This is a genomic window from Stenotrophomonas sp. YJH_SMC_32 (assembly GCF_059369975.1).
Window position 1 is genome coordinate 55,427 of the sequence record NZ_JCAFTE010000005.1, and the last position, 56,492, is coordinate 111,918.

A 56,492-nucleotide genomic window follows, 5' to 3' on the forward strand; every position below is an offset into this window, starting at 1 on the left:
GGCCAGCGCGCACAGCAACAGCAGCAACGCGCCGACCAGGAGGTATGGCAGGCTGGGCCCGCCGCGATACACCAGCGTGCCGAGCATCGGCCCGGCCACCATGCCCAGTCCCTGCGCGGCAGCGACAGTACCGGCGGCGGCGCCCTGCTCGTGCGCCTCCACCGCGTCGGCGGCCAACGCCTGGAACGAAGGGAATACGAAGCCCATGCCGAATGCAGCCAGTGCGTAGGCCGCAGGCAGTTGCCAGGCCTGCTGCACGCCCGCCACCGAAGCAAAGCCGATGCCTGAGATCACGGCGCCGAGGACGATCCAGCGCCGCGGATGAACCTCCAGCTTCATCACCAGCGCCTGCGCCAGGATCAGGCCAACGCCGACCGCCGTCAGCGCGATGCCGGCCATGCGCGCACCGGCCGCCGCATCCAGGCCCAGGCGATCAATCGCGAAGAAGCCAACCGTGACCTGCGCGATGGTCACGGAAACCATGGCGATGAACGCCGCCAGCTGCGGCAGGCGCAGGCGCGGGTCGAGGCGGCTCATCGGCGCGCGGCGCTGGGCGGAAACGCCCATAACAGGCGGTGTGGCCGGCAGTCGCCAGGCCAGCAGCGCCAACGCCAGCAGTGGCAACAGTGCGGCCACGTACAGCGCCAGCGACAGGTTCGTATAGGCCAGCCAACCCGCGGCAGCCGGGCCCAGCACCATGCCCAATGCGTTGGCGCTGCCCAGGCGGGCGAGGAACTTCGCACGCTGCCCGGTCGGTGCCTTGTCGGCGATCAGCGCAGCTGCGGCAGGAGGCACCGCTGCGTAGAACAGGCCGATCAGGCCGCGCGCAGCGACCAGCACCAGCACTGACACCAGCACCGGCGGCACCGCCTGCAGGGCCACGTCGATGAACACCGCCAGCGCGATGTAGACCACGGTGTAGGCACTCATCGCCAGCATCAGCACGCGCTTGCGGCCGATGCGGTCGCTGAGCTGGCCCCAAGGGCGCGCGGCCAGCATCCACAACACGCCTGCGGCGGTGACTGACAGCCCGGCATGCCACTCGGACAAACCGAGCATGCGGACCACCGGGCCGATCACGGCGACGAAGGACATCATCGCCATGGTGCCAATCAGGGCAGCCAACACCAGCGCCGGCAAGCCGGGAACGACGGGACGTGCGTGCATGAAACACCAGCCGTAACAGGAAAGGATTGGCCGGGCGCGCATGCGCGCCCCACCCGGCACCGACCCTGCTCAGGGCCAGATGCCACCCTCAAATGATAACGGCTCGTATTTGCATTTGATACCCATTCTCTTGAATGGGCGCGCAACACTGGGTTCAGCGCATTGCACGCAGGCCGAGCAGGCCACGGCGCTTGAACCACCACTCCAGGGGCAGCGTCACCAGCGGCGGGATCGCTGCCAGCAGGGCCAGGGCACTGGCCCACCACGGCCAGCGCAGGCGCACCGCCGCGAGCAGCGTCACCGCCACATACACGAGGAAAGCCACGCCGTGCAGCGGCCCGAACACCTTCACCAGGGCCACGTTGGCCATCGGGCCGTACTTCATCCACATGCCGATGAGCAGGCCGGCCCAGGTCACGGCCTCGATGAAAGCGACCGCAGCGAACAGGCGTCCGGTCGGGTGCATGGGGGAACGTTGGGACACGTGGGGCTCCGGCATCGGGGTATCAAATGCGAATGATACGCAGATGCGCGCTGCATGTAGAGTCGAGCCGTGCTCGACTGCTTGTGCCTCGGCAACTGCAGGAAACACTCAGCAGTTCAGCGGGCGCAGCGGCGATAGCGTGTCCACCAAGGTGGACACCTACCCGGGCATATCCGGCAGAACCTGCTCCCCGATCTCGCGCAGCACGTCATCCATCGTCCGCCCGTTATCGATCAGGTTGAACATCACATGCGCCACGCCCTGCGCATGCACGCGCAGCAGATACTCACGCAGGCCATCGCGGCCGACCTTCAGGCCCAGCGGCAGCGGCTCGGGCGGCGCCTGCGGATCTGCCTGCAGGTCCAGCAGCATCGACTGCACGAACGGCTTGCCTGGCCCGCCGCGCTGCGCCAGCGCCTGCTGCCACAGGCCGATGCGCCCTTCCTGCGCGGCCTCTTCGCGGTGATAGGTGGCCCAGCCTTCGGCCTCACGCGCTATCCACTGCAGGCTCTGCCGCGCGGTACCCACCACCAGCATCGGAATGCGGGTTGCCGGCGCTGGCAGCACGTCGAAGCCACCAGTGGCCTGCAATACGGCGGTGCGCTCATCGGCGGCCGGTGACAGCGCCGCCCGCAACAACGTCCAACGCTCACGGAAGGTCGCCGCCCTGCTCTCCAGATCCTCGCCGAATGCGGCGAACTCTTCCGGGCGGTCACCCGAACCCAGGCCCAGTACGAAGCGTCCGCCGCTGATCCGGTCCAGGCTCAACGCCGACTTCGCTACCTGCAGCGGCTGGCGCAATGGCAGCACGATGGCCGCGCTGCCGACCACGATGTGCCCCGTCGCGGCCGCCAGCATGCCCAGCCACAGGAAAGGATCGTCCAGCGCACTTGCTGTCGCGTCCGGACCCTGCGGCACCATCAGCGGCACATCGCGCGCCCACAACGCGGCGAAACCAAGATCGTCGGCCAACCGCGCGATGCGCCGCGCCTGATGCGGATCGGCCAGCCCCTGCGACGCCACCGGCGTCATCAGGCCCAGGCTCAAGCCCTGCCCTGGAAACAACGCAGCGTACGCGCGATTGAAATCACTCATGCCTGCAGCTTAGCGTGCAGGCACGGGGCAGCGATGACGCGCAGCCCGCCACGGGAAGAACACTGCATGCCGACGATCCGCCCTGCCCGCGTCGATGACCTGCCCGCGATCAGCGCGGTGTGCCTGGCCGCGTTCACTGCGGCGGTGGCGCCCTCGCTCAGCGCAGCCGGCATCGCCACGTTCGGCAATGTCGCCGCCGCCGATGCGTTCGGTGAACGCCTGCACGGCGACAACCATATCCTGGTGGCCGAGCAGGACGGCCGTATCGTCGGCGTGGTCGAGCTGAAGGAAGGCCGCCACCTGGCGATGCTGTTCGTCGATCCCGGCTGCCAGGGACAGGGCATCGGCCATGCACTGTTCGAGGCGGTGCTGCCTCAGGTACGCGAGCCGGCCCTGACCGTACGCGCATCGCTCAACGCTGTGCCGACCTATCTGCGCTATGGCTTCGTGATTGACGGTGAGGCCGGCGAGTTCAACGGGCTGGTCTACCAGCAGATGGTGCGGGCAGCCGCCTGAAGGCACGGGCCCCGGCCAATGCCCGGGGCGTCATGCCCCGGCGCATGTCCGTCATGAGCAAACTGAATCAGCGGGTTCCCTGCGCGTTCCTACAATGCCTTGTCACCCTGCCCTTCGAGATCCTGCCGATGCGCGTCGCGCTTTCCGTGTTGCTGCTGGCTTCGGCGCTGAGTGCCTGCGCCCCGGCCCCGGTTTCCACCGCCAACTCCGCCGAGGCACCTGCGCCGGCCAAGGGAATCGCGTGGCGCCAGGGTGACGTCGATGATGCCTTCGCCGAAGCCGCAGACAGCGGCAAGCCGGTTCTGCTGTACTGGGGCGCGGTCTGGTGCCCGCCGTGCAACCAGCTCAAGGCCGGCCTGTTCAAGGACCCGGCCTTCATCGCCTTGACCGGCAAGTTCGTGCCGGTCTACCTGGATGGCGACGAGGAAGGTGCGCAGGCCTGGGGCGAACGCTTCGGGGTGCGCGGCTACCCGACCCTGATCGTGCTGGACCCACAGCGCAATGAACTTACACGCGTGGCCGGTGGCAACGACGCCGCCGAACTGACCCGGGCATTGACCGTCGCCGCCGGGCGCCGCAGTGCAATCGCTGCCACTCTGGCCACCGCCCTGGCCACGCCGGAGAAGTTGGCTGCAGAAGACTGGCAGGTACTGGGCGACTACGGCTGGGAAGTCGACGCCAACCGTCTGGCTGGCGGGCGCAGGGGCCAGGATGTACTGCGCCAGCTGTCCAAGGCCGCACCCGACGCAGCGCTGCAACGCCGCTTCGCCCTGCTGGCCTTGGCCACCGCCGACACGCCCGCCAGCTCGCCTACCGAAGTACGCGAGCTGCTGCAGGCCGTGCTGGCGCAGCCGGCCGAAGTCCGCCGCAACCGTGAGTTGCTGGGCTATGCAGGCGCACAGTTGGTCCAGCAGGCCAGCGCCGGCCCGGCCACCCGCAACACGCTGGGGCAGCAGCTGCTGGTCGCGCTGGAGCGCGCAGATGCCGAGCGCGGCGACCGCGCCGACGACGCATTGTCGCGCGCACTGACGGAAGTATCGCTGGCCCGCCAGCAGCAGCCGAAGGGCGCACTGCCCGCGCCGCTGGTTGATCGGGTCAAGCAGCGCGTGGCCGCGGCCGATGCCACCGCCACTGATGCGCATGCACGCCAGGCCACGATCAGCAGCGCGGTCTACGCACTGCGCCAGGTCGGTGACGACGCCGGTGCCGAGGCGTTGTTGCTGGCGGAGCTGAAGCGCAGCGAGCAGCCCTACTACTACATGCCCGAGCTGGCCGAACTGGCCGAGCAGCGCGGCGACACTGCCGGTGCGCTGGAGTGGTTGAAGCGTGCCTACGACGGTGCGCAGGGCCCGGCCACCCGCGTGCAATGGGGCGTGCTGTACGTGGAAGGGTTGCTGAAGCTGGCGCCGAACGACGCGCCGCGCATCGAGCAGGCCACCGCCTCGCTGATCGCCGAACTGGAGGCGCAGCCGTCGGGTTACCACCAGCGCACCCGCCAGCGTTTCGAGCGCCTGGCCGGGCAGCTGAAGGCGTGGAGCGGGAAGCACCAGGGTGCCGAGACGCTGGCGCGATTGCAGCAGAGGATGCAGCAGGCGTGCGGTGAACAGGTGGATGGCGCGTGCAAGGACTGGTTGAGTTGAGTTGATGAAAACGCGGGCGGCTGGTTCGCCTGCCGGCGCCTTTGTTGATGCCGGTTGTGGCCGGGGGAGGGGCTGGCCGGGACACGCCGTAAACCCATCCTTGGGGGCTCGATGGCGCCATCCATGGCGCCAACGGTCCCGGCCAGCCCCTCCCCCCGCCACCGGACGGTTTCCTGCGAGCGCGGGCAGCACTTCAGCGCGCCGGTGAGGTTAGAAAAGCGGGTTCTGGTAGTGCCGGCCGCTGGCCGGCAACCCGACCTTGCCAGCATGCCGGCCAGCGGCCGGCACTACCATTCCGCTCGTGCTGTCCTGCAGGAAGAATCAAAGCGATGAACGCGCACGCACCTCAATCCCGCCCCTTGACCTCAACCAATGTTGAGGTGCGATAACGATCTCCCCACGGCCAGCCTCTCTGGCCTTCCCCACGGAGATTGCTTCGATGTCGTACTCGCTTCCCCCGCTTCCCTATGCCTATGACGCCCTCGAGCCGCATTTCGATGCGCGCACGATGGAGATCCACCACAGCAAGCACCACCAGGCCTACGTCAACAACCTCAACGCCGCCATCGAGCAGGCCGGCATCGCCGAGCAGCCGGTCGAGGCGCTGATCGCCAACCTCGATGCCGTGCCCGAAGCGCAGCGCGGCGCCATCCGCAACAACGGCGGTGGCCACGCCAACCACAGCCTGTTCTGGACCGTGCTCAGCACCAACGGTGGTGCGCCCGATGACGAACTGGCCGCCGCCATCGACCGTGACCTCGGCGGTTTCGATGCTTTCAAGGAGGCCTTCACCAAGGCGGCGCAGACCCGCTTCGGCAGCGGCTGGGCCTGGCTGACCAGCGATCGCGATGGTCGCCTGCAGGTGGAAAGCAGCGCCAACCAGGACAGCCCGCTGATGGGTGCGGCCGTGGGCCTGTCCGGCCACACCCCGATCCTCGCACTGGATGTCTGGGAACACGCCTACTACCTGCACTACCAGAACCGCCGCCCGGACTACATCGGCGCCTTCTTCAACATCATCAACTGGGCCGAGGTCGGCCGGCGCTACCACCAGGCCCGGGCCTCATGAGCGGCGAGACACTGCCCTACGCCGGGCCGTGGGCCGGGGTGTTCCCCGCCCCGGCCCCGGTGCCATCGGTCGAGATGCCGCCGCGTGCCCTGCGGCGGCTGCTCGGCCATTTCCCGACCGGCGTGGCCATCGTCTGCGCGCGCGATGCACAGGGCAAGCCGGTCGGCCTGACCATCAACTCGTTCGTGCCGGTCTCACTGCAGCCACCGTTGGTGCTGTGGAACCTGGCGTTGCACGCACAGAGCCTGTCCACCTTCCAGCGCGCCACGCGCTTTGCGCTCAGCGTGCTGGCGGCCGACCAGGAAGCGCTGGCCCGGCGCTTCGCCGATCCGCAGGTCCGCAACCGCTTCGACGGCCTGGCATTGCTGGATGACGACGAGGACGCCCCACCCCGCATCACCGGTGCGGTCGCCCATCTCACCTGTACCCGCCACGCGCAGTGGCCGGTGGGCGATCACCTGCTGCTGGCCGGCCGCATCATCGAAGTGCACGAGAACGGCGGCGCGCCACTGCTGTTCCATCGCGGCCGCTTCCAGCCCGGCCCGGCCGAGCTGCTGGCGGAGGTACGCGGATGAACATCGAAGCTCTGGAATGCATGCTTGCCGCCGGCAAGGACGGCGCGCTGCTGCGCTTCGGCCTGGGCAAGGGCTGGCTGGATGCCGGCAACCCGGTACGCGCGGCAACCCACCTGGGCCGTTGCGTGGTGCTTGATCCGCAGTACTCGGCGGCCTGGAAGCTGCTGGGCAAAGCCTGGCTGGCCAGTGGCCAGCCACAGGCGGCCCGTGAGGCGTGGCAGCGCGGCTTGAGCGTGGCCGGCAGCAAGGGCGACCAGCAGGCACGCAAGGAAATGCAGGTGTTCCTGCGCCGCCTGGACCGCGAACAGGCGGCCCTGGCGAAGGCGGGCTGAGTCGATCAGCCCGCGTTGGCCGATGCCGGTGCGGACATGATGTCCGGCATCGGCAGGCGGCGCGGCTTGCTCGGGAACGCGTGGCGCAGGATGCGCCAGACCACCTGGCCGAACTGGCGCGGCAGCGAGCCGTTGTTGTAGTGCTGGCCGTAGCGGCGGCAGATGTCCTTCACTTCCTTGGCGATGGCCGCGTAGCGGTTGGCCGGCAGATCCGGGTAGAAGTGGTGCTCGATCTGGTGGCTGAGGTTACCCGACAGCACGTTGATCAGGAACCCACCGCTGATGTTGGACGAACCGCGCAGCTGGCGCAGGTACCAGTGGCCGCGCGACTCATTGCGCAGGCACTCCTTGGGGAAGGTTTCCGATTCGGCGGTGAAGTGCCCGCAGAAGATGATCACGTAGGTCCAGATGTTGCGCAGGCCGTTGGCGACCAGGTTGCCCAGCATCACGGTGAGGAAGAACGGACCCGCCAGCAGCGGGAAGAACACGTAGTCCTTCAGCACCTGGCGCAGCATCTTGCGCGCCACCGGGCGGGTCTGCAGCCACATCGCACGGGCACTCATGCGGCCCTTCAGCCAGCGGCCAAGGCGAAGGTCCTGCGCGGCCACACCCCACTGGAACAGCAGTGCGAAGATCGGCGCGATGATCGGCTGCAGCAGGTAGAACGGCTTCCAGCGCTGTTCGGGGAAGATGCGCAGCAGGCCATAGCCGATGTCATCGTCCATGCCACGCACATTGGTGTAGGTGTGGTGGCGGAAATTGTGGGTCTTGCGCCAGTTGTCGGCGGTGGCAACGATGTCCCACTCGTAGGTGTTGCCATTGAGCTTGGGATCACCGGTCCAGTCGAACTGGCCGTGCATCACGTTGTGGCCCAGCTCCATGTTCTCCAGGATCTTCGACAGCGCCAGCAGCAGCGTGCCGGTGATCGCGGCCGGCCACAGCAGCGGCATCCAGAACAGCGGCGAAAACGCTGCCAGGAACAGCAGGCCACGGCCACCCACGCCGAACCAGCGCACGGCGGCGGCCACGCGGCGGATGTAGCGGGTATCGGAGGCGCCGAGGCTGCCGATCACACGGTCGCGGATCGCGTCGAGTTCCTCGCCGAAGGCATGCATCTCGGCAGTACTCAGGGCACGGTCGGTGGCGCGGGTCATGGCAGGCGTCCTCAGAGATCCAGGGTCAGGTCGGTGGTCGGTGCGCTCACGCAGATCCGCACCGGCTGTGCCGATTCGGACTGCAGGTCGCCGGTGCGCAGGTGGCGGGTGGCGCCACTGACACGGTCACAGCTGCAGGTATTGCAGATGCCCATGCGGCAGCCATGCTTGGGCTTGATGCCATGGGCTTCGAGGCTTTCCAGCAACGAGCGGCCGCGCGGCACGCTCAGCTGGCGGCCACTGCGGGCAAGGGTCAGCGACACTTCGCCTTCGCTGCTGGCGTCACGCAACGGCGCTGGCGAAGTGAACGCTTCCGCCTGGAAACCCGCAACCTGGTGCGCCAGGCGTTCGCGCGCAGCGGCAACGAATCCATCCGGGCCACAGGCCAGCACGTGGCGCTGCGCCAACGGGGTGTCATCGCCGGCGACCTGCAGATCGTGAGTATCGATGCGTGCGGCAGGCACATCACCCTCGCGGGTGGTCAGCAGGTGCACACGCAGGTTCGGCTGGCGCGCGGCCAGCGCCTGCAGCTCATCACGGAACTGCAGCTGGGCGGCACTGCGCTCCCAGTAGAACAGGTCCACCGGCGCGGCCAGCGGGCGCTGGCAGGCGTCGCGCAGCAGGCTGCGCATCGGCGTGATGCCACTACCGGCCGCCAGCAGCAATACCGGAGCCGCGGCCGGCAACTGGAATTCTCCGAACGCAGCCTCCAGGCGGAACAGCTCACCCGGCTGCGCATGGTTGACCAGATGCTGGCTGACCCGGCCGCCGTCGACCGCCTTGACGGTGATCGCCAGTTCGCGTGGTCCCAGCGCGGTGGGGCTGTAGCTGCGCTGCCACAGGCGTCCTTCAATCTCCACGCCGAGGGTGACGTGCTGGCCCGCGCGCATGCCGGCCCAGTGCCGGTTGGTGCGCAGGACCAGGGTCGCCGCGCCCTCGCCGGCCGGCTCGCGCCGGACCAGGCGGGCCACCGGCTCGCGCAGGGTCCACAGGGGATTGAGCTGGCCCGCCCAGAAATCGAACAGCGACGGCGAGACCCAGCGGTACGGAGAGAACAGGGATGGACGGACGACAGCGCTCATGGGCGCACTATACGGGCGCACATACACCTGTGTATACATGTGTATATTGAACCGGATTGGGTATGATTCAGCCTCGCCCCACCGGAACCGTCATGGCCGCCGCCACCGTCTTGTCGACGCCCGAAGATGCCAACAGCCCGGCCCGCCGTACGGTGAGCCGCGAAGATCTGCTGGCCGCCGCCCTGAAGCTGATCGGGCCGCACCGCAGCCTGTCCACGCTCAGCCTGCGCGAAGTGGCACGCGAGGCCGGCATCGCGCCGAACAGCTTCTACCGGCAGTTCCGCGACATGGACGAACTGGCCGTAGCGCTGATCGACGCAGCCGGCCGCTCGCTGCGCACCATCATCGGCGAGGCCCGCCAGCGCGCCACCTCCACCGCCACCAGCGTGGTGCGGGTTTCGGTGGAGACCTTCATGGAACAGCTGCGCGCCGACGACAAGCTGCTGCACGTGCTGTTGCGCGAAGGCGCGGTCGGCTCGGACGACTTCAAGCACGCAGTCGAGCGCGAGCTGCATTATTTCGAGGAAGAGCTGCAGCACGACCTGGTGCGCCTGGCCGCACTGGATGGCGCGGTGCTGCACGCTCCGGAACTGGTAGCCAAGGCCATCACCCGGCTGGTGTTCGCGATGGGCGCCACCGCCATGGACCTGCCTCCGGAGAAGGATCCGGAGCTGGTCGAACAGATCTCCACGATGATCCGCATGATCATCGTCGGCGCCCGCACGCCCGCCGCATTCCGCCGCGGCTGACGATCGCGCCCTGGGGTCGGATCCCTTTCCAAAGGAAAGGGCTCTGACCCCAACCTCACTGCCCACACGGCAACTCCATCCTCCGGACATGACCACCGGCAGGTTTGTGGTTGTTTTATGTAATGTTATAACACTCCCGTGATCTGACCCGGCCGGCGCTCCACTCGGAATTGCTGCGGCTTCGTTATATAGCACTTGCTATATTGATAAGCCGCTGCTTCCATATGCATCAGCCAGGTCGCCCTCGCCGCCTTTCTTCCCCCAAGGACGACGCCCTCATGCCCGTTGCCACGCCCCTCTTCCATCGGCTGCCCCTGGCCGCCGCCATTGCCCTGGCCCTGCCGCTGCCTGCACTGGCTGACACTCCGAAACCGACCGAACTGGACCGTGTGCAGGTCAAGGTCAGCACCGCCACGCGCAGTGAACGCCTGCTGTCGGACGTGCCGATCCGCACGGAAGTGCTGCGCAAGGAAGACATCGCGCTGCGCGCGGCCACCGACTTCTCGCGCGCCGCCGAGCTGATCAACGGCCTGCGCGTGGAGAGCAACTGCCAGAACTGCAACACCAGCGAAGTACAGCTGCTGGGCCTGCCCGGCGCCTACAACCAGCTGCTGTTCGATGGCATCCCGCTGCTGTCCACGCTGGGCAGCGTGTACGGCCTGGAACAGATCCCGGCCGGGTTCGTCGACCGCATCGAAGTGGTCAAGGGCGGTGGATCGGCGCTGTACGGACCGGGCGCGGTTGCCGGTGTGATCAACCTGATTCCGCCGCTGCCGGCGCGCAGCGGCGGCCATGTGCAGGCCGGCGTGGATGTGCTGGAGGGTACACCTCAGAAGAACGCCGACGTTCGCCTGGACCTGGTCGCCAAGGACGCAGACGCCGGTCTGTCGGTGATTGCCCAGCGCAACTGGAACAACGGCATCGACTACAACGGTGACGGCTACACCGAGATCACCCGCAAGAACCTCAAGGTCGGCGGGCTGCAGGCCTGGTACGCGCCCACGCCGGGCACGCGGCTGCGCCTGGACCTGCAGGTGACCGATGAAACCCGCCGCGGCGGCAATCGCCTGGACCAGCCAGAGTACCTGGCCAACATCGCCGAATCGCTGGATACGAAATACCGCCGCGGCAGTGTGTCGTGGGACCAGGAGATCACCGCCGACGTCGATTTCCGCCTGGCCTACGCCTTCGCCGACATCGACCGCGACAGCTTCTACGGCGGCCTGGGCGACGTGGTCACCGATCCCTCGGCGCCCGGCCATGACCCGTTGCAGCTTGACCGCAACCTGGCCGGCAGCGCGGCCTCGCGTTCATGGCGCCAGTACGGCCACACCCACAACCCGCTGCACTACATCGACAGCCAGTTGAACTGGCGGCTGGGCGCGCATGCACTGGCCTTCGGTGTGCAGTACAAGCACGAGGCGCTGGGCGACGACAACCGTACCGGTGATGGCCAGCGCCTGGCGGTGCTGGAAGACGCCACCTTCCACAACATCGGCGCCTTCATCCAGGACGAGTGGAGCCTGCGCGACAACGTCGACCTGGTATTGGGTGCGCGCGTGGACAAGAGCTCGGAACTGGACAGCGCAGTGTTCTCGCCGCGTATCGCGCTGGCCTGGCAGGCGACCCCGAACCTGAAGTGGCGCGCCGGCATCGCCACCGGCTTCCGTGCCCCGGAGATCTTCGTCGAGGACGTGCATGTCGATACGCTGGGTGGCGAGCAGGTGCGCGTGCGCAACACGGACGGTCTGAAAGAGGAACGCGCGTTGACCACCCTGTTCGGCTTCGACTGGCGTTCGGACCCGGCCAATCCGGTGTGGAGCTGGGATGCCACCGCCTCCTATGCACGCATCCGCGACACCTTCGCGCTGGGCGAGATCCAGCGCGGCGATGACGGCCAGCTGAGCCAGCTGCGCTACAACGCCTCCGGCTCCAACGTGCTGGGTGCGGAAACCAACCTCGGCTGGCAACCCTCGCCGCAGTGGCGCCTGACCGCAGGTGCCTCATGGTACCGCTCGCGCTTCCGCGAGCCGCAACGCATCTTCGACGACAGTGGCGACGGTGGCGACACCGTGATCGAAAGCCGCGATTACCTGAAGACACCCCGCTGGACCGGTCTGGCGCAGCTCAGCTGGATGCCGGCCGAACCGTGGGAAACCTTCGTCGCGCTGCGCCATACCGGGCCGATGTCGGTGCTGAACAACCGGCTGGGCGAGCTGCACCGCACACGTTCGTTCCTGGTCACCGACCTTGGTGCGCGCTGGCACCGGCATCTGGGCGCACAGCCGCAGCAGGAAGTGTCGGTAGCTGCGGGCGTCAAGAACGTATTCGACCAGCGCCAGAAAGACCTGGAATTGGGCGCGCTGCGGGACAGCGACTATGTCTACGGGCCGCGCTTCGCGCGCTCGTGGTACGTCAACCTGCGCTATGCGTTCTGAAGCTCTGCGAGCGTTGTTGCTGGCCTGTGCCGTGCTGCTGGCCGCACCGGCGATGGCTGCGGACCTGCACGCGCAGGTTTCGGCCTCGCTGATGCGGCCGGAGCAGGGATCGCTACGGCCGATGCAGTGGTCGTCGCCGCCGAAAGTGGTGGCGCTGTACTTCGGCGCCGACTGGTGTGCACCGTGCCATGCCTTCGTACCCACGCTGCGCAGCGTGCGTGATGCCCTGCGCCAAGCCGGCGCCGATACCGAAGTGGTGTACGTCAGCCAGGATGAGAGCGAGAGCGCGCTTCGCCGCTACATGCACGCGCAGGACATGCCGTGGCCGGTACTGGACCCACGACGTGCCGCGCGCATGCCGGCACTGCAGGCATTGGCCGGATTGGCACCACCGAACCTGGTGCTGATCGATGCGGATGGGAAGGTGCTGGCCAACGGATGGCAGGGCCGGCGCTATGAAGGCCTGCAGCCGGTGTTGAAGGAATGGACGAAACGCGCGTGCGCGCAGCAGCAGGCGCGCTGCCCGCCTGGATTGTAGATCCACGCCATGCGTGGATGCTCCCTGTCATCGCGCGAACAGCAGCCGAGCATGGCTCGGCTCTACAGGAAACGTGGCTCAGCCGCCCTCGGCCCTGCGCACGAATGCCTCGAACAGAGCCAGTGTCTGTTCGCTGACATGGTGCTCGATGCCCTCCGCATCGCGCCGCGCGGTATCTGCGTCCACCCCCAGCGCCAGCAGGAAACGCTCCACGGTCTGGTGGCGTTGGCGGCTGGCATGGGCCAGCGCCTCACCTTCCGGGGTCAGGAACACGCCACGGTACGGCCGCTGCACCACCCAACCATCACGGGCCAGGCGCCGCAGCATCTTCGCCACAGTGGGCTGGGCCACACCCAGGCGCGTGGCAATGTCGACCTGGCGGGCCTCGCCGCCATCGGCCAGCAGGTCCGAAATCAGCTCGACATAGTCCTCCACCAGTTCCATCCGGTGCGCCTCGCGCACTTGCCGGAAGCTCTCGACCTGGCGCTCGGCCTCGATCAAGGGGGTGCTTTTCAGCGATGTCGAATCGTCGGTCTTGCCCACGCCTGCGCCTGTCCTTCCGGGGTGATCCAGTGTTGAACCTGAATTCTGGACCAGTAACGCGATAAAGACGATTGTTTCACATTGCTAATGACTATAGCAGGAGCTATATTCGGACCCATGAACACCCTGGCGCCCCGCGACCCTTCGGCCTCCACTCCGGCCAGCCTGGGTGCGCTCAACGCCTCGGTCGCGGTGCCCGACAAGGGCCATTGGTGGTTCCGCCTGCTGGCCTTCCTTGGTCCGGGCTACATGATCTCGGTCGGATACATGGACCCAGGCAACTGGGCCACCGACCTCGCCGGCGGTTCGCGCTTCGGCTACCTGTTGCTGTCGGTCATCCTCATTTCCAACCTGATGGCGGTGATCCTGCAGGCGCTGTCGGCACGGCTCGGCATCGCCACCGGCATGGACCTCGCGCAGGCCTGCCGCGCCCGCTACCCGAAGCCGGTGAACCTGGCGCTGTGGGCGCTGTGCGAGGCGGCGATCATCGCCTGCGACCTGGCCGAGGTGATCGGCACCGCGATCGCGCTGAAGCTGCTGTTCGACCTGCCACTGCTCTGGGGCGCGGTGATCACTGCGCTGGATACGCTGCTGGTGCTGCTGCTGATGAACCGCGGCTTCCGTGCGCTGGAAGCCTTCGTGATCGCGCTGCTGATGGTGATCTTCGCCTGCTTCGTGGTGCAGATCGCGATGGCTGCGCCGCCAGTGATGGCGGTGCTGGGAGGCTTCATTCCGCGCGCGCAGGTGGTGACCGATCCGCACGCGCTGTACATCGCGATCGGCATCATCGGTGCCACGGTGATGCCGCACAATCTCTACCTGCATTCGTCCATCGTGCAGACCCGCGCCTACCCGCGTACCAATGAAGGCCGCCGCAGTGCGCTGCGCTGGGCGGTTACCGATAGCACTCTCGCGTTGACACTCGCATTGTTCATCAACGCCAGCATCCTGATCCTGGCGGCGGCGGTGTTCCATGCCAATGGTCGTTTCGACGTGGAAGACATCGAGCAGGCGCACCAGCTGCTGGCGCCGATGCTGGGCGTGGGCGCGGCGGCGACGTTGTTTGCGATCGCGTTGCTGGCCTCCGGCCTGAACTCGACGGTGACCGCGACGCTGGCCGGCCAGATCGTGATGGAAGGTTTCCTGCACCTGCGAATGCCGCCGTGGCTGCGACGGCTGATCACCCGCGCACTGGCGATCATTCCGGTGGTGGTGGTGATCCTGCTGTTCGGCGACCAGGGCGCGGTGAAGCTGCTGGTGCTGAGCCAGGTGGTGCTGTCGATGCAGCTGCCGTTCGCGATCATCCCGCTGGTGCGGATCGTGACCGACAAGGTGACGATGGGGGCGCTGGTGGCCCCGCGCTGGCTGGGCGCGATCGCCTGGGTGATCGCGCTGGTGATCGTGGTGTTGAACGTGAAGCTGCTGGTGGATACCTTCAGCGGCGCCTGACGCCAAACCACGGACCCTGCCCCGGTAGATCCACGCCATGCGTGGATACCTTGTAGAGTCGAGCCATGTTCGACTCATCGCTCACCGTGCGAACGGCAGCCGAGCATGGGATCGGCTCTACAAATGCAGCGCGATCGCGGCCTCGATCTGCTGCGGCGACTGGAACCCGGCCAGGCGCGTGCGTTCGTTACCATCACGGAACAGGGACAGCGTCGGCGTCTGCCGCAGCCCCAGTTCCCTGAAGAACGCCTCACCCAGCACTTCCAGCTGCACGCGAAGCAAGGTTGTGCCCTGCCCCGCCACGCTGTTGGCCACGCGGTGCAGCGACACTTCCAGCATCCGGCACCCGGGGCACTGGTCCTTGTGGAAATCCACCAGCACCCGCGGGTGCTCAGCCAGCAGCTGCTGGAACTGCTCAGGCGTGGTGGCGTCGATGATCTGCATCGTGGTTGCTCCAGTAGTGGGCCAGGACCGCATCGGTCCAGGCGTCGATGGCTTCGGCATGACGCTCGCCATGCGGCATCTGTTCGATCTCCAGCGGCGGGTAGTCGCTGCGGAAATAGCGGATCAGCCGGTGCACGGCACCACAGTAGTACTCCTGCCCCCACTGCGTTTCGCCGGTGCCGAACACCGCCAGCTGGCGTGGCTGCTGACCGCGCTCGGCAATGCCAGCCACCCACGCCTTCATCTCCGCTGGCGTGCGCCCGGCGTTGTCGGTCCAGCAGCCCAGCAGCACCAGGTCGGCCTCGCCGGCAGCCAGCGGCGGCGCCTGCCGCAGGTCGTCGGCCTCCTGCCAGTGCACCGCATGACCTGCGGCGCGGCAGCGCTCGGCGATCTGCCGGCCGAGCTCGCGGGTGTTGCCGCTCAAGGAGGCGACCACCATCAGGATGCTCAGCGCGGTGCCGGGCTCAGAGGTCGTCGAAGCCGTTGTCGACGTTGGTCTTCTTGTAACTTGCATTGCGCATCTCGAAGAAGTCGGTCTTGGTCTCGGTGAAGTTGTCGGCGTAGGCCCTGATCCAAGGCATCACGTTGTCGGTGGTGTCGCTGTACAGGCGCTCGATGCCGAGCATGCCGGCCATCTTGTTGGCGCGGTACTTTACGTAGCGCACCATCTCGTCCACGTCGATGCCATCGATGCCATCCAGCACCTCTGACGACCACTGCGTCTCAAGTTCGATGGCATGTTCGAATGACTGGTGCACATAGGCGGTCAGCTCGTTGGTCTGCAGCTCGGGGTTCTCGCCGATGATGGCGCGGATCAGCTCACTGATGAACTTGGTATGCGCCAGCTCGTCGCGATTGATGAAGCTGATGATCTTGCCGGTACCGTTCATGCGGTTCTGCCGCACCATGTTGTAGAAGTACGCGAACCCGGAATAGAAATTGATGCCCTCCAGGATCGACGACTGGATCAACGACTTGAGCAGGGTCTCGGCGGTCTTCTCGCGCATGAAATCGTCATACGCGCCCATGATCGGGGCATTGCGCTTGATGATGGTCGGATGGGTGCGGGCGATCTCGAAGATCCGGTTCTGGTTCGGCAGGTCGGTGATCGAGGCCAGCACGTAGCTGTAGCTCTCGTTGTGGATCACTTCCTGCTGGCCGATGATGGCTGCGTTGGCATGCGCGGCCGGGTCGGTGATGTACTCGGCCACGTTGTAGATGAAGCGCGTCTGCGGTGAATCCAGCGTGGCCAGCAGGCCGATGATTGAATCGTAGGCGTTCTTTTCGCGCCCTGACAGCTCGCCGTACTGGCGCGCATCCAGCTTCATGTCCACTTCGTCGGGAATCCAGAAGTTGGTCGACAGCTCCTTGTAGGCCCGATAGAACGACGGGTACGGGATATCGTTCCAGTTGAGGATGCCGCTGGTCTGGCCGTTGATGATGCCGGTGCTGCGGTTGGGATGGCGCGGTTCGAGGATCTTGATGCGGTCGAGGGGGGTTGCCATGGGCTTCTGCCTTCGTTCTCTTTCTATCGTGTTGCCGGCCAGCGGCCGGCACTACCGTGGGTCGCCGGTGGTCAGCTTGAGCACCACTCGCATTCGCTGATGTCGATGTCGTTGGAGCGCACGTAATAGGTGGTCTTCAGGCCTTCGCGCCAGGCGCTCAGGTGCAGCTCCAGCAGCGTGCTCGCACGGATGGTGCTGGGCACGTACAGGTTGAAGCTGATCGACTGGTCGACATGGCGCTGGCGGCGCGCGTTCTGGCGCACGCTGGCGAACTGGTCGACCTTGTAGGCGCCCTTCTCGTAGTACGGCCAGGTCTCCAGCGACAGGCCCGGCGCCGCCACCGGCCGCCGGAAGTCCTTCTTTTCCTCGTAGTAGAACGCGCTGTAGATCGGGTCGATCGATGCGGTGGAACCGGCAATCTGCGCGGTACTCATGTTCGGCGCCACGGCCAGCAACCAGCCGTTGCGCAGGCCGTGCGTGGCGACCTCGTGGGCCAGGCTGTCCCATGCGGCGCCGCTGTAGCCGCGGTCACTGAAATAGCGTCCGTTGTGCCAATCGCTGCCGGCGAACATCGGATAGCTGCCCTTCTCCTGCGCCAGTTGCGCGCTGGCCTGGATCGTAAGGAAATTGATGCGCTCATACAGGCGGTCGGCCAGCTGCTCGGCATCCGGTGATTCCCACTGGATCGCCTGCTGCGCCAGCAGGTGGTGCCAACCGAACGTCCCCAGGCCGATGGCGCGGTACTTGCGGTTGGTGATCGTGGCCTGCGGCACCGGCAACGCGTTGAGGTCGATCACGTTGTCGAGCATGCGCACCTGGATCGGAATCAGGCGCTCCAGCACATCGGTGGCCAGCAGGTCATCCGGCGCACTGATTGCCCGGCCGAGGTTGATCGAGGACAGGTTGCAGACCACGAAGTCGCCCGCACGGCGCGTGGTGACGATCTGGTCGCCGCTGACGATCTCCTGGATCATCCGCGTCGGGCTCATGTTCTGCAGGATCTCGGTGCACAGGTTGCTGGAATAGATCATGCCCGCGTGCTTGTTCGGGTTCCGGCGGTTGACCTCGTCGCGGTAGAACAGGAACGGATTGCCGGTCTCCAGCTGGCTGAGCATGATCCGCTTGAACAGATCGATGGCCTTCACCGTTCGGCGGCTGATGCGCTCATCGGCCACCAGCTCGGCATAGCGATCGCGGAAGCTGCCCGCACCGCGCGTCTCATCGTAGAAGTCCTGCAGGTACCAGCCCTTGGCCTGCTTCACCTCGTGCGGGTCGAACAGGTACCAGTCGGCGCGGCGCTCGACCGCTTCCATGAACAGGTCGGGTACGCACACCGAGGTGAACACATCGTGCGCGCGCAGGCGCTGGTCGCCGTTGTTGAGGCGCAGGTCCATGAAGGCTTCGATGTCGCGATGCCAGATGTCCAGGTACACCGCCACTGCGCCCTTGCGCTGGCCCAGCTGATCAACCGACACCGCCGTGTTGTTGAGCTGCTTGATCCACGGCACCACGCCGCCGGAGGAGTTGGCCACGCCACGGATCGGTGCGCCGCTGCTGCGCACGTAGCCCAGGTAGGCACCGACGCCGCCGCCGTGCTTGGACACGCGCGCGATATCGGTGTTGGAGTCATAGATGCCCTGCAGGCTGTCGTCCACCGTGTCGATGAAGCAGCTGGACAGCTGGCCGCCCACCTTGCCGGCATTTGCCAGCGTCGGCGTGGCCACGGTCATGTACAGGTTGGACAGCGCCCAGTACGCCTCGCCAACCAGCTGCATGCGGCGTTCGCGCGGCTTTTCCTCCTGCATCAGGTACAGCGCAATGGTCAGCCAGCGCTCCTGCGGCAGTTCATAGACCTCGCGGCTGCGGTCGCTGGCCAGATAGCGCGTGGCCAGCAGGTACAGGCCGTTGTAGGCGAACAGGCGGTCGCGTTCCGGATCGATCATCTCACCGGCCTGCTGCAGCTCTTCCTTGGAATAGCAGCGCAGGATGTCGTTGCTGTAGATACCACGATCGGCGAGGCTTTCCTGCAGGCCCACGTAGGAGCCGTACTTCAGGCTGACATCGTAGAAGCGGTTGCGGCTGGCACGCTTGTACAGGCGACGCAGGTAGATGCGCGCGGCGAACTGTTCCCACTCGGGCGCGACCAGGTCCACCCGCGATTCGGCCTCGCGGATCAACAGATCGACCAGGTCATCGGCGCTGATGCTGGGCTTGCGCTCGACCATTGCCTGCACCACGCGGCGGTAGTCGCTCACATCCAGCTGCGGGAACTCGGCATGCACGGCATCGATGCTGCGCTGCAGGCGCTCGGCGTCGAACGGCAGGCGGCGGTTGCCGGCCTCCTTGGTGATCCAGGTCGGTACGCGCTCGCCACCGGCGCGCAAGGCGTCGCCAGCGCCGGCCGGATCGGCCACGCGGAAGGTACTGTCGGTCATGGTGGTGAAACTCCAGGCTCGCACGCGCATTGGCGGTCGATGCCATGGCGGCCCTGGACGCGATACCGGCGCACGGGGCGAACGGGTGGATTGCCAGGGTGCGGGAACGTAGGTCGTCGGCATCTGCCTGCGCCTGCGGCCGGTATCCGGGCCATGGGGGCGACCTGCGTCCGCACGATGGCGGCCGCGTCGACACGGCAAGCCTTCAGGGGCGGGCCGCGGGACGTTTGCTGCATGTCCGGCGGCGGCGGCTGACCGGGAGTGACGGCCACAACATAGTGGGGATGACGCGCAACGTCAACACAAGATGCGGTAATCACGACATGCCGCGACGATCAGTCGCAGGATGCCGTGTTGCAGCGGCGACGCCTTGTCGACATGCCCTGCGTCCCCAGTTCGGTACAACATCCACTTTCCCCGGAACACCGCCCCATGCGCGCTGCCCAGTACTCCTCCTTCGGCAACCCGGCCGACGTCCTCGCCACTGCCGATGCCGCCCTGCCCGAGCCTGGCCCCGGCGAGGTGCGCATCCGCACTGTGCTGGCCTCGATCCACAATCACGACCTGCTGACCGTGCGCGGGCTGTATGGCTACAAGCCGACGCTGCCGGCGATTGGCGGCAGTGAAGCACTGGGCGTGGTCGATGCACTCGGCGATGGCGTGGACGGCCTGCAGATCGGCCAGCGGGTAGCCGCCGCCTCGGTGCACGGCACCTGGGCCGAGGCCTTCGTCGCACCGGCACGCATGGTGATTCCGATGCCGGAGGCGATCCCGGACGAGATGGCCGCACAGTTGATCGCGATGCCGCTGAGCGCGCTGATGCTGCTGGAATTCCTGCACGTCCAAGCAGGCCAGTGGATCGTGCAGAACACCGCCAACGGCGCGGTCGGCAAGTCGCTGGCGATGCTGGCAAAGGCGCGCGGCGTGCACGTGGCCAACCTGGTGCGCAATGCCGCGGCCGTAGCGCAGTTGCAGGCGCTGGGCATCGATCATGTATTCGACACCTCGGTGGACGGCTGGAAGGATCGCGTGCGTGAGGCGACCGGCGAAGCACAGGCCGCGGCCGCAGTGGATTCCATCGGCGGCGACGCCAGTGGCGATCTGGTCGACCTGCTCGGCCACCACGGCACGCTGGTGTCGTTCGGGGTGATGAGTGGCGAACCGATGCACATTCCCGCCGGCGGCCTGATCTACAAGGAGGCCACGGTGAAGGGTTTCTGGGGCAGCAAGGTCAGCCAGGCGATGGCGGTGGAGGACAAGCGCCGGCTGGTCGGCGAGCTGCTCAAGCGCGCGGCCAGCGGCGAACTGACCTTGCCGGTGGAGCAGATCTTCGCGCTGGACGATATCGCCCAGGCAGCGAAGGCCGGTGCTGGGTCGGGACGCAATGGCAAGGTGCTGCTGCGGCCGTGATGCTAGGCACTGGATCCGGCGGCGCCGCGCGCCGCCGTCATCCCAATGGATAATGTCTACATCGTCTTTGCTGAAGAAGGAATCACGTTGAGCGGAATGAATGGTCGGAAGGTGCTGCTGGCGACCTTTCTCGGGAGCAAATCCCCTCCTGACGATGTTCGGCCCTCCGAAGACTACTGGAGGTTGATCGGTACCAACGGGACCATTGTTCTTGAGGAATCCCAGACTTCCATGACCAGGCATCAACGTGGCATGCGGGTGCTGGTCCAGTTTCCTGAAAGCATCACGGATATGGGGCTTGCTTGCCACAACGACATACCGGACAGCCTCTGGATTTTCGTCTCCGACCTGATAATTCACCCAGTCGATTGAATGGATCGGGGTTGAATGCAGTAGCGGCGCCCGGATAAGGTCCGCCGCTGCCTGCTCCGGTCGTTAAGAACCTGTGATGTATAACTGAATGCGCTTTCGTCATTGGAAGGCGCAGGTACCTGCATGCGGTACTGACGGCTCCTCCCCCGTTCGGCGTTGCCGCTTCCATGTACCGCACCACCCTGAACCTGCTTGCCGGCGCGATCGCGCTGGGCCTCACTGCTGGCACCGCCAGCGCCTCTGAAACCACCGATGCCGGCAAGGACAGCACCACCCTCGGCGCCGTGCTGGTGACCGGCTCCAACATCAAGCGCAGCGATACCGCCGGGCCCAACCCGGTGCAGATCGTCAGCCGCGAACAGATCGAGCAGACCGGTCGTTCAACACTCACCGACGTGCTGCGCAATCTGTCGGCCAATGCCGGCAACAGCTTCGACGAGCAGTACACGGGCAGCTTCGCCGCCGGCTCTGCCTCGATCGGCCTGCGTGGCCTGTCACCGAAGAACACGCTGGTGCTGGTCAACGGCTACCGCGTGTCCAACTTCGGCTTCGCACTCAATACCCAGGACACGTTCGTCGACCTCAACGCGTTGCCGATCAGCGCCGTCGAGCGCATCGAAGTGCTCAAGGACGGCGCCTCGGCGGTGTACGGTTCCGATGCCATCGCCGGGGTCATCAACATCATCCTGCGCAGGAACTTCCAGGGCGTGGAAGTCGGTGGCGGCTTCGGTACCGCCACCCAAGGCGGCTTGAACGAACGCAAGGCCAACCTGTTGGCCGGCTTCGGCGACCTGGAGCAGCAGGGCTGGAACGTGCTGTTCGGCTTGGACCTGCTCAAGCGTGATCGCCTCGACGCCGACCAGCGCGCCTATACCCGCAGCGGCGATTTCCGCGACAAGCCCGGCGGACGCCTGGCCGGCTGGTCCACCGCCGGTGGCAACTGGCTGTCCAACCCACGTGCACCTCAGCCGTTCGCCAACTGCCCCGAGGGCAGCCAGCTGCGCCCGTACAGCGACTTCGGCAGTACCCTGCCCGGCCAGGCCTGCGCCTTCAATGCGCAGCCGTTCAAGACCCTGCAACCCGGCGCCGAGCGCCTGCAGGCCTCGTTGAGTGCAACCTACCGCTTCAATGACAGCGTCGAGGCGTTCGCCGATGTGCTGTACAGCCACAACAAGGCCGACCAGATCTTCAGCGCGCCGCTGACCGTCGGCCCCGGCCTGCGCGCGTACAACCCGGCCACCGGCACGCTGATTGACGTGCCGGCGGTGCTGCCGGTCGGCCACCCGAACAACCCGGGCAGCACGCCGCTGCCGTTCGAGTACACCTTCTTCGATCTCGGCCCGCGCCTGAAGGACAACACGCAGGTGTTCTACCGTGCCCTGGCCGGCGTGCGCGGCAGCGGTGAACGCTGGGACTGGGAAGTCGCGGCGCTGACCTCGCAAAGTGCGCAGCGCGAGTACGTCGACAATTTCGTCAACCGCTATGCGTTCGAACAGATCCTGCGCGACGGAAGCTACAACTTCCTCAACCCGTCCGCCACGCCGGGCGCGCTGGATGCACTGCGTCTGCAGACCAAGCGGCCAGGCTGGTACACGCTGCACGCGTTGAACCTGAAAGCCTCGACCTCGCTGTGGGAGCTGCCCGCCGGTGCGGTCGGCTTCGCCTGGGGCGCGGAGTTCCGCAAGGAATCGCTGGATGCGCGCACCAGTGCCCAGGTGCTGTCGGGCACCGAACTGCGCCCGGCGATCAACGTGGTCAACGGCGAGCGCCAGGTCAGTGCCGCCTATGCCGAACTGAGCGTGCCACTGCACCGCACGTTGGAGCTGCAGGCGGCTGGCCGCGGCGATCACTATGACGACTTCGGCAAGGCGTTCTCGCCGAAGGTGGCGCTGCGCTGGCAGCCGCTGGACAGCCTGCTGCTGCGTGGTTCGTTCTCGCGTGGCTTCCGCGCCCCCTCGCTGCCGGAGATCGCGCCCGGCCAGACCGTCAGCTACGGCTCGGTGATCGATCCGCTGGATCCGCTGCAGCCCGGCGGCAGCCGTGGCGTCACCAACATCCGCACCGGCAACCCCGACCTGAAGGCCGAACGCTCGCGCAACTTCAACGTGGGTGCGGTGTGGTCTCCGGATGGTGATACCAGCATCGGCCTGGACTGGTACCGCATCGAGCAGGACAACCTGGTCAAGCCGGACAGCGCGCAGTTCATCGTCGACAACCCGACCCTGTTCCCGGGCCGCGTGCAACGTGATGCGCAGGGACGCATCCAGTTCATCTCCAACCAGTATGCCAACCAGGGCGAGTTGACCACCTCGGGGCTGGACCTGGACGCCAGCCGCACCTTCCGTACCGACGGCTGGGGCAACTTCACCGTGGCCGGCAGCTGGACCCATCTGCTGAGCTTCAAGCAGCCGCTGGTGGCTGGCCAGTCGCCGTACGAAGGCGCCGGCAACAACCGCCACGGCGCACTGCCGCGTACGCGCGGCACCACCTCATTGAACTGGGCGGTGGGCGACTGGAGCAGCACGCTGAGCCTGCAGTACGTGAGCGGCTACGACCAGCGCGTGGCGACGGCGACCAGCAATCCGGGGCTGCGTGACCGCGTCAAGCCGTATCACCAGCTGGACCTTTACGTGGCGTACGAGGGAATTCCGAATACCACGCTGTCGCTGTCGGTGCTGAACCTGACCGACAAGGATCCGCCGTTCGATCCGGCTGGCGGTTCCAACGGCTTCGACATCAGCCAGTACAACCTGCGCGGACAGTTCGTCTCGCTGGGTGCGCGCTACCGGTTCTGATGCGCCAACGGGGCGGCGATGATGCGCCGCCCCGTTCGCGTTGCCGGCCAGCGGCCGGCACTACCATCACCGGCTCAGGTGCAGGAACTGCAGGTGCCGTTCGTACTGGCTGATGATGTCGTTGATGATCTGCTTGCGGCTGTAGCCCACCAGGTCGTAGTCCTGGCTGCCTTCGAACAGATGCACCTCGGCGCGGTAGTAGCGCTGGTTGCGCAGCTGCTGCGCGGCAAACGACGGGGTCAGGTAGCCGCTCAGGATCACCCGGTACAGGAAGTCCTGCTGCTCGCCGTGGTTCACCGTCAGCTCCATGTCGCCGGCCTCGAAGCAGGTGGATACATCCCAACCCTGCCCGCGCAGCTGTTCGGCCACCGCCTCCATCGCCGGCTTCACGGTGTCATCCATGAAGCGGTAGACCTGGTCGCGCACCGGGAAGTGCATGGCCTGGCTCAGGCGCTGGCGCCAGCCCTGATGATGGCGATCGTCTCCGATCAACGGCGACGGCCGGTACTGCAGCGCGCGCTTGCGGTGCGACTCGTCACTGAACGCGCGGGTCAGGCCCCACATCATCAGCAGCAGGATCGCCGAGAACGGCAGCGATGCCAGCACCACCGCCGATTTCAATGCATCGATGCTGCCGGCCAGCAACAACCCTGCGGTCAGCACCGCAATCACTGTGCCCCAGAACACGCGCAGCCAGCGCGGACCATCGTCTTCGGGTGATCCACCATGCGACGACAGCGTGGACAACACCACCGCTCCCGAATCAGCGGAGGTCACGAAGAAGATGAAGCTCACCAGCACCGTCACCGCGATCACCGTGCGGCTCCACGGGTAGCCATCCAGCAGTGCATACAACACGGTCGGTGGGTCATCCACCGCCAGCTGCGCCAGTTGCTGCTGGCCGTGGTGGAGCACCTGGTCCAGCGCGCTGTTGCCGAAGATCGACAGCCAGGCCAGGGTGAAGCCGAGCGGGATCAGCAGCACCCCGAACACGAATTCGCGGATGGTACGGCCACGTGAGATGCGCGCGATGAACAGGCCCACGAACGGTGCCCAGCCGATCCACCAGGCCCAGTAGAACACCGTCCAGCCGCCCAGCCATTCCGGTCGGCCGCCATAGGCGTACACATCGAAACTCTTGCCGACCACGCTGCCCAGGTAGTCGCCCAGGTTCTGCATCAGCGTGCTGAACAGGTACTGCGTCGGCCCGGCGAACAGCATGAACAGCACCAGCGCGATCGCCAGCAGCATGTTGATGTTGGCCATCCAGCGCACGCCCTTCTCGACGCCGGACACGGCCACGGCCACGGCCGCGCCCATCATGCTGACCACCAGGATGATCTGCACCAGGTTGGAGTGCGGAATGTCGAACAGGTGCGAGAGGCCGGCATTGAGGTGCAGCACGCCGAAGCCCATGTCGGCACCGATGCCGAATACGGTGGCGACGATGCCCAGCGCATCCACGGTGTAGCCGATCGGGCCATTGATGCGCTTGCCGATCAGTGGGTACAGCGCAGAGCGCAGGGCCAGTGGCAGGTTGTGGCGATAGGCGAAGTAGGCCATCGCCATCGCCGCCAGCGCGAACACGCCCCAGCCGTGCAGGCCCCAGTGCAGGAACAGCAGCTGCATGGCCTGGCGCGCGCCAGCCTCGCCTGCGGCCGGATCGCCCTGCGGCGGCTGCAGGTAGTGGGTCAGCGGTTCGGATACGCAGAAGAAGAACAGGGTGATGCTGATGCCGGCGGCGAACAGCATGCCGGCCCATGAGAGGTAACTGAACTCCGGCTCGTCATGGTCGGCACCCAGCTTGATGCCACCGTACTTGGACAACGCCACGCCCACCACGAACACCAGGTACAGGGTCATGGCCAGCAGGTAGTACCAGCCGACGTTGAGGGCGGCCCAGTCCTGTGCCTTGAGCAGAAGGCGGCCCGCGCCGAGCGGGAACAGGCTGACGAACAGCGCGAACGCCACGACAACGATCGCCGCGAAGGCGAACACAGGCCGAAGGGTGCGCACCGGGGATTGTTGCGGCTCCAGTACTTCCATGGGGCGGCGTTCTCCGGAAGATCAAAGGGTTAGCCGACCGATTCTGGCTGAACCGCAGTGGACAGAGCATGAAGTTGCGGCCTGTGGTCGCAGGCCCGTCCGCTCATTCCGTGGTATCACGCGCGCGCTGCGACGCACCCTTGCTTGCGCGGGCCGCGCGCACCGCCTGCGGCGCGGCCACGCGCATCCTGTCCGATCACGACATTACATGCACCGCACACAGCTTGTTGCCATCCGGGTCACGCAGATAGGCCAGGAACACCTGCCGACCGGACATGTTGCGGACGCCGGGCGGATCTTCGATGGCGCTGCCACCGTGAGCCACTCCAGCTTCCTGCCAGGCACGCACGGCCTCTGCACTGCCCAGACTGAAACCGATGGTGCCGCCGTTGGCATGGCACGCTGGCTGCCCATCGATCGGCGCGGTTACACCGAACATCCGCCCATCCTTGAAGTACAGCAGCCGTCCCTTCTCGTCGAATACGCCCGCACGCGCGTCCATCGCGGCGAACAGGGCGTCGTAGAAGCGACGTGCGGCATCCATGTCGTTCGTCCCTACGGTGATGTGGCTGAACATGCGGGCACTCCATGTGGAAAACCGCAGTGTCGATGAGCGCGGGCGACTTCGCAAATCGCTGCACCCTCGCCGCCCCGCTCGCGTCCGGGCGTGCTGCTACTTGGCGGTGCTGAGCAGCAGTACCGCCGCCGTGACCAGGGCGATGCCAACCCAGCCGATCGGCCGCAGGCGGTTGCCGAACAACAGGCGTCCGCAGCTGGCGGTGCCGATCACGCCGATCGCCCCCCACATCGCATAGGCCGTGGCCAGATCCATGTAGCGCACGGCCTGGCCCAGCAGGGCGAAGGCGATCCAGACCAGGACGATCGCACCGACGCCCCAGCGCCAACGACGGAAACCTTCCGACTTGGCCACCATCATGTTGGCGGCGACGTCGATCAGCGCCGAGCAGATCACGAAAAACAGGGCCAGGGTGTTCATCAGTGCGCCTCCCCGAGGGTGACGCAGACGATGCCGGCCACGGCCAGCATCAGGCCGGCCAGCTGCTGCAGCGACAGGCTCTCGCCGAACACAGTGAGGCCGACCACGGTCAGCAGGGTCAGGCCAAGGCCTTCCCACACCGCGTAGGCCACGCCTACAGCAATGCGGCGCACCGACTGCGCCAGGAAGAAGTAGGACAGCGCCAACGCGCCGGCCATGATCAGATAGCCGCTCCAGCCGCCGTCGCGGGCGGCATGGGCCATGAACGAGGTGCCGACCACCTCGGCGATGATCGCCACGGTCAGGCAGGCCCAGGCGGCCAGCGCGCCACGGGCGGGAACAGTACGGGACATGTGAAGCTCCTTGCAGGCGGGGACCGCGCCGCCTCTTCAATGGGTCCACGGCATACGTGGAGGGTCCGGAACGCCCGCAGACAGGGGCGACGGCGGCCAGTATCATCGCCTTTTACGGTGGCACCAAAATGGATCCCATCGACAGGAGCGATGGATCAATGCCCTATTCCCCCGAATCCCTGCAGGCCTTCGTGGAAGCGGCCGCGCTGGGCTCGTTCTCGGCGGCGGCGCGCCGCCTGCGCAAGACCCAGTCAACGGTCAGTACCGCCATTGCCCATCTGGAGGCCGACCTGGGCGTGAGCCTGTTCGACCGCAGCGGGCGCTACCCCCGGTTGACCGAGGCCGGGCGCCAGGTGCTCGGCCATGCCCAGGAAATCCTCGCCGCCGATGCCCGCCTGCAGCAGTTGAGTGTGCGCCTGGCCGCGCCGGTCGAAGCGCGGCTGACCGTGGTGTTCTCCGACGTGTACCAGCTCGATCCGGAGCAGCGCGTGCTGCAGCGCTTTGCCGAAGCATTCCCGGAGATCGAACTGGAATGGCTGGATGCCGAAGGCGATGACGTGCTGGAGCTGGTCGGCAGCGGCCGCGCCGCGCTGGGCCTGCTGCCGCAACAGGAAAGCTATCCGGATGGCCTGATGGCCCGGCCGTTGGCCCATCACAGCGAACTGTCGGTGTACGTGGCGCGCGAGCACCCACTGGCCAGCGCCGGCCGTCGCAGCGCCGCACAGCTGGCGCGGCACCGGCAGGTGCGATTGAGTGCGGAGGTCGATCAATCCCACATCGTCACCGGCCTGGCCTGGACCGCCACCGACTATCTGATGGTGATGGAGATGGCCGAGGACGGCATCGGCTGGGCCGAGCTGCCGCGGGCACTGGTGCAACGTTATGACCGCGGGCGACTGGTGGAACTGACGCTGCCCGGCTGGCCGCGGCGCATCCACAGCGACCTGCTCTGGCGCCGCGACGCGCCGCCGGGACCGGCCGCACTGTGGTGGGCCGACGCGTTGGGGTGATACGAGTTGCCGGCCAGCGGCCGGCACTACCGGTCAACGATGGGCGAGCGCGTAATCCAGTGCCGCGCACACCGCGGCCACCTGCGCGTCGTTGCACTGCTGCGGGGTCGCCCGGGAGCTGTCCGGGTAGACCTCGGTGGTGGTAGTGAACTTCGCACCGGTGATGCCCGCGCACAGTCCCAGCTTCACCAGCGGATATTCGATCACGCCGTGGGCCACCAGCGGCGAACCGATGATCTCGCCCTTGTCGTCAGCCGGCGCGATGTGGGTGACCTTCTCCACCGCGGCGATCACCGCCTGCTGGAAGACCGGCTGCGGGTTCTCGCTGTCATCCACCAGGTAGAAGCCATCGGGGATCAGGCCCGGTTCGAACGGCCTGCCGTCACGCGCGGCCAACGCCGGGCGGAACTCGCTCTCGTCGCTGTCGGTGGTCTCGTGCAGGTCGATGTGCAGCACGAACTGGCCCTTGTACGGCGCGATCAGATCGATCACCGCCGTTGATTCACGCGCCGGGCCGTAGGCGCGGAAGTTGCGGTTCGGGTCGATCGCATCGAAGTTCCAGCGGTTGATGCGCTCGAAGCCCCACGGATTCACGCACGGTGCCACCAGCAGATTGGCCTTGCCGGCGTAGTCGGCGGCGTGCTTTTCGAGGAATTCCAGCGCGCCCATCACGCCGCTGGTCTCATAACCGTGCACGCCACCGGTAACCAGGGCAGCCGGCAGCACCGGGTTCCAATCGCGGCTGCGCAGGGCGAACAGGGTGTAGGTCTCGCCAGCGTAGTCGAGCTGGCCGTAGGCCACCTTGTCGAAGCGCGAGGCCAGCGCCTCGATGCGCGGCAGCACTTCCTCGTCATAGCGACGCAGGCGCTGCTGGCGGCCACGCCACGTCTCCCGTTCCGCCGCTCCCCACGGCTGGCCAGGGGTTCCGACGGGGTAGAAGGCGGCTTGGGACATGGCAGATCTCAGCGAGTCAGGAAGCAATCGCCCACTCTACCACCGGGGGAACAGCGTGAACCGGCGGCGCATTCCATTGGCGAATGGAATCAGCAATAATTCTCATTTACCGCCTTCCACAGCCCGCACCGATGCCCATCCCTGCCCTGCAACCGGCCCGCCTGCCGCTGGCCGCCGCCCTTACCCTGTGCCTGCTCCCGGCCGCCACCGCCTTCGCCCAGGACGGCGCCACCACGCTGGACAGCATCCAGGTCTCGGGCAGCTGGCTGGGCACCGGCCTGCATGACAGCGTGAAGAGCTTCGCCGGCGCGCGCACCGTGGTCGACCGCCAGCGCATCGAGGCCAGCGGCGCGGCCAGCCTCGGCGATGCGATGCGCCGCATCCCCGGCGTGCAGGTCACCGACAACTCCGGCACCGCGGGCAGTTCGGTGTCGCTGAACATCGGCGTGCGCGGCCTCACCGGGCGCTACTCGCCGCGCTCGACCGTACTGTTGGACGGCGTGCCGCTGGCGGTGGCGCCGTATGGCCAGCCACAGCTGTCGTTCGCGCCGACCAGCCTGTCCAACATCGAGTCGATCGACGTGGTGCGCGGCGGCGGCGCGGTGCGCTACGGGCCGCAGAACGTGGGCGGCATCATCAACTTCAGCACCCGCTCCATTCCCACCGAGGCCGGCCTGCACGGCGAAGCCGGCATGCGCTACACCGCCTACGACCATGGCGGCGGTGACAGCACCCAGTACAACGCCTTCCTCGGCGGTACCGGCGACAATGGCCTGGGCGCGGCCCTGCTGTACTCCGGCCAGGATGGTCGCGGCTGGCGCCGGGGCAGCGATGACCGCTTCAATGATCTCGCGCTGAAGTTCGCCTACGCCATCGATGCGCAGCAGGAACTGCGCGCAAAGCTGTCCTACTACGATGTGCGCTCGCTGACCCCGGGCGGCCTGACCCGCACCCAGTACGAGGCCGATCCGTTCCAGAACACCCGCCCCACCGATTTCTGGAAGGGCCACCGCACCGGCGTCGACCTGGGCTACACCAACACGCTGTCGGCCAACAGCGAGTTCGAGGTGCTGGCCTATTACAACGAGAGCACCCGTGCCAGCTCGCTGATCAACGCCGCCAACACCCAGCTGACCGTGCAGCCGCGCGACTACCGCGTGCTCGGCATCGAGCCGCGCTATACCCAGCGCCTGCAGTGGGGCAGCGCGATGCATGACATCACCGCCGGCTACCGCTTCCTGCGCGAGCGCGGCAACGACCGCAGCTACACCGTCGCCCGCCGCACCGGCGCGGCCAGTGCCACCACCCGCTTCGACAACGCCACCGACGCGCACGCCTTCTACATCGACGACCGCATCGCGATCGGCCAGTGGCGGATCACCCCGGGCGTGCGCATGGAATGGATCGACATGGACCGCCGCCAGGCCGGTGGCGCGGCAACCTTCAGCAGCCGCAACGACAAGGCCTTGCCCTCGCTCAACATCGCCTACCTGCTGACCCCGCAGCTGACCGTGTTCGGCAACTACACCACCTCGTTCGGGCCGGTGCAGAACATCCAGCTCAATTCGCAGACGGCCAACAACCCGCTGAACCCGGAAATCGCCAGGACCACCGAGCTGGGCGCGCGCTGGCAGGACGGCGCCCTGCGCGCGGAAGTGACCGTGTTCAAGATGCGCTTCGACAACCAGATCCTGCAGGTACCGGGAATCACCCCGCCGACCTTCCAGAACATCGGCGCCACCGACCACAAGGGCGTGGAGAGTGCACTGGAGTACCACTTCGCCGAGGACAGTGCGCTGGCCGGGTTGGAGCTGTACGCCAACTACACCTGGACCAAGGCGATCCAGCAGTCGGGCGACAACCGTGGCCTGGACGTGCCGTTCTACTCGCGCGACACCGACAGCGTCGGCGCCCGCTACGCGCTGGCCGGCTGGACCTTCAATGTCTCCAGCACCCACCAGAGCGGCCAGTTCTCCGATGCCGCCAACACCTGGGAAGAAACCGCCGATGCGCGCGTGGGCCGCGTGCCGGGCGTGCGCCTGTGGAACGCGCAGGTGGCCTGGCAGGTGCCGGGCCTGGGCGACAGCGAGATTGCGCTGGGCGTGAACAACCTGGCCGACAAGCGCTGGTACACCCGCAACGTTGATGGCAACGCCGGCCGCATGGTGGCCGCGCCGCGCACGTTCTACGTGCAGGGCCGCTACCGCTTCTGAGGCCATAACCGCCCGATGCAGTGACGGTGGCGCTCACGGTGGCGGCGTATCATGCCGCCACCATGTCACTGCCTGTTTCGCCATCGCGCCTGCATCTGGCCTTCCAGGGCCTGCGCCTGCGCCTGCGTGGCAGCGACCTGTGGTTCATCGCGCTGGCGTTGCTGGTCGGCTTGATCGCCGGCTACCTGACCCTGCTGCAGTCGGGCATCGCGCGCTGGCTGCAGGGCACGCTGTATGGGCTGGACGACGGTATGCGCCTGAGCTCCCTGCCCTCGCTGACATGGACCGCGCTGCTGGTGCTGCCGCTGGGTGGCCTGCTGGTCGGCCTGGTCAGCCTGGCCGCGACCCGGCTCAAGCGGCCCCTGCTCGATGCGGTGGAAGCCAATGCCCTGCATGGCGGCCGCATGTCGATGCGCGACAACCTGATCGTGCTGACCCAGACCCTGCTGTCCAATGGCTGCGGCGCCTCGGTGGGTCTGGAGGCTTCGTATACGCAGATGGGCGCCGGCAGTGGTTCGCAGCTGGGCCGGGTGATGCGCCTGCGCCGCAATGACGTGCGCATCCTGGTCGGCGCCGGTGCCGCCGGCGCCATCGCCGCCGCCTTCGGTGCGCCACTGGCGGGCGCGTTCTATGCGTTCGAGATCGTCATCGGCGCCTACACCCCGGCCGCACTGGCGCCGGTGGCGGTGGCTGCGCTGGCCGGCGCGTTCGTGGCCGACCAGGCTGGCATCGAGGCCTACCTGCTGCCCGCTGCCTCGACCATCGACGTTCGCGCCGCCGACTACGCCATCTACGGTCTGCTCGGCTGCTGCTGCGCGATGGTCGGCATTGCCATCATGCGGCTGATCGCCTCGATCGAGGGCACGGTCAAGCGCAGCCCGCTGCCTGCCTGGGGTCGGCCGGTGGTCGGTGGACTGCTGCTGATACCGCTGGCCCTGGCCAGCCCGCAGGTGCTGTCGTCCGGACATGGCGCCCTGCACCTGGACCTGACCACGCACCTGCCGCTGATCTGGATCGGCGGCCTGCTGACCCTGAAGTGCCTGGCCTCGGGCATCTCGCTGGGCTTCGGCTTCCGTGGCGGCCTGTTCTTCGCCTCGCTGTTCATGGGCACCCTGGTCGGCGCGCTGTTCGCCGGCCTGCTGGCCATGGCCACCGGCGTGCCGGTGGTCGACGCCACCTCCGCCGCGCTGGCCGGCATGGCAGCGCTGGCCGCAGCCGTGGTCGGCGCGCCGATGACCATGGCCATGCTGGTACTGGAAGGCACCCACGACTTCCTGCTGACCAGCGTGGTGATGAGTGCGGTGCTGGTCTCCAGCACTCTGGTACGGCAGTGGTTTGGTTATTCGTTCTCGACCTGGCGCATGCACCTGCGCGGGGAGACCATCAAGAGTGCCCGCGACGTGGGCTGGGTACAGAACCTCAACGCCGGCCGACTGATGCGCAAGGGCGTGGCCACCGCCCCGTCCGACCTTGACGCCGCCACGTTCCGCCAGCGCTTCCCGCTGGGCTCGGGCAGCCGGGTGATCCTGATCGACAGCGAGGGCCACTACGCCGGCATCGTGCAGATTCCGCGCGTCTACGGCGACGGCGTGAAACCGGAGACGGCGATTGGCGAGCTGGCCGAGAACCGTGACGTGTCGCTGTCGCCGTCCGCGGACGTGGTCAGCGTGATGCAGCGCTTCGACCAGACCCAGGCCGATGAACTGGCCGTGGTCGGCGCCGACGGCCAGGTGCTGGGCGTAGTGTCCGAAGCCTTCGTACGCAAGCGCTACGCTGAGGAGCTGGACAAGCGCCAGCGCGAACTGATGGGCGAGCGCGTCGACGACACCGACTGACCCGACAAAAAGGGGACGGAGGGGATTAAGTCGCTTCTGGCACTTTCGAAATCCACGCATGGCGTGGATCTACTGTCACCTCGACCGGGTAGACTCCGGCCATGCGCTTCATTGAGACTTTCCAGGCAGGTCCCTTCGCCGACACCGTGGTCAGCCTGCTGGCCGCCTTCGTGCTGGGTACGTTGATCGGTGCCGAGCGCCAGTACCGGCAACGCACCGCCGGCCTGCGCACCAACGTGCTTGTGGCAGTCGGCGCCGCCGCCTTCGTCGACCTGGGCATGCGCATCGCCGGCAGTGCCGAGGCAGTACGGGTGATCTCCTACGTGGTCTCCGGTGTCGGCTTCCTCGGCGCCGGCGTGATCATGAAGGAAGGCATGAACGTGCGTGGCCTGAACACCGCCGCCACCCTGTGGTGCTCTGCAGCGGTCGGCAGCTGCACCGGCGCGGACATGCTGGCCGAGGGCGTGCTGCTGACCGTGTTGATCATCGCCGGCAACACCCTGCTGCGGCCGTTGGTGAATGCCATCAACCGCATTCCGATCAACGAGGCAGCGACCGAAGCCACCTACGAGGTGCGCCTGAGCGTGGATGCCGACGCCGTGCCGCGGGTGCGCGAGCGCCTGGTCGATGCGCTGGAAGCGGCGCAGTATCCGGTGGGCGATGTGCAGGTGGTCGAGCATGCCGACGCGCCTACCGATGTGATCGCGGTGCTGGTCAGTACGGCCGTGAGTGCCGATGAACTGGACGTGGTGCTGGCACGGATGGAGCAGGTGCCGGGCGTGCTGCATGCCACGTGGGAAGTCAGTACCCGCGATTGATTCAACCGCCCATCCGCTGCTGCGCGCGCAACAGTTTCCGGAACGAACCGCACTTGCGGGCATCCTCCGCCTGCGGGCAGGCCGCTGCGCGCTGCAGGTGCCGGCGCACCCGCTGCAACCGGGTGATCTGCCGCTGCAGCACCTCGGCTTGTGCCAGCAGTGCCTCGCGGTCGAGTGAGATGCACCCCTGCTGCGACGGCAGCGATGCACCGATCTGCTGCAGCGACAGCCCGGCCGCCTGGCCCAGGCCGATCAGCGCCAGCCGTTCCAGCACCTGCGCGTCGTACTGCCGGCGCAGGCCGCGGCGCCCCAGCGCCTGCAGCAACCCCAGCTGTTCGTAGTAGCGCAGGGTCGAGGCCGGCACGCCACTGCGCTTGACCACCTCGCCGATATCCAGTTCGCGCACGGGCTTGACCTCAAGTGACCTTCAAGCACCAAGCTATGGGCAACTACCCGGCGAGGCAAGGCCATGGCAAGCACATCTCCCATTGATCAGAACGCCCTGTGGAACGGCCCTGGCGGCCAGGCGTGGGTTGCGCAACAGGCTGTTCTTGACGGCCTGTTCCAGCCGATGGCTGACATGCTGGTCACCGAACTTCCTGAGACCGTTACCGAACTGCTCGACATCGGCTGCGGCACCGGCGCCAGCCTGCTGGCCGCGGCCGCAGCGCGTCCCGCGGCACATTGCACCGGCCTGGACATCTCCGCGCCGATGCTGGCGCTGGCCCATCAGCGCGCCAAGGCGGCAGGACTGGATGCGGACTTCATCGTGGCAGACGCGCAGCGCCATCCGCTGCCGCCCGCGCACTTCGACTGGATCCAGTCGCGGCTGGGCGTCATGTTCTTCGAGGACAGCCAGGCCGCGTTCGCCAACCTGCATCGTGCCACGACACCGGGCGCTGGGCTGCGCTTCATCGCGTGGCGCAGTGCCGGGGAGAATCCGTTCATGACCACCGCCGAGCGCGCCATTGGCGATGAACTGGATCTTCCGCCCCGCGTACCCGGCGCACCGGGACAGTTCGCTTTTGCCGATGGCGAGCGTGTGCAGCGCCTGTTGCAGGCCGCCGGCTGGAATGACGTGGAAGTGGTTGCGGTGGACCTGCCCTGTTCGCTCGCCCGCGAAGACCTGCCGACCTATGTTGGTCACCTGGGACCGTTGGGACTGGCCCTGCGATCGATGCCGGAAGCCCGCGCCGCAGTGCTTCGCGAAAAAGCACTGGCCGCATTCGCGCCGTTCATCGAAGGTGACCGCGTTCGCGTGGATGCCGCCTGTTGGTTGATCCGCGCCCACGCTTGAAAAAAGGGGACGGAGGGGATTAAGTCGCATATGCCCCGGTTGTGCCGGAAACGACTTAATCCCCTCCGTCCCTTTTTTGCTAGAGGGCCTCGCCGGCGTCGGCCAGGCGCGATTCGATCAGGGCGTACCACTGCTGCAGCACGTCGATCAGCATGTCCAGCTCGGCATCGGTGCGCTGTGCGCGGCCACTGCGCAGGCAGGCCTGGGCTTCCTGCAGCTGGGCCAGGAACCCGGCCACGGTATCGGCCTGCAGGATCAGGCCCGGCAGGCGCCGCCCGGGGATGCGCACCACGGCATGGTTGCCGAGCTGACCATACACGCTGAGCGTAGCTTCCGTCTTCATGGAGAGGGGCAGGAATTGGGCATTCATCGCGTGCACCGTTTGGAAACCTGAGCCGCAGGCAGGCGTGGACGACGGGGGAGACGTTGCCACGCCTGCCGGCGGTCAGGGGGGACTCGGGATGCCGGGGCATCGCCCCGGCGCAGGAAGGTCAACGTGGCTGTGCCATCCCGGCGATCTGCACGCGCCGGTTCGGCGCCAGGCAGGCAATCAGCTCGCGCCGGTTGCGCTGCTCGCACTGCACGATCGGCTCGGCCGCACCGCGTCCTTCGGCACTGATGCTGGCTGCAGGCACGCCCCCCTGCACCAGCGCGTTGCGCACGGCATCGGCGCGGCGCTGCGACAGTGCCTGGTTGTAGCTGGCGCTGCCAATGCGGTCGGTGTAGCCGGTTACCTTGATCGACTGCACCTGCGCGGCCTCGCGTACCTGCGCCAGGATGCCCTGCACCGCCTGCTGGCCTTCGGCGCTGAGTACCGCGCTGTCGAATCCGAACAGCGCGTCGGCCGACAGCCGCAGGGGCTGCTCCGGCAGCGGTGCCGGTGCCAGCGGCGCTGGTGGCCGCGGCGGTTCGAGCACGGCCGCGCACGACTCCGGCTTCCAATAACCGCCCTGCGCGATGCCCTTGCTGTCGAAGCGCACCTGGAACTGGCAGGTGAAGTACTCCGCGCCCTGCGTGGTGCGGAAGTTGAACAGGTAGTTCCACTCGCGCACGCCCCACATGCCTTCATTGAAGTGCGGCGTGCCCAGCAGCGTGTACAGCTGCCGCTTGCTCATGCCCGGCGCGAAGCGGCGCAGGTCGGCGACGTCGGGATAGATGCCTTCCTTCAGCGAGGCCTTGGAGGCCTCCGGGAAGTGCACGGCGGTGGCTTCGGCAGGACCGTCGGCGGCCGGCGCATGGCTGCGGCAGGCGGCCAGCAGGCCCATCCCCAGGATCAGGCCCAGCGTGGCGGCACATTGGCCGGCGCGGGCGATGCGATGCTGTTTCATGTCGTTCCCCCTGTAGACGTTTCCGCGATGCCGGGCCGCGGGTGCGGCCCGGCGGCGGGGATTACCACTGGATGCCGGCACCGACGGCCACACCGGCCTCGCCACGGCTGTTGGTCGAACCGCTGAACTTGTAGATCCAGCGGCCGCCTTCGGAGACACCGGAGATACCGACCGCCACGCCCGATTCGCCGTTGTAGCTGCCAGCCGCGATCGAGGCCATGCTGCGGCCCGCCTCGCTCGGCTGCGGCAGCGCTGCGGTGGCCATCGCCGACGCGATACCGGCCGAAGCACGATTGTCGGTCTTGCGCAGGTCGCGCTCGAAGCCGCCCATGCGCTCGTCGGTGTAGGCCTTGGACCAGTCCAGGGTCTGCGCCATGCCCGACTTCAGCTGGTCGACGTTGACGGCATCGGTGCCAGCAGTACCGGCGGCGACGTTGCGCACCGTGGTCGGGCCGCTGCTGGTGCTGCCCAGGGTGACACTGTTGTAGTTGGTCGCGCCGTTCACCGTGGTGTCGTAGCGGATCGTGCCCTGCTGCGAAGCCTGCAGCTGGCGCACGTTGACCGCATCGGTGGCCTGCGAGCCGTCTGCCACGTTGACCACCTGGCGTTCGGCACCGGCGGCACCGACAGAGACCGTGTTGGCCCGGTTCGCGACCGAACCCGCACCCAATGCCACCGAGTTGTCGGCCTGCGCCTGCGAACCATTGCCCAGCGCGGTCGAGTTGGCACCGGCGGCGGTGGAGCCTGCGCCGCCGGCGGCCGAGTTGGCGCCGCTGGCGGACGGATCGGCCAGGTTGTTGGTGTTGTTGGCGCGGAAGCTGCCCGCCACGTTGGTGATGTTCTGGATCTTCTGGTCGGTGTACTTCTTCGACTCGTCGATGGCGTAGTTCACGCCGTTCTTCAGTTGGCCGACATTGGTCGCGTCATAGGTGTCCGAGCCATCGGCTACGTGGGTGATCTTGCGTTCGCTGCCACTGCTGCCGACCGAGACCTCACCGGCCGAATTGCTGGCACCGGTCTGCCCGTAGGCGCCGGTGTAGCCGCTCTGTGCACCGACGCTGGCGACCGAACCGGCACCCAGCGCCACGCTGTTGCCGGCACTGCTGCTGGCACCGTTGCCGACCGCCACGCTGTTCGCACCGGCTGCGCTGGCCTGCGGGCCGACCGCCACCGCTTCCGCACCAGCCGCGGTGGCTGCGGCCGCCGTTGAGTTGACCGCCAGGTACGCACTGCCACCACCGCCATTGGTGATGCGCTGGTTTAGGACCTTCAGCGAGCCGTCGACAGCGGTGAAGGCGGCGGTGACGTTGTTGTAGTCGCCGCTGGTGAAGGTGCCATCGGTGGCGATGCTGGAGATGCTGAACGTCGGCGCGGTCCACACGTTGGTGGTGCCGTTGTAGGCGGTGGTGCCGCCGAAGTAGGTGGCGATGGTGCTGTTCGTGCTGAACAGCTGGTCGCCGGTGATGGCATCACTGCTGCCAGCCAGGATGCTGCCGGCGGCGACGTTGGTGATCTTCACCGCGCCGGTGCCGGTACCCGTCAGGGTCACGCTGTTGAGCACGTTGCCACTGCCATCGACGTCGTACTTCACGGCCAGCTTGTCGATCTCGCCGGTCTGGTCGGCAACGTTGGCCAGCGAGTTGCTGACTGCATCGAACGCGGTGCCAACATCGTTGTAGCTGCCCTTGGTCACGGTGCCGTTGGCGGCGACGTTGTTGATCGAGTAGGTCGGTGCGGTCAGTACGCCGTTGGCATCGACCGCGGCACCACCGCCCAGATGGGTGGCTACCGCCTGGTTGGCGGCAAACAGCTGGGCACCATTGATGGCCTCACTGCTGGTGGCACTGACCTGGCCCGGGCCAAGGTTGCGCAGCGTGGTTGCCGTGCCGGTCTGGCCCAGCGTGGCGCTGGCGTAGTTGACACTGCCGTCGGCGTTGAGGTCATAGCGCAGCGCGCCCTGTTCCGATGCCTGCAGCTGGCCAACATTGACCGCGTCGGTCGCAGCAGTACCGGCTGCCATGTTGGTGACCTGGCGCTCGGCACCGGCCGCACCGATGGACACGCTGTTGGCACGGTCAGCCAGGCTGCCGGCACCCACCGCGATACTGTTGGCGGCAGTGGCGCGGGCGTTGGTACCGACCGCGATCGAGTCGGCGCCGGTGGCCAGCGCCTCGGTACCGGTCGAGTTCACCCGCAGGTACTTGGTGCCACCGTTGCGGATGTCGGTGATCTGCGTATTGAGGTTGACCAGCGAGCCATCGACTGCGGCGAAGGCATCGGTGGCATTCTCATACAGGCCCTTGGCGATGGCACCACCAGTGGAGATCGTGCTGATCTCGAACAACGGTGCAGTAAAGATGCCGCTGGCCGGATCGAAAGCCGCACGACCACCGAAGAAACTGGCGATGGCACTGTTGGTAGCCGCCAGCTGGCCGCCGTTGACCGCCTCCAGGCTACCGGCGGTGACCGCGCCGGCGGCAAGATTGCCGATGGTGGTGGTGCCGGTGCCTGCGCCGAGCGTGACCCGGCGATAGTTCGGGTTGCCCGAGCCGTCCAGGTCATAGGTGACCGCTGCGGAGGCCACATCGTCGATCAGACTGATGGCGCCCTTCAGCTGGGCCACGTTGACAGCATCGGTATTGGCGCTGCCCGCGGCAAGGTTGGTGATCTGGCGCTCGCCGCCACCGGCCGTGCCCACCGACACTTCGCCGGCCGAGACCTGGGGTGCGGTGAGGCCGTACGCGCTGTAGCTGGCCTGAGCGCCGCGCAGTGCAGCGGAGCGGTAACCCAGCGCGACCGAGTTGGCCTGGTTCGAAGTGGCTTCGGCACCCAGCAGGGTCTGTCCGTTGGCGGTGCCCACGGCACTGTCACCGACGACGACCGAGTGGCCCATGCGGGCGGCATAGTCGGCCGTCGGCACGCCGGTCGGATTGCTGGGATCGTTGACGCCATCGCCGGGGAAGGCGACATTGGCATCGACCTTCGGCAGTTCATGGCGTGCATTGGCACCGATCACCACTTCCTTGGACCCGTTGGCGAAGGCGCCATCGCCCATCAACACCTGGTAGTCCTGTGCCGCGTTGACCGCCCAGCAGGAAATATCGGCCAGCGCGATGTCCAGGCACTTGGCCGCCCACGCCGGCGAGTCGGTTGGCAGAAGGAGGCCCAGCAGGCCACCGGGATTGCCGTTGTTGATGTTGTAGATGTAACTGTCGGAAGTCACGCCACCGATCAGGGTCAGGTGCGAGCTGCCGCCCGTGGCTGCGCCGCCCAGGCCATTGAGCGTGCTGCCGACCGGCGACAGGTTGACTACCGGCAGGCCCAGCACATTGACCGTCGAATAGGTCTGCATGACGTTGGCGTTGCTGAGCTTGAGATTGCCGTTGCTCAGGTAGCCGTTGCCGCCGAACAGGCTGGTGGTGGTCGGCCCGATCAGCTGGCCGACATTGCCGACCAGGCCACCGGTGCCGATGATCAGGCCAGCATTCGGATCGGCCGGCGCGGGCGCCTTCGGGCTGGTTGGCGGAATCGCCGAGGGTTGGGTCAGGCCGAGGCTGCCCAGCGTGCCTCCCACCAGGCCACCCACGGCGCTGCCCAGGTTGCCGACGGTGCCATTGAGATTGCCGTTGAGCAGGTTGCCCACCGCGCTTCCGACACTGCCCAGCGTGCTGCCCAGCACGCCGCCCAGGTCGCCGGTGGGGCTGCCGGTGGTGCCGTTGAGAATGCCGCCCACGGCGCCGCCGACCTGGCCGACGGTGCCGTTCAGTGCGCCGCCCACTGCACTTCCAACGGTACCGACAGTGCCGTTCAGAGCACCGTCCACGGCGCCGCCAACCTGGCCGACTGTGCCGTTCAGAGCACCACCAACTGCGCCACCGACTGCGCCAACCGTGTTGTTGAGCGTGCCGCCCACGGCGCTGCCGACCTGGCCGGCGGTGCCGTTCAGTGCGCCGCCCACTGCACTTCCAACGGTACCGACAGTGCCGTTCAGAGCACCGTCCACTGCGCCGCCGACTGCGCCTACCGTGTTGTTGAGCGTGCCTCCCACTGCGCCGCCAACCGTGCCGACTGTACCGTTCAGCGCGCCACCCACCGCGCTACCAACTGCACCCGCGGCACTGTGAAGCGTCCCACCGACAGCACCCACCGCACCACCCACCAGGTTGCCGACGCCCAGTGCGCTGTGCTGCGCCGCGACGGTCGCCTGTCCGGCCAGCTTCAGGTTGCGATCGGCCACTACCTCCTGGCCGTCCGGCGCCTGCACGCGCACCTTGCCGGCGACGCCGGCATCGAACGCGGCGCTGATGGCACGATCATGGGTTTCACCCGGCAGCTCCTCCTTGGCCGGCAGCGTGACTGCCGCCGTCGCCCGGGCCTGGCCCTGCCCTTCGATGTGATGGCCAGCGACCGCCAGATGCGTGTCGGCCTTGCCGTCGACGGTGGCTTTCAGCCCAGGCAGTGATCCGGCGGCTGCACCGCTGAGGCCGGCGGCCGCCCGGGCACCCGTATCGATCGAAGCGACCTGGCGGCCAGCGATGCCGACCTTGGCCCTGGCGCGCGCATCGGCAGCGACGCCCAGCGGCGCCTGGGCGCCGGGCGCGACGTGCGCAGCCAGCGATGCATCCACCTGTGCCGCCCTGGCCGCAGCGTTGCCCACCCCAACATTGGCGCGGACATCAGCCGCCAGCGCCGGCACGGCCACTTGCTTCGGCACGGTGTTAGCTGCCAGCTTCACCTGCACGGTGGCCGGCAACACGTCAGGTACCAGCGGCAGCGACGTGGTATTCAACTGCAGGCCCAGACGAGCATCCGCACTGATTGCGGGGCTGTTCTGCGCCTGCCGCGCGGCGGCAGCCAGGGCCACCTCCGCGTCAACCTTGACCGGCATCGGCTGCGCATACTTTGCCGCGAGTGCTTGCAGGTCACGCAGCGATTGATTGGTTTCCGAGGCCCCAGCGTGACCGCTGGCCAGCGCACACAGCAGTGCCAGCGTCAGGCCCGTGGGCATCAGCAGGAAGGCGCGCGGATCGCGTGCGGCGCTGCCGCCGCTGTCGCCGGTGGCCAGTTCCGAGGCCACAACCAGAGCATTGAGCTGGCGGTTCCATACACGCCGGTAGATGCGGTTCATGAGCATTTCCCCCGTAGGCGAACAACTGGAATGTCTGTGGACTTGCCGCTAGGCAGGTGACTGACATTTCAGCGGTTGCAACGAGGGCGGTGCACTTCAATCCGGCACGGCAATCGCGCATTCCGGCAAATCCACGGCCGGAATCGGCAGCCGGCTATGCATAAGCGGCAACACGATCGGCAAGCGGATACGCAATTCCGGCATAAACACCGCAAAAACCCTTGCCGGGCCTGGATCAGGCCGGTTGGCCGATCTGCGCGGGTGCGCGCATCAGGGTGTCGCGCGGCAGTTCGCCGAATACCTTGCGGTAGTTGTCAGCGAAGCGCGACAGGTCCCACAGCCCGCAGCTCAGGGCGATCGCCTTCACCGAGCGACGGCTGGAGTCTGCCATCGACAGGCTGCGGCAGGCCGCGCACAGGCGCAGCATGGAGAGGTAGCGGTTCGGCGAGGTTCCAAACAGGTCCTCGAACGCATAGCGCAGGCCGCGCTCGCTGACGCCGGCGGCATCGCAGATCTCGTTCATGTAGATGTTGCGACGCAGGTTGAGCCGCATGAAGTTCTCTGCACGCTGCGCGATCAGATAATGCGTGCGCCGCGCACGGGTGCAGCCCGGGCGATCCGCCGCACCGGCGCCCAGCAGGGCCTGCACATGCTCATGCAGCAGGTTCTCGGTTTCATCCGGCTGCAGCCCTGCCCCCTGTCCCAGCTGCAGGTGCAGCTGCTGGTAATGGCGCGCCAGCGGCGTGGCGTCGCTGGCCAGGTTGAACAGCGAAAGTGCCTGGCCAGCAGGTGGCGTGCTGCGCAGGCTCAGTTCGGTCAGCTTGCGCTGGACGCGGGCCACCGGCACCAGCATCAGGGTCATGTGCGTGCCCGGGCTCAGGGTGAACTCACTGATGCCCTCCGGCATGATCGTCAGCGCCATGCCCGGCGTGAGCGGCACGCCGTGGCACCAGCTCATCGTTTCATCGGTGGCGTGCAGGTACCCCAGCATCGCCCAGTCCGGCGGCAGCATGAAACGGCCACGGCAATGAAAGCCGCAGGTGATGCTGCAGAACAGGGCTTCCTCGTGCACGCGCGAAGCGAACGCCGCCCGTGGCCCGTTGCCATCCAGCAGCAGCAGTTCGACATCACAGACGCGAAGCACGCCGCTCAGCGTGGCCAGGTCTATGGACCGAAGGCCGCTGTCGTCGCTGTCCTCTACCCCACCATCGACCATGACAGTGTTGTCCCCCCGTTGATCCGCCATCCGCTGCGGCCCCCACTGCCTGACAGGGCGCGCAACGATCCAGAATCCATTTCTGTTGCCACGCCGGCGGCGCCGGCGTCGATGCGATCGTACAAATCAATGCAAGAGCTTGAATGCGAGTATGCCCAATAATCGGCAAAGGTAAACCCGCGGCCCGGCATGATGAAAATGGATACACAAGTGAAGAAAATGTCGGAGCGGCTGGCACGGTTTTCGCATCGACCACAAAGCAAATCACATTATCTGCACGACAATGAATCGTTTTGCGTGCGAACGGATTTTCGTCACAGAAACCATCTGAAATTTTCAGGCTTCCGGGGTTTCTGCCGAATTTGCATATAGGTTCCGGTTGCAGCCAACCGCCATTCAGGCAAAGTCGACATTACGGTGATCCGGCCATCTGATCTGGCCGCACCCAGGGGGACAGCATGACCACGCACGCATCACTGGATGCCTCGACCACCGGCCCCGGGCCGTCCGGTCGCGACCGTGCGGCCGATGTCCCGCCTGGAAACGATCACCCTGCTTGAGCACAGCGGGCCAGTCCCGCCGTGCCTCCTCCGCCAGGACGCGCGGAGGCCCACGGACGATCCCGGCGGAGCCGGGCCACCGCCCAACGCAGGTGTACTGCATCCGCAGACAGGTAGAGGGAGACATTGGTCATGAACGCATCGATCCGCAAATTCCTGAAGGAAGAAGACGGCGTCACCGCGCTCGAGTACGGGCTGCTGGCTGCCGTCATCGCTGGCGTCCTGATTGCGGTCGGCAACGACCAGATCAAGGGGTTCTTCGAAACGCTGTTCAAGAACCTCTCCGCACTGGCCACCAAGGCGTCGGGCTCGACGACCTGAGCGGCGACCGCGCGCGGCCGGCAGGGCCGCGACGGCGGGGCGCATGGAACCAGGCGAAGACCGTCCAGTGACGGACGATGGAGTGTGCGATGACAGTGCTGGGATTGTTGGCCATCGGCGTCTGCCTGCGGATCGCGATCAGTGATCTGTATGCCCGTCGGGTTCCCAACACCTGGCTGGTCGCCGCATGCGTGATCGCCACTGCGGTGATCGTGGTCGGCCAGTTCAGTGCGCCGCGCCAGCCGTGGCTGCCCCACCTGGCCGGCGCGGCGATCGGCCTGTTGGCGCTGCTGCCGCTCCATGCCCTGCGCTGGATGGGCGCCGGGGACGTGAAGTTCTTCGCCGTGGTGGGCCTGATGCTGGGCTGGCAGGCGCTGCTGCCGGTCTGGCTGGTAGCGAGCCTCGCGGCTGGGTTGCATGCCGTGCTGGTGCTGGCCGGTCGCCGCCTGGGCGTGCTGCTGCCCGGTCACCTGCAGATGCAGGTCAATCGCACCAGCACGCAGTGGCAAGCGCATCCGGTGCTGCGTGACATGCAGGCCGCCCGCCAGGGACGGCGTGGCATTCCCTATGCAGCCTACCTGGCACTGGCCGCCATCGGCTGGGTGCTGGCCAGCATCTACGGAGGTGCACCATGAACATCCGCAGCCCACGCCTGCAACGCGGTGTCGCCAGCATCGAGTTCGCCCTGATGCTGATGCTCGGCCTGTTGCCGCTGCTGCTGTTCACCTTCTCCGGGGTGATGATCATGGCGGCGCAACAGACCCTGGCCACCGCCTCGGCCGAAGGCGCGCGCGCCTCGCTGCGCTACGGCACCGCCAGCGAACGACGCACAGCCGCCTGCGTCGCCGCACGCACCTCGATGCAATGGTTGCTGCAGTTTTCCAGGCAGAACGTGGACTGCAGCGCGGGGGGCAGCAACGCCATCGTGGTGTCGGCACAGGCGCCCTGCGCCGGTCTGGCCACGGCCCAGTGCATGACCGTGACGGTCAGCTACGACTACGCCAACCATCCCTTCCTGCCCGGCACCGCCACGCTCTACAAGTGGGTGATGCAGGCCCCCATCCGCAGCGTCGCGGTCGCGCAGCTCGATCTCGGCAGCGGCAATTGATGATCGGTACTTTGGAGACGGTTCCATGCTCAAGTTGACCCGCATCGCTGCCGTCGCCCTGATCGGCCTGGCCGTGCTGCTGGCGCTGATCGCCTTCATGATCGGGCGCAAACCCGCCGCACCTGCAACGGTCGCACCAGTCGCTCACAACGAGACGCAGGCGATCACCGTGGTCGAAGCCGTGGCACGCCTGCCTGCGGGCGAGCCGATCAGCGCCAACGGCCTGCGCCTGGCCCAGCGCACCTCACCCGTCCCCGGCGCCGCTACCAGCATTGCCGCCGTGACCGGCAAGGTGCCGGTGCAGGACATTGCCGAAGGCAGTGTGATCAACGGCAGCGCGTTGGCTCAGGGCTTCTCGCTGCAGCTGCGGCCGGGCGAGCGTGCACTGGCCGTGCCCGTGGACGAACTGGTCGGTGCCGGCAACCGCATCCTTCCCGGTGATTTCGTCGACGTCTTCCTCAACCTCCGCAACGCCCAGCCCAACATCAACAGCCCTGGCGAAGCCGCGCAGACGCGCCTGCTGCTGTCGCGCCTGCGCGTCCTGAGCTACGGCCAGCAGGACATCGTGCCGGTGGCCACAGAGACTACTTCCAACAGCGAGGCCGACTCCCGCAACGACCCGCGCGCTGCCGACATCACCGGAAGTGGCAGCACGCACAGCAACAGCAATGAAGCGCCGCAACCCGCACGCAGCGCGGTGCTTGCGGTACCGGTGGCCGACGCCAACCGGCTGCTGCTGGGTGCGCAGCAGGGCAAGCTTTTCCTGGCCCTGCGCAATCCCGCCGATACCGGCCTGCCCGACCTGGCGTTGTTCCCGCAATCGCGCGGAGTGATCGACCCACTGCGTGGGCTCGACGCCGAACAGCAGCTCGCCCTGCAGCGGCCGGAGAACCACGCTTTTGCCGGTATCGACAGCGACGCGCTGGCCGGACGTGGCAGTGCACCGCAACGCGGCACCCCGGATTCACCGTCGCGCGCGCCGGCGCCACGTCGCAGTGCACCGCGCGCGTCGGGGATCGAGATCATCCGCGGCGACAGTTCCGCATCCCGTGCCTCCCTTTGACCTGCATCGAGTGCATCCATGACCGAACGTCGCCGCCGTCCACGCCTCTCCCTCCGCCAGCGCTGGCTGGCCCTGCTGCTGGTGCTGCTGGCGCCGGCAACGAGCGTGGCCGCCGATGACCTGGTGCTGCAGGCGCGCGAGCAGCGTCCCTGGAACCTGCCGGCCGACCTGGAGCGGGTGGCCATTGCCGACCCGGGTGTGGCCGACATCGTGATGCTGCGCGGGCAGCGCCAGGCGCTGCTGGTCGGCAAGATGCCCGGTACCACCACCCTGCTGCTGTGGCACCGCAGACAGGCCGAGCCACAGCGGTTGACGGTACGGGTGCAGAGCGCCGTACAGGGCGCTGCCAGCACCGGCGGTACCGGGCTGGTGTTCACCCAGCAGGACCAGCAGGGCCTCCTGCAGGGAAGCACCGACAGCATGCTCACGCACATGCAGGAACAGCGCACTGCGGCGATGGCGCTGGGCAAGGACGGCATGCTTGCCGATGCGTCCACCATCAACAGTGGGGGCGTGGTCCAGGTCGAGGTCAAGGTGGTCGAGTTCAACAAGACCGCGATGAAGCAGATCGGCATCAACTTCCAGAACCGCAACGGGGGCTTCGCCTATGGCTTCGCGCGGCCCGGCACTGGCCTGCCCGGCAATACCGGCCTGCTGCCCGGCATGAAGGAAGGCAACAGCAGCAACGAGGCCGTGTCGCCGATTTCCTCGGCGTTCCGGCTGGTGTTCGGCTCGACCAAGGGACTGTGGAACGCCGATGTCGAACTGCTGCAGAGCAATGGCATGGCCCGCGTGCTGGCCGAGCCGACGCTGGTGGCACTGTCCGGCCAGAGCGCCAGCTTCCTGGCCGGTGGCGAGCTGCCGATCCTGGAGCCGCAGGGGCTTGGCACCACCACCATCACCTACAAGCCCTTCGGCATCGGCCTGACCGTGACCCCAACGGTACTGGCGCCGAACCGGATCGCGCTGAAGGTGGCGCCGGAGGCGAGCGACCTGGACTACAGCAACGCGATCGTGCTCAACAACGTGCAGATTCCCTCGATCACCACCCGTCGCGCCGATACCACGGTCGAGCTGGGCGATGGCGAGAGCTTCGTCATCGGTGGCCTGGTCAGCTCCAACATCGTCTCCAACGTCAACAAGATTCCACTGCTGGGCGACCTGCCGATCATTGGTTCGTTCTTCCGCAACTTCGACTACAAGCGCCAGGACAAGGAGCTGGTGATCATCGTCACCCCGCGTCTGGTGCAGCCGCTGGCACGCAATACCGAACTGCCGCTGCCTGGCGAGCGCGAAGCCAAGCCGCATCTTCCCGAATGGGGATCGTGGTTGCTGGGGCCGGTCAGCCAAGACCCGGTGCCCGGCTTCTCGCGCTGACTTCCATGATGCCTGTAGAACCACGCCCATGCCCTACGCCACCGCCCAGCCGCTGCATCCGCAAGGACCGCCGATGAACCTGGTCCTGTACGGCATCGACCGCGAACTGCTGCCCCGGCTGGCCGCCAAGCTGCCGCCGACCACCACCCTGCACTGGCAGGACAGCAGTGCGCCAACGTCGGCGCAGGACCTGCAACGCGGCCCGCAGAGCCTGGTGCTGCTTGACTTCCGGCCCGAGCACGCGGCTGCCTCGAGCGTACTGGCACAGCAGCTGCAGCAGACCCAACCGGACCTGGCGCTGGTCGCGGTCGGCGCCACCAGCGCCGGCCAGGTCGAAGGCGTGGTGATCGCGCTGCGCGCCGGCCTGCGCGATGTGCTGGACCTGGACAGTGACAACGCCGGCATCGAGGCGGCACTGCGGCGCGCACTGTCACCGCGCCCGGCCGCAGTGGCGCAGCATGCGCACAAGGCGCGCCTGATCGTGCTGCTGGGCGTGCGCGCAGGCGTCGGCACCAGTACCCTGGCCGCACATCTTTCGGTGCTGGCGCAACAGACGCGGGCCCTCGCCCAGGGCGATGCAGTGCAACAGGACGGCCTCCTGATGGAACTGGCACAGCCCACCGGTGACCTTGCGCTGTACCTCAATCTCGACAGCCGCTTCCACTACGAGGATGCGCTGCGCAACGCCAGCCGCATCGACGCCACCCTCGCACGCACCGCGATGGCGCGCCATGACTCCGGGCTGGTGCTGCTGGACCGTGCCGGCGGCAGTGATGCCGTGCCCCCGTCCGACCCTGGCGCGCTGCTGCAGCGCCTGCGCGGGGTGTTCGCCAGCGTGCTGTGTGATGCCGGCGGCTGCCCGCTGCGGCAGCTGCCGCCGCTGTTGCTGGACCAGGCAGACGAGATCTGGCTGGTCACCGATGCGTCGATCGCCACGCTGGTCTCGCTGGACCAGGCACTGAAGCATCTTGCAGGCCAGCGCGAGCGCGAAAAGCGCCTGCAACTGGTGATCAACCGCCACGACGACAGCAGCGGCATGAGCCCGGAACAGATCGCACGCCGCTTCGAACTGCCGTTGCTGGCGACATTGCCTGAACGACCGCGTGTGCGCCTTGCCGCCAGCCAGGGCCGCCTGCTGCTGCAGGATGCGCCGCGCGATCCCTACCTGCGTGCCCTCGCCCCGCTCGTGTCACGGCTGGACCCGGCTGCCTGCCCGGTCCAGCCGCATGGCCTGCGGGAAAGACTCTCCCTTGCCCTGGGTGGATCGCAATGGAAGACAAGGTAACCCCGTTCCCGCATGCCGTTGCCCGCCCGCTGCTGCACGAAAGCCCGGGCCACCTGCCGTTCGCACAGACCGAGCAGTACCAGAAGGTGCTGTCGGCCGCGCATGAGCACCTGCTCAACAGCATCGAGGACGAGCGCATCGACATCGATTCCTGGGCCCCGGATACCATCGCCCGCTGGGTGCAGGTACAGACCGTGGGCTTCATCCAGGAATGGCGCATCCCGATCAACGAAGAAGAGATGCAGGTGGTTGCCGAGGGCCTGGTCAAGGAGCTGACCGGTTTCGGCCCGCTGGACGACCTGCTCCACGACCCCTCCATCGAAGACATCCTGATCAACGGTTTCAAGGACGTGCACGTTTCGCAGGGTGGCCAGCTCCGGCGTGCCACCCAGCGCTTCACCGATGACACCCACCTGCTGCGCATCCTGCGCCGCATCCTCGCGCCGCTTGGCCGCCGGCTGGATGATTCCAATCCGATGGTCGATGCGCGCCTGCCCAACGGCGGCCGCCTCAACGCGATCATCTCGCCACTGGCGGTGGACGGGCCGATGGTGTCCATCCGCAAGTTCCGCAAGGACCCGTTCACCCCCGACGAGCTGCTTGCCAAGGGCACCTTCGACGCACCGATGCAGGCCCTGCTGAAGGCGATGGTGCTGGGCCGCTGCAACATCCTGGTCTCCGGCGGCACCAGTTCCGGCAAGACCTCGCTGCTGAATGCACTGGCCAGCTACGTGCCACCCAGCGAGCGCGTCATCACCGTGGAGGACACCGCCGAGCTTTCGCTGAACCATCCGCACGTGGTGCGCCTGGAAAGCCGCATCGGCGGCGCCGAGGGCCAGGGCGCGGTCAGCATCCGCGACCTGGTGCGCAACAGTCTGCGCATGCGCCCGGACCGCATAGTGGTCGGCGAAGTGCGAGGCGCTGAAGTGCTGGAAATGCTGCAGGCGATGAATACCGGCCATGACGGATCGATGGCCACCATCCACGCCAACACGCCACGCGACTGCCTGTACCGCATCGAGATGCTGGCAGGCTTTGCCGGCTTCCAGGGCAGCGAGGACAGCCTGCGCCGGCAGATTGCCAGCGCCATCGACTTCATCGTGCAGATCTCGCGGCTGGGCAGCGGGCGCCGGGTGCTGGTCTCGATCACCGAGATCACCGGGGTCAGCGACAACCTGATCACCACCCAGGAAATGTTCCGCCACGAGGTGCAGATCGACGCCACCGGCCGCGAGACCGACCGCTGGATCGGCCTGGGCTTCCATCCGCACTCGCACAAGCTGGAGCCGTTCCGCCAGCAACTGCGCGAATCGCTCTACGGGGACTTCTGAGCATGGGCACCGGCCTGCTGCTGGGCGTGTTGAGCATCATCTCGGTGCTGCTGGCGCTGGCCGTCTGGCTATGGGGCACCGCCGCCAGCCGTGAGCAGCGCCAGGCCTCGCTGCAGCATGCCGAGCAACAGCTGGCGCGCGGCAGCGCGGCCGGCGCGGTACCGGCCGGGCCTGCCGTTGCGGCGGCCAACGATTCGACCCGCCCGGCCAGCACCGGAACCCGTGTACTGCCGTGGGACGGTGTCCTGCAGCGCGCCGGCCTTCCGCCGGGCTGGAAGCTGCCACTGATGCTGCTGGTGCCGGGACTGATGCTTGCGGCCGTGGCGGCGATGCGGCTGGGCACGGCCTGGATGTTTCCGCTGACCCTGCTGCTGTACCTGCTGGGCTGCTGGCTGTGGGTGATGCGCCGGATCACGAAGCTGCGCGCGCAGCTGCTGCACCAGATGCCGGACTTTCTCGACAACCTGGTCCGCCTCACCGCGCTGGGCAACAGCCTGCAGGCCGCGTTCCAGGTGTCTTCGATGCAGACCAGCGCGCCACTGCGCGGCCTGCTCGACACCACGGTGCGCTATGCGCGCAGCGGCATGGACCTGGATCGTGCATTGAGCCTGGCCGCGCAGCCGTACCGGATGGACGTACTGAAGGTGCTGGCAGTGGTGATCGGCGTGAGCGTGCGCATCGGTGGCCGCGCCGACCAGATCCTGCAACGCATGGGCGATTTCATGCGCGACCTGGAACAGGCCCAGCAGGAACTGGCGGCCACCACCTCGGAAACACGGATGTCGGCCTGGGTGCTGGGGCTGCTGCCACCCGCCAGTGCGGTGCTGATGGCGATCTCCAGCCCGGCGTTCTTCCAGCCGGTGCTGCACGACCCGCTCGGTCACAGGATCCTGTTGATCGCGCTGGGCCTGGAACTGCTAGGGGCGTTCCTGCTGTACCGCCTGGCCAAATCGCTATGACCGCCCACAGCCGCCCCGGAGGTGCCCGATGAGCGCCAGCGCCTGGTTCGCCCTTTCGCTGCTGGTGCTGGCGGCCGGCGTCGCCCTGCTCGGTATTGCCGGCTGGGTGCGCAGCCATCGCGAGCACCGCACCTCAGCCACACTGAAAACCGCCCTGCAGCCGCGTGAGGAAGGCCGCGACACCGAGGCCACGCGCCGCGACTCGCTGGGCTGGATCGAGCGTTTCGGGCGCTCGCTCAGTGGCGGCCGCCTGGAGGCTGCGCTGCTTGCCAACGAAGACAAGCTGCTGTTGGACCTGGCTGGCTGGAACACGCGCCGTGGCACCGCGATCTATCTCGGCCTGCGCCTGCTGCTTGCCCTGTTGGTGCTGGCGCTGGCGCTGGCGTTCAGCAGCGCGCACGGGCTTGCCAAGGTGATGGTGGTGATCGGTGCGCTGGCGGCCGGGCTGCTGCTGCCGAAGTTCGTGCTGTCGTCGTGGGTCAAGCGCCGCCGCCGTGCGGTCGAGAACGAGCTGCCCCTGCTGATCGACCTGCTGCGCCTGCTGCAGGGCGTGGGCTTCAGCATGGACCAGAGCCTGCAGACGCTGGGCGACAAGCTGCGCGATGCATTGCCGGTACTCGGCGGCGAACTGCAGGAAGCCAATGTGGCCTATACCCATGGCCGCACGCGCGCGCAGTCATTGCGGCGGCTGAGCGAGGTCTACGCCGATGATGACCTGGCCAGCCTGATGCAGTTGATCCTGCAGGTGCATGCGCACGGCGGCGCAGTGCAGGAGCCGTTGCGCCAGTTCAGCCTCCGCCTGCGCGAACAGCGCCGCAACGCGTTGAAGGAAAAGGTCGGCAAGCTCTCGGTGAAGATGACCGTGGTGATGATGCTGACCCTGTTGCCGGCACTGATGCTGGTGCTTGCCGGCCCGGCGCTGGTCGCGCTGGCCACCACCCTGTCCAAGATGGGATCTCCCTGATGCCTGCCCTGCGCACCTCCTGCCTGCTGCTTGCCGTCGCCCTCGCCGCCCTGGCCAGTGGCTGCGCCTCGACCACACCGAAATATGTGCGGGCGCCCAGCCTTGCGCCGCCGGAACCCGATCCGCAGGACAGCCGCAACGCCTATCTGGAGCTGATCGAACGCATGCAGCAGCAGGGCGCCTGGTATGCCTCGCTGGCCCACGTGGAGGCCTTCCGCCAGCGCTATGGTGATCGCCCTGCCCTGCGCCTGCTGCAGGCCGACGCACTGCGCGAGACCGGCCAGGCCGACGCGGCGATCGCGCTGTATCGCGAGCTGTCCAGCGGGCCGCAGGCCGCGGCGGCCGCCCACGGCCTGGGCCTGATCGCTGCACGCCGCGACGACGACGCCGGAAGCGAACAGGCGCTGGCGCGCGCCACGCAGCTGCAGCCCTTGAACACCGACTACCTGGGTGACCTGGGCTATGCACGGCTGCGTGCCGGCCAGTTCGATCAGGCCCGCGAGCCGCTGGCCAAGGCCCTGGAACTTTCACCGGGCAACGCCAAGGCAACGGCCAACCTTGCACTCTGGGCGGTACTGCGCGGCGACCAGGCGACGGCGGAGCGGCTATCGGCACAGGCCAGCCTCAACGAGGAAACGCGCCGAAGCATCCAGCAGCAGGCCCAGCAGATCCGGACGCGCCTGCAGCAACGACAGGCCGCTGCTGCCGCCAACGCAGCCACACCTGCACACACGGCGAGCGTCGAGAGTGGCGCTCGTGCATCGGGCGGCGCACGGCTGGCGAGCGAACCCCACCGCGACCCGCGCGACCAACGCGATCCGCAGCGCCTGCCACCCTCGATGCTGGAACGCTTCAGCGCCACCGACCACCCGACCGGAAGCACACCATGACCACGATGCGCCAGATCCGACGCCTGTTGCCCGTGCTGTGCTGCCTGCTTGTTGCCGGTGCCGTGCAGGCGCAGCAACAGCCATTGACCGGACAGATGCTCGGTGGCCCCTCACTGTCGGCACCGGCTACAGCGCCGATGCAGGCCGAGCCGCTTCCCAGCCTGGACATCGCCGCTCCCTCCGCATCCGCCGGGGGGGCCACGGCGCAAGCGACGAGCATCGCAAACGACATCGCACCAGCATCGCCCGCAGCACCGCGCGCGCGTCTGCCCAGCGGCGAGGCCACCCGCAACCTGTTCCGCCTGCAGGCCTCCGGGCAGCAGGCCGGCCAGCGCCTGCCGATCCTGGGTGACCAGGCCACGCTGAGCTATGCGCGTTACCTGAAGAGCTTTGAACACGAGATCCCGGACTTCTTTGAGACCGATGTCTCCCGGTCCAAGGACGCCTCCTCCTCCGGACGCTGAGGTCGGCCATGAAACGCCCACGACAGTTCAGTTTCAGCCGCGCACGCGGCGGCATGTCGGTCACGATGATGCTGGTCATGCTGGCGCTGGTGGCCATGCTGGGCCTGATAGAGATCGGCTATCTGTTCTGGGCCAAGCGTGATGCGCAGAAGGTGGCCGACCTTGCCGCACTGGCCGGCGCACAGCGGCTGGAGCTGTGCAGCCCGGACAACAGCGACAACAGCGCTGCCCGGCAGAATGCGGTGGTCCAGAACGGGTTCGCAGGCACCCTGCAGATCCGCTGCGGCAACTGGAGCGCCAGCCGTGGCACCGGCACCCGCTTCGTCACCAGCGTCGATGCCAGCAATCCCCGCAATGCGGTTCAGGTGATCGCCGAGCGCAGCGTGCTGCCCTTCTTCGGTCAGACTTCCAGCCTGCCCACCGTGAGCGTGCAGGCCGTGGCGCGCCGTGCCGAACCCACCGCGGTGTTTGCGGTCGGCTCGCAGCTGCTGCGGACCAATGGCGATTCAGTGCTGCTGTCCACCCTGCGCCTGGTTGGCCTGGACGTCACCAATGCCACGGTGCTGTCCTATGACGGCCTGGCACAGGCCAACGTGACTCCGTCCGGCCTGCTGAAAGCGCTCAACATACCGGTAAGCGCCAACCTCAGCGTGGCCGACTTCAATCGCCTGCTGTCGGTCAACAAGATTTCGCTGGCACAGCTGGTCGATGCTACCGCCACCGTGGTCGGCCGTGACTCCGCAGTGGGGGTGCAGCTGCGCGCCCTGTCCGATCTGGTTGCCACCCAGCTGGACATCAACAAGCTCAACATCGTGCTTGGCAGCCAGTCCGGCGGCGGTGGCCTGTTTGCCGAAGTTGTCTCGCCCGACGGCACGGTCGGCAGCGCACTGGAGTCACAGATCAACGTGCTCAACCTGATCAACACCGCGATCTCCATCGCCAACGATGGCAACGGCGTGGCGGTCAAGGGACTGGACCTGCTGGGCATCAGGATCCAGGCCGGCGTGGTCGAGCCGCCATCGATCGCCATCGGCGGCGTCGGCAGCCGTGCCTACAACGCGCAGGTGCGGCTGATGGCGGACGTGGACAGCAACAACCTGTTCGCGCTGGGGCCGCTGCTGAACCTGCTTGGCACGCGCCTGCACCTGCCGTTGCACGTCGACGTGGCCAACGGTATGGGCACCTTGACCGGCATCCAGTGCGGCGGCAGTCCACCCAAGGCCACGATCCAGGTGGACTCGTCGGTGCTGCGCGCCTGCGTCGGCAATGTCGACCCCGCACAGCGCTTCTCCAAGGCCAATGTCTGCGATGCCACGCTGCAGGACGAACAGCTGCTGAAGCTGCTGGGCCAACCATTGATCAACGACAGGATTACCCTGCCCGCCCTGACCAGCACGCAGACCCTGACCCTGGCCGCCGGTGAGACCGGCTCGACCCGGTTCAACCCGCTCGCGATCGGTGACGCAGTGTCGAGCCTGGTCAACGAACTGCTACGGGTGCTGTCGGGCATGCTCAATTCGCCCAAGCAGGGCATGAACGCCAACGACACCGCCAAGGCGCTGGCCGATCGCTATCTGCAGGCGGCGTTTCCCACGGGTGGACGCTACGACATCGACAAGCTCATTCCACTGCTGCGCGACGGCGATCCCGGCAAGCAGCTGGCTCCGCTGAACAGCTGGACCGTGCCGGGTGGGCTGCCATATGCGTGCGGGCTGCTCAACCTGACCACCTGCCACAAGGACGGGCCGGTCTGGGATGCGCTGAAGGTTACGGTCACCGGCCAGGGACTGGGCGTGCTCGACGGTCTGCTCGGCTCGCTGGTCGGCGGCCTGCTGATCAACCGCTGCGACAGCCTGCTCGGCAACCTGATCGATTACAACGGCTGCGTGCGCAACAATCTGGCGTCCTACATCCAGACCGCACCGGCCGGCTTTCTCGATGGTGCCGGGGGAACGGGTGTCACCAACCCCGATGGCAGCGTCAGCTGCAGCGGACTGCTGTGCACCCTGCTGAAGCCGATCCTGGCCGCACTGCGGCCGGTGCTCAACAGTATCGGCACCCTGCTGACCAACCTGCTGGCCAGCGTGCTGGGCGTTGAACTGGGCCGGACCGACGTCAATGTGCAGTCGATCCAGTGCAGCGCCGCACAACTGGTCTACTGACCGGTGACGGGCGCCCTTGGCGGCGCCCACACCCATGCTAGACTCCCGGCGGGGAACCACCTTCATCTCAACCCACACTCATCCGTGGATGGTCTAGACATGCGAGAAACTTCAGGGGGCGCGGTCTTTGCCCGGCACGCGCGCAGCGCGGCAGTGCTGGCCGTGGTCATGATGCTGGTGGCACCGGCAGCGATGGCTGCACGTGGCGACCGCGAGGCGGCAGCCGAACCGGCGCGCAGCGCGCCTGTGGTGCGCAATACCGTGGACGAACTCAAGCAGTTGATGGACTCGCGCCAGCTGACCGAGCTGCGCACCACCTACAACGGCAACTACGGCGCCAGCCTGCTGTTCAATGCCAACACCCTGACCTACTACGTCGCCCTGTTCCAGGAGAAGAACTTCTGGCGGGTGATCAAGACCGATGCGGTGGACAACGCCGAGCGCGTCTATCGCACCTTCGCGCAGCAGTCCGAACAGCTGGCCCAGGTCTACATCGACACCACCCGCCTTGAAGCCGGCAAGCGCTACACCGAGCGCTTGGTGGCCTACAACGAAGAACGCCTGCGCACCCTGCAGCAGGAAATGGAACAGCAGCAGGCGCAGTCGGCACAGGTCAGCACCGCCCTGCAGCAGGCCCAGCAGCAGGCCGTGAGCCTCAGCACCGACGTGCAGAGCACCAACAGCCAGCTGGACGCCCTGCAGCGCCGCATCCAGATCCTGCAGGCCGAACAGGGCAACCCGGAGTTGAGCCTGCCCAAGCCGGACAGCGTGCCCGCACCGGCGGCCGCCAGCGACGGTCGCTGAGAGCTGCACTCACGGTACTCCACGCGACGGCGCCCTATGGCGCCGTTGTCGTTTTCGGCACGTCAGCGCCTCCGCGTCACTGGCAGGCGCCGTAGACCGCGTCATCCAGCTGCCGGCGCTGCACGAAGTCCAGGCGCCGACGCTTGAGCAACGCCTGCTCGCGATCACGCCGGGCACGCTCGCAGGCCGCCGCATCCGTGCTGATCGTGATCAGCGC

51 protein-coding genes (2 of these 51 running past the window's edge) are annotated in these 56,492 nt (G+C 67.1%); 30 read left to right on the forward strand and 21 right to left on the reverse strand.

Translation table 11 applies throughout. From position 1 onward, the window contains the following. The 3 genes from AC5P7S_RS09310 to AC5P7S_RS09320 form a co-directional block, all read right to left on the reverse strand. Positions 1–1,167 carry the 5' portion of an MFS transporter gene (locus AC5P7S_RS09310; RefSeq protein ID WP_095377102.1) on the reverse strand. 30 nt of this gene lie to the left of the window's left edge, so the window shows 1,167 of its 1,197 coding nt (coding positions 1–1,167); the start codon lies at positions 1,165–1,167; its stop codon lies off the left edge, out of view. Between the two features lie 154 nt (positions 1,168–1,321). Further along, the gene (locus AC5P7S_RS09315; RefSeq protein WP_005416915.1) at positions 1,322–1,633 is read right to left on the reverse strand and encodes a DUF3817 domain-containing protein; all 312 of its coding nucleotides are present in this window, start codon (positions 1,631–1,633) and stop codon (positions 1,322–1,324) included. 177 nt (positions 1,634–1,810) lie between these two features. After that, positions 1,811–2,746 (reverse strand): TIGR03571 family LLM class oxidoreductase, encoded by a 936-nt coding sequence (locus AC5P7S_RS09320; RefSeq protein WP_032954251.1) that lies wholly within the window; start codon positions 2,744–2,746, stop codon positions 1,811–1,813. 66 nt (positions 2,747–2,812) lie between these two features. Here AC5P7S_RS09320 and AC5P7S_RS09325 point away from each other — a divergent pair, with 66 nt between their 5' ends. The 5 genes from AC5P7S_RS09325 (at position 2,813) to AC5P7S_RS09345 (ending at position 6,878) form a co-directional block, all read left to right on the forward strand. Next, positions 2,813–3,262, forward strand: a complete 450-nt coding sequence (locus AC5P7S_RS09325; protein ID WP_095377213.1) for a GNAT family N-acetyltransferase — start codon at positions 2,813–2,815, stop codon at positions 3,260–3,262. A 128-nt stretch (positions 3,263–3,390) separates the two neighbouring features. Then, positions 3,391–4,902, forward strand: coding sequence for a thioredoxin family protein (locus tag AC5P7S_RS09330; RefSeq protein WP_095377103.1), 1,512 nt, complete (start codon positions 3,391–3,393; stop codon positions 4,900–4,902). 439 nt (positions 4,903–5,341) lie between these two features. After that, positions 5,342–5,971, forward strand: a complete 630-nt coding sequence (locus AC5P7S_RS09335) for a superoxide dismutase (protein ID WP_095377104.1) — start codon at positions 5,342–5,344, stop codon at positions 5,969–5,971. Next, positions 5,968–6,546: a flavin reductase family protein gene (locus AC5P7S_RS09340; protein ID WP_053498541.1), complete on the forward strand. Its 579-nt coding sequence runs from the start codon at positions 5,968–5,970 to the stop codon at positions 6,544–6,546. The genes AC5P7S_RS09335 and AC5P7S_RS09340 overlap by 4 nt, the downstream gene beginning before the upstream one ends. Continuing rightward, complete coding sequence (locus AC5P7S_RS09345) at positions 6,543–6,878, forward strand: tetratricopeptide repeat protein (RefSeq protein ID WP_053498539.1); 336 nt, start codon at positions 6,543–6,545, stop codon at positions 6,876–6,878. Before AC5P7S_RS09340 ends, AC5P7S_RS09345 begins: the two co-directional genes overlap by 4 nt. Positions 6,879–6,883: 5 nt before the next feature. Here AC5P7S_RS09345 and AC5P7S_RS09350 read toward each other — a convergent pair whose 3' ends face one another. Both AC5P7S_RS09350 and AC5P7S_RS09355 read right to left on the reverse strand, forming a co-directional pair. Continuing rightward, positions 6,884–8,032: a fatty acid desaturase family protein gene (locus AC5P7S_RS09350; RefSeq protein ID WP_005416924.1), complete on the reverse strand. Its 1,149-nt coding sequence runs from the start codon at positions 8,030–8,032 to the stop codon at positions 6,884–6,886. Positions 8,033–8,043: 11 nt separating this feature from the next. After that, positions 8,044–9,114, reverse strand: a complete 1,071-nt coding sequence (locus AC5P7S_RS09355; protein WP_170944890.1) for a ferredoxin reductase — start codon at positions 9,112–9,114, stop codon at positions 8,044–8,046. A gap of 92 nt (positions 9,115–9,206) precedes the next feature. Between AC5P7S_RS09355 and fabR the strand changes: the two genes are divergently transcribed. The 3 genes from fabR to AC5P7S_RS09370 all read left to right on the forward strand — a co-directional run bounded on the left by fabR (position 9,207) and on the right by AC5P7S_RS09370 (position 12,839). After that, positions 9,207–9,863, forward strand: a complete 657-nt coding sequence (gene fabR / locus AC5P7S_RS09360) for an HTH-type transcriptional repressor FabR (RefSeq protein ID WP_005416927.1) — start codon at positions 9,207–9,209, stop codon at positions 9,861–9,863. 278 nt (positions 9,864–10,141) lie between these two features. Continuing rightward, complete coding sequence (locus tag AC5P7S_RS09365) at positions 10,142–12,301, forward strand: TonB-dependent receptor plug domain-containing protein (protein WP_095377106.1); 2,160 nt, start codon at positions 10,142–10,144, stop codon at positions 12,299–12,301. Continuing rightward, positions 12,291–12,839 carry a thioredoxin-like domain-containing protein gene (locus AC5P7S_RS09370; RefSeq protein WP_095377107.1) on the forward strand — a complete coding sequence of 183 codons (549 nt, stop codon included), beginning with the start codon at positions 12,291–12,293 and terminating at the stop codon, positions 12,837–12,839. Before AC5P7S_RS09365 ends, AC5P7S_RS09370 begins: the two co-directional genes overlap by 11 nt. Before the next feature lie 78 nt (positions 12,840–12,917). On the opposite strand, the gene mntR is transcribed toward AC5P7S_RS09370, so the two are convergent. Next, complete coding sequence (mntR, locus tag AC5P7S_RS09375; protein WP_005416934.1) at positions 12,918–13,382, reverse strand: manganese-binding transcriptional regulator MntR; 465 nt, start codon at positions 13,380–13,382, stop codon at positions 12,918–12,920. 117 nt (positions 13,383–13,499) lie between these two features. Here mntR and AC5P7S_RS09380 point away from each other — a divergent pair, with 117 nt between their 5' ends. Beyond that, on the forward strand, positions 13,500–14,831 hold the full coding sequence (locus tag AC5P7S_RS09380) for an Nramp family divalent metal transporter (RefSeq protein ID WP_095377108.1): 1,332 nt from the start codon (positions 13,500–13,502) through the stop codon (positions 14,829–14,831). Positions 14,832–14,948: 117 nt separating this feature from the next. Here the strand turns inward: AC5P7S_RS09380 and AC5P7S_RS09385 are convergent, their stop codons facing one another. The 4 genes from AC5P7S_RS09385 to AC5P7S_RS09400 all read right to left on the reverse strand — a co-directional run bounded on the left by AC5P7S_RS09385 (position 14,949) and on the right by AC5P7S_RS09400 (position 19,215). Next, the gene (locus AC5P7S_RS09385; protein WP_005416939.1) at positions 14,949–15,275 is read right to left on the reverse strand and encodes a thioredoxin family protein; all 327 of its coding nucleotides are present in this window, start codon (positions 15,273–15,275) and stop codon (positions 14,949–14,951) included. Next, a complete protein-coding gene (locus AC5P7S_RS09390; protein WP_080375118.1) occupies positions 15,247–15,714 on the reverse strand; it encodes a flavodoxin in 468 nt (155 codons plus the stop codon). The genes AC5P7S_RS09385 and AC5P7S_RS09390 overlap by 29 nt, the downstream gene beginning before the upstream one ends. Before the next feature lie 25 nt (positions 15,715–15,739). Continuing rightward, entirely contained in the window at positions 15,740–16,780 is a 1,041-nt protein-coding gene (locus AC5P7S_RS09395) for a ribonucleotide-diphosphate reductase subunit beta (RefSeq protein WP_005416944.1), read from the reverse strand. 71 nt (positions 16,781–16,851) lie between these two features. Next, a complete protein-coding gene (locus AC5P7S_RS09400) occupies positions 16,852–19,215 on the reverse strand; it encodes a ribonucleoside-diphosphate reductase subunit alpha (RefSeq protein WP_095377109.1) in 2,364 nt (787 codons plus the stop codon). A gap of 432 nt (positions 19,216–19,647) precedes the next feature. On the opposite strand from AC5P7S_RS09400, the gene AC5P7S_RS09405 reads away from it, so the two are divergent. The 3 genes from AC5P7S_RS09405 (at position 19,648) to AC5P7S_RS09415 (ending at position 23,792) form a co-directional block, all read left to right on the forward strand. Next, entirely contained in the window at positions 19,648–20,625 is a 978-nt protein-coding gene (locus tag AC5P7S_RS09405) for a zinc-binding dehydrogenase (protein WP_095377110.1), read from the forward strand. Between the two features lie 45 nt (positions 20,626–20,670). Then, on the forward strand, positions 20,671–20,997 hold the full coding sequence (locus tag AC5P7S_RS09410) for a hypothetical protein (RefSeq protein ID WP_095377111.1): 327 nt from the start codon (positions 20,671–20,673) through the stop codon (positions 20,995–20,997). 167 nt (positions 20,998–21,164) lie between these two features. Beyond that, positions 21,165–23,792: a TonB-dependent receptor gene (locus tag AC5P7S_RS09415; protein ID WP_095377112.1), complete on the forward strand. Its 2,628-nt coding sequence runs from the start codon at positions 21,165–21,167 to the stop codon at positions 23,790–23,792. Positions 23,793–23,858: 66 nt separating this feature from the next. Here the strand turns inward: AC5P7S_RS09415 and betT are convergent, their stop codons facing one another. The 4 genes from betT to AC5P7S_RS09435 form a co-directional block, all read right to left on the reverse strand. Further along, positions 23,859–25,838, reverse strand: a complete 1,980-nt coding sequence (betT, locus tag AC5P7S_RS09420) for a choline BCCT transporter BetT (RefSeq protein WP_095377113.1) — start codon at positions 25,836–25,838, stop codon at positions 23,859–23,861. A 196-nt stretch (positions 25,839–26,034) separates the two neighbouring features. Continuing rightward, positions 26,035–26,415, reverse strand: coding sequence for a VOC family protein (locus AC5P7S_RS09425; RefSeq protein ID WP_005416954.1), 381 nt, complete (start codon positions 26,413–26,415; stop codon positions 26,035–26,037). 96 nt (positions 26,416–26,511) lie between these two features. Continuing rightward, positions 26,512–26,835, reverse strand: coding sequence for a DMT family transporter (locus AC5P7S_RS09430; RefSeq protein ID WP_095377114.1), 324 nt, complete (start codon positions 26,833–26,835; stop codon positions 26,512–26,514). After that, on the reverse strand, positions 26,835–27,188 hold the full coding sequence (locus tag AC5P7S_RS09435; protein ID WP_005416959.1) for an SMR family transporter: 354 nt from the start codon (positions 27,186–27,188) through the stop codon (positions 26,835–26,837). The genes AC5P7S_RS09430 and AC5P7S_RS09435 overlap by 1 nt, the downstream gene beginning before the upstream one ends. Positions 27,189–27,346: 158 nt before the next feature. On the opposite strand from AC5P7S_RS09435, the gene AC5P7S_RS09440 reads away from it, so the two are divergent. Next, positions 27,347–28,198, forward strand: coding sequence for a LysR family transcriptional regulator (locus tag AC5P7S_RS09440; RefSeq protein ID WP_005416961.1), 852 nt, complete (start codon positions 27,347–27,349; stop codon positions 28,196–28,198). Between the two features lie 33 nt (positions 28,199–28,231). Here the strand turns inward: AC5P7S_RS09440 and AC5P7S_RS09445 are convergent, their stop codons facing one another. After that, positions 28,232–29,152, reverse strand: coding sequence for a M14 family metallopeptidase (locus AC5P7S_RS09445; RefSeq protein ID WP_095377115.1), 921 nt, complete (start codon positions 29,150–29,152; stop codon positions 28,232–28,234). Positions 29,153–29,283: 131 nt separating this feature from the next. Here AC5P7S_RS09445 and AC5P7S_RS09450 point away from each other — a divergent pair, with 131 nt between their 5' ends. The 3 genes from AC5P7S_RS09450 to AC5P7S_RS09460 all read left to right on the forward strand — a co-directional run bounded on the left by AC5P7S_RS09450 (position 29,284) and on the right by AC5P7S_RS09460 (position 34,018). Continuing rightward, entirely contained in the window at positions 29,284–31,365 is a 2,082-nt protein-coding gene (locus AC5P7S_RS09450) for a TonB-dependent receptor family protein (protein ID WP_095377116.1), read from the forward strand. A 62-nt stretch (positions 31,366–31,427) separates the two neighbouring features. Continuing rightward, positions 31,428–33,200 carry a chloride channel protein gene (locus AC5P7S_RS09455; protein ID WP_050562703.1) on the forward strand — a complete coding sequence of 591 codons (1,773 nt, stop codon included), beginning with the start codon at positions 31,428–31,430 and terminating at the stop codon, positions 33,198–33,200. A gap of 101 nt (positions 33,201–33,301) precedes the next feature. Next, positions 33,302–34,018 carry an MgtC/SapB family protein gene (locus tag AC5P7S_RS09460; protein ID WP_005416969.1) on the forward strand — a complete coding sequence of 239 codons (717 nt, stop codon included), beginning with the start codon at positions 33,302–33,304 and terminating at the stop codon, positions 34,016–34,018. Between the two features lies 1 nt (position 34,019). Here the strand turns inward: AC5P7S_RS09460 and AC5P7S_RS09465 are convergent, their stop codons facing one another. Beyond that, positions 34,020–34,424 (reverse strand): MerR family transcriptional regulator, encoded by a 405-nt coding sequence (locus AC5P7S_RS09465; protein WP_005416971.1) that lies wholly within the window; start codon positions 34,422–34,424, stop codon positions 34,020–34,022. Positions 34,425–34,487: 63 nt separating this feature from the next. Here AC5P7S_RS09465 and AC5P7S_RS09470 point away from each other — a divergent pair, with 63 nt between their 5' ends. Then, positions 34,488–35,315: a class I SAM-dependent methyltransferase gene (locus tag AC5P7S_RS09470; RefSeq protein WP_095377117.1), complete on the forward strand. Its 828-nt coding sequence runs from the start codon at positions 34,488–34,490 to the stop codon at positions 35,313–35,315. 79 nt (positions 35,316–35,394) lie between these two features. Here AC5P7S_RS09470 and AC5P7S_RS09475 read toward each other — a convergent pair whose 3' ends face one another. The 4 genes from AC5P7S_RS09475 to AC5P7S_RS09490 all read right to left on the reverse strand — a co-directional run bounded on the left by AC5P7S_RS09475 (position 35,395) and on the right by AC5P7S_RS09490 (position 42,987). Continuing rightward, positions 35,395–35,658 carry a DUF6959 family protein gene (locus AC5P7S_RS09475; protein ID WP_223224455.1) on the reverse strand — a complete coding sequence of 88 codons (264 nt, stop codon included), beginning with the start codon at positions 35,656–35,658 and terminating at the stop codon, positions 35,395–35,397. A 148-nt stretch (positions 35,659–35,806) separates the two neighbouring features. After that, on the reverse strand, positions 35,807–36,643 hold the full coding sequence (locus AC5P7S_RS09480) for an OmpA family protein (RefSeq protein WP_095377118.1): 837 nt from the start codon (positions 36,641–36,643) through the stop codon (positions 35,807–35,809). 61 nt (positions 36,644–36,704) lie between these two features. Then, positions 36,705–41,771 (reverse strand): YadA-like family protein, encoded by a 5,067-nt coding sequence (locus AC5P7S_RS09485; protein WP_095377119.1) that lies wholly within the window; start codon positions 41,769–41,771, stop codon positions 36,705–36,707. Between the two features lie 235 nt (positions 41,772–42,006). Next, a complete protein-coding gene (locus tag AC5P7S_RS09490; RefSeq protein ID WP_005416978.1) occupies positions 42,007–42,987 on the reverse strand; it encodes an AraC family transcriptional regulator in 981 nt (326 codons plus the stop codon). A 692-nt stretch (positions 42,988–43,679) separates the two neighbouring features. Between AC5P7S_RS09490 and AC5P7S_RS09495 the strand changes: the two genes are divergently transcribed. The 13 genes from AC5P7S_RS09495 (at position 43,680) to AC5P7S_RS09555 (ending at position 56,275) form a co-directional block, all read left to right on the forward strand. Further along, positions 43,680–43,868 carry a Flp family type IVb pilin gene (locus tag AC5P7S_RS09495; protein ID WP_005416979.1) on the forward strand — a complete coding sequence of 63 codons (189 nt, stop codon included), beginning with the start codon at positions 43,680–43,682 and terminating at the stop codon, positions 43,866–43,868. Between the two features lie 89 nt (positions 43,869–43,957). Then, positions 43,958–44,503, forward strand: coding sequence for an A24 family peptidase (locus AC5P7S_RS09500; protein WP_095377120.1), 546 nt, complete (start codon positions 43,958–43,960; stop codon positions 44,501–44,503). Beyond that, entirely contained in the window at positions 44,500–44,976 is a 477-nt protein-coding gene (locus AC5P7S_RS09505) for a TadE/TadG family type IV pilus assembly protein (RefSeq protein ID WP_005416981.1), read from the forward strand. Before AC5P7S_RS09500 ends, AC5P7S_RS09505 begins: the two co-directional genes overlap by 4 nt. Before the next feature lie 25 nt (positions 44,977–45,001). Next, positions 45,002–46,039 carry a Flp pilus assembly protein CpaB gene (gene cpaB, locus AC5P7S_RS09510; protein WP_095377121.1) on the forward strand — a complete coding sequence of 346 codons (1,038 nt, stop codon included), beginning with the start codon at positions 45,002–45,004 and terminating at the stop codon, positions 46,037–46,039. An 18-nt stretch (positions 46,040–46,057) separates the two neighbouring features. Beyond that, on the forward strand, positions 46,058–47,416 hold the full coding sequence (locus AC5P7S_RS09515) for a type II and III secretion system protein family protein (protein WP_065178477.1): 1,359 nt from the start codon (positions 46,058–46,060) through the stop codon (positions 47,414–47,416). 28 nt (positions 47,417–47,444) lie between these two features. Beyond that, positions 47,445–48,701, forward strand: a complete 1,257-nt coding sequence (locus tag AC5P7S_RS09520; RefSeq protein WP_065185731.1) for a CpaE/TadZ family protein — start codon at positions 47,445–47,447, stop codon at positions 48,699–48,701. After that, positions 48,686–50,032: a TadA family conjugal transfer-associated ATPase gene (locus AC5P7S_RS09525; protein ID WP_053500164.1), complete on the forward strand. Its 1,347-nt coding sequence runs from the start codon at positions 48,686–48,688 to the stop codon at positions 50,030–50,032. Before AC5P7S_RS09520 ends, AC5P7S_RS09525 begins: the two co-directional genes overlap by 16 nt. A 2-nt stretch (positions 50,033–50,034) precedes the next feature. Continuing rightward, complete coding sequence (locus AC5P7S_RS09530; RefSeq protein ID WP_095377122.1) at positions 50,035–50,991, forward strand: type II secretion system F family protein; 957 nt, start codon at positions 50,035–50,037, stop codon at positions 50,989–50,991. Positions 50,992–51,019: 28 nt separating this feature from the next. Then, positions 51,020–51,955, forward strand: a complete 936-nt coding sequence (locus AC5P7S_RS09535; protein ID WP_069138312.1) for a type II secretion system F family protein — start codon at positions 51,020–51,022, stop codon at positions 51,953–51,955. Further along, positions 51,955–52,845 (forward strand): tetratricopeptide repeat protein, encoded by an 891-nt coding sequence (locus AC5P7S_RS09540; RefSeq protein WP_095377123.1) that lies wholly within the window; start codon positions 51,955–51,957, stop codon positions 52,843–52,845. Before AC5P7S_RS09535 ends, AC5P7S_RS09540 begins: the two co-directional genes overlap by 1 nt. Beyond that, the gene (locus tag AC5P7S_RS09545; protein ID WP_095377124.1) at positions 52,842–53,309 is read left to right on the forward strand and encodes a DUF3613 domain-containing protein; all 468 of its coding nucleotides are present in this window, start codon (positions 52,842–52,844) and stop codon (positions 53,307–53,309) included. The genes AC5P7S_RS09540 and AC5P7S_RS09545 overlap by 4 nt, the downstream gene beginning before the upstream one ends. 8 nt (positions 53,310–53,317) lie before the next feature. Then, on the forward strand, positions 53,318–55,471 hold the full coding sequence (locus tag AC5P7S_RS09550; protein ID WP_095377125.1) for a TadG family pilus assembly protein: 2,154 nt from the start codon (positions 53,318–53,320) through the stop codon (positions 55,469–55,471). A 99-nt stretch (positions 55,472–55,570) separates the two neighbouring features. Further along, a complete protein-coding gene (locus AC5P7S_RS09555) occupies positions 55,571–56,275 on the forward strand; it encodes a DUF2968 domain-containing protein (protein ID WP_095377126.1) in 705 nt (234 codons plus the stop codon). Positions 56,276–56,351: 76 nt separating this feature from the next. On the opposite strand, the gene AC5P7S_RS09560 is transcribed toward AC5P7S_RS09555, so the two are convergent. Next, positions 56,352–56,492: the final stretch of a hypothetical protein gene (locus tag AC5P7S_RS09560; protein ID WP_095377127.1), read on the reverse strand. It continues 246 nt past the right edge of the window; the window shows 141 of its 387 coding nt (coding positions 247–387); its start codon lies off the right edge, out of view; it ends in the stop codon at positions 56,352–56,354.

Bases quoted from the DNA above. Each gene is read 5' to 3' on its own strand.
- AC5P7S_RS09435 (WP_005416959.1), bottom strand. From the start codon at position 27,188: ATGTCCCGTACTGTTCCCGCCCGTGGCGCGCTGGCCGCCTGGGCCTGC.
- AC5P7S_RS09340 (WP_053498541.1), top strand. From the start codon at position 5,968: ATGAGCGGCGAGACACTGCCCTACGCCGGGCCGTGGGCCGGGGTGTTC.
- AC5P7S_RS09365 (WP_095377106.1), top strand. From the start codon at position 10,142: ATGCCCGTTGCCACGCCCCTCTTCCATCGGCTGCCCCTGGCCGCCGCC.
- AC5P7S_RS09395 (WP_005416944.1), bottom strand. From the start codon at position 16,780: ATGGCAACCCCCCTCGACCGCATCAAGATCCTCGAACCGCGCCATCCC.
- AC5P7S_RS09490 (WP_005416978.1), bottom strand. From the start codon at position 42,987: ATGGTCGATGGTGGGGTAGAGGACAGCGACGACAGCGGCCTTCGGTCC.
- AC5P7S_RS09400 (WP_095377109.1), bottom strand. From the start codon at position 19,215: ATGACCGACAGTACCTTCCGCGTGGCCGATCCGGCCGGCGCTGGCGAC.
- AC5P7S_RS09390 (WP_080375118.1), bottom strand. From the start codon at position 15,714: ATGGTGGTCGCCTCCTTGAGCGGCAACACCCGCGAGCTCGGCCGGCAG.
- AC5P7S_RS09330 (WP_095377103.1), top strand. From the start codon at position 3,391: ATGCGCGTCGCGCTTTCCGTGTTGCTGCTGGCTTCGGCGCTGAGTGCC.
- AC5P7S_RS09430 (WP_095377114.1), bottom strand. From the start codon at position 26,835: ATGAACACCCTGGCCCTGTTTTTCGTGATCTGCTCGGCGCTGATCGAC.
- AC5P7S_RS09515 (WP_065178477.1), top strand. From the start codon at position 46,058: ATGACCGAACGTCGCCGCCGTCCACGCCTCTCCCTCCGCCAGCGCTGG.
- AC5P7S_RS09355 (WP_170944890.1), bottom strand. From the start codon at position 9,114: ATGAGCGCTGTCGTCCGTCCATCCCTGTTCTCTCCGTACCGCTGGGTC.
- AC5P7S_RS09350 (WP_005416924.1), bottom strand. From the start codon at position 8,032: ATGACCCGCGCCACCGACCGTGCCCTGAGTACTGCCGAGATGCATGCC.
- AC5P7S_RS09520 (WP_065185731.1), top strand. From the start codon at position 47,445: ATGCCCTACGCCACCGCCCAGCCGCTGCATCCGCAAGGACCGCCGATG.
- AC5P7S_RS09530 (WP_095377122.1), top strand. From the start codon at position 50,035: ATGGGCACCGGCCTGCTGCTGGGCGTGTTGAGCATCATCTCGGTGCTG.
- cpaB (WP_095377121.1), top strand. From the start codon at position 45,002: ATGCTCAAGTTGACCCGCATCGCTGCCGTCGCCCTGATCGGCCTGGCC.
- AC5P7S_RS09480 (WP_095377118.1), bottom strand. From the start codon at position 36,643: ATGAAACAGCATCGCATCGCCCGCGCCGGCCAATGTGCCGCCACGCTG.
- AC5P7S_RS09475 (WP_223224455.1), bottom strand. From the start codon at position 35,658: ATGAAGACGGAAGCTACGCTCAGCGTGTATGGTCAGCTCGGCAACCAT.
- AC5P7S_RS09500 (WP_095377120.1), top strand. From the start codon at position 43,958: ATGACAGTGCTGGGATTGTTGGCCATCGGCGTCTGCCTGCGGATCGCG.
- fabR (WP_005416927.1), top strand. From the start codon at position 9,207: ATGGCCGCCGCCACCGTCTTGTCGACGCCCGAAGATGCCAACAGCCCG.
- AC5P7S_RS09410 (WP_095377111.1), top strand. From the start codon at position 20,671: ATGGATAATGTCTACATCGTCTTTGCTGAAGAAGGAATCACGTTGAGC.
- AC5P7S_RS09540 (WP_095377123.1), top strand. From the start codon at position 51,955: ATGCCTGCCCTGCGCACCTCCTGCCTGCTGCTTGCCGTCGCCCTCGCC.
- AC5P7S_RS09380 (WP_095377108.1), top strand. From the start codon at position 13,500: ATGAACACCCTGGCGCCCCGCGACCCTTCGGCCTCCACTCCGGCCAGC.
- AC5P7S_RS09460 (WP_005416969.1), top strand. From the start codon at position 33,302: ATGCGCTTCATTGAGACTTTCCAGGCAGGTCCCTTCGCCGACACCGTG.
- AC5P7S_RS09470 (WP_095377117.1), top strand. From the start codon at position 34,488: ATGGCAAGCACATCTCCCATTGATCAGAACGCCCTGTGGAACGGCCCT.
- AC5P7S_RS09495 (WP_005416979.1), top strand. From the start codon at position 43,680: ATGAACGCATCGATCCGCAAATTCCTGAAGGAAGAAGACGGCGTCACC.
- AC5P7S_RS09555 (WP_095377126.1), top strand. From the start codon at position 55,571: ATGCGAGAAACTTCAGGGGGCGCGGTCTTTGCCCGGCACGCGCGCAGC.
- AC5P7S_RS09550 (WP_095377125.1), top strand. From the start codon at position 53,318: ATGAAACGCCCACGACAGTTCAGTTTCAGCCGCGCACGCGGCGGCATG.
- AC5P7S_RS09525 (WP_053500164.1), top strand. From the start codon at position 48,686: ATGGAAGACAAGGTAACCCCGTTCCCGCATGCCGTTGCCCGCCCGCTG.
- AC5P7S_RS09545 (WP_095377124.1), top strand. From the start codon at position 52,842: ATGACCACGATGCGCCAGATCCGACGCCTGTTGCCCGTGCTGTGCTGC.
- AC5P7S_RS09450 (WP_095377116.1), top strand. From the start codon at position 29,284: ATGCCCATCCCTGCCCTGCAACCGGCCCGCCTGCCGCTGGCCGCCGCC.
- AC5P7S_RS09320 (WP_032954251.1), bottom strand. From the start codon at position 2,746: ATGAGTGATTTCAATCGCGCGTACGCTGCGTTGTTTCCAGGGCAGGGC.
- AC5P7S_RS09345 (WP_053498539.1), top strand. From the start codon at position 6,543: ATGAACATCGAAGCTCTGGAATGCATGCTTGCCGCCGGCAAGGACGGC.
- AC5P7S_RS09415 (WP_095377112.1), top strand. From the start codon at position 21,165: ATGTACCGCACCACCCTGAACCTGCTTGCCGGCGCGATCGCGCTGGGC.
- AC5P7S_RS09335 (WP_095377104.1), top strand. From the start codon at position 5,342: ATGTCGTACTCGCTTCCCCCGCTTCCCTATGCCTATGACGCCCTCGAG.
- AC5P7S_RS09370 (WP_095377107.1), top strand. From the start codon at position 12,291: ATGCGTTCTGAAGCTCTGCGAGCGTTGTTGCTGGCCTGTGCCGTGCTG.
- AC5P7S_RS09315 (WP_005416915.1), bottom strand. From the start codon at position 1,633: ATGCACCCGACCGGACGCCTGTTCGCTGCGGTCGCTTTCATCGAGGCC.
- betT (WP_095377113.1), bottom strand. From the start codon at position 25,838: ATGGAAGTACTGGAGCCGCAACAATCCCCGGTGCGCACCCTTCGGCCT.
- AC5P7S_RS09425 (WP_005416954.1), bottom strand. From the start codon at position 26,415: ATGTTCAGCCACATCACCGTAGGGACGAACGACATGGATGCCGCACGT.
- AC5P7S_RS09385 (WP_005416939.1), bottom strand. From the start codon at position 15,275: ATGCAGATCATCGACGCCACCACGCCTGAGCAGTTCCAGCAGCTGCTG.
- AC5P7S_RS09485 (WP_095377119.1), bottom strand. From the start codon at position 41,771: ATGAACCGCATCTACCGGCGTGTATGGAACCGCCAGCTCAATGCTCTG.
- AC5P7S_RS09455 (WP_050562703.1), top strand. From the start codon at position 31,428: ATGTCACTGCCTGTTTCGCCATCGCGCCTGCATCTGGCCTTCCAGGGC.
- AC5P7S_RS09445 (WP_095377115.1), bottom strand. From the start codon at position 29,152: ATGTCCCAAGCCGCCTTCTACCCCGTCGGAACCCCTGGCCAGCCGTGG.
- AC5P7S_RS09505 (WP_005416981.1), top strand. From the start codon at position 44,500: ATGAACATCCGCAGCCCACGCCTGCAACGCGGTGTCGCCAGCATCGAG.
- AC5P7S_RS09405 (WP_095377110.1), top strand. From the start codon at position 19,648: ATGCGCGCTGCCCAGTACTCCTCCTTCGGCAACCCGGCCGACGTCCTC.
- AC5P7S_RS09440 (WP_005416961.1), top strand. From the start codon at position 27,347: ATGCCCTATTCCCCCGAATCCCTGCAGGCCTTCGTGGAAGCGGCCGCG.
- AC5P7S_RS09535 (WP_069138312.1), top strand. From the start codon at position 51,020: ATGAGCGCCAGCGCCTGGTTCGCCCTTTCGCTGCTGGTGCTGGCGGCC.
- AC5P7S_RS09325 (WP_095377213.1), top strand. From the start codon at position 2,813: ATGCCGACGATCCGCCCTGCCCGCGTCGATGACCTGCCCGCGATCAGC.